Annotated in this window: 35 protein-coding genes (2 of these 35 only partly in view); 14 read left to right on the top strand and 21 right to left on the bottom strand. The window is 46.6% G+C overall.

From position 1 onward, the window contains the following. From AAHN97_RS08085 to AAHN97_RS08060, 6 genes are all read right to left on the bottom strand, one after another. A protein-coding gene (locus tag AAHN97_RS08085) for a sugar phosphate isomerase/epimerase family protein (protein WP_343307063.1) crosses the window boundary here: on the bottom strand, window positions 1–573 show its 5' portion. It extends 252 nt beyond the left edge of the window; the window shows 573 of its 825 coding nt (coding positions 1–573); it begins with the start codon at window positions 571–573; its stop codon lies off the left edge, out of view. Next, window positions 570–1391, bottom strand: a complete 822-nt coding sequence (locus AAHN97_RS08080; RefSeq protein ID WP_343307062.1) for a phytanoyl-CoA dioxygenase family protein — start codon at window positions 1389–1391, stop codon at window positions 570–572. The genes AAHN97_RS08085 and AAHN97_RS08080 overlap by 4 nt, the downstream gene beginning before the upstream one ends. Before the next feature lie 11 nt (window positions 1392–1402). After that, window positions 1403–2980: a RagB/SusD family nutrient uptake outer membrane protein gene (locus tag AAHN97_RS08075; RefSeq protein ID WP_343307061.1), complete on the bottom strand. Its 1578-nt coding sequence runs from the start codon at window positions 2978–2980 to the stop codon at window positions 1403–1405. A gap of 24 nt (window positions 2981–3004) precedes the next feature. Further along, window positions 3005–6313, bottom strand: coding sequence for a TonB-dependent receptor (locus AAHN97_RS08070; RefSeq protein WP_343307060.1), 3309 nt, complete (start codon window positions 6311–6313; stop codon window positions 3005–3007). Between the two features lie 263 nt (window positions 6314–6576). Continuing rightward, window positions 6577–7734 (bottom strand): FecR family protein, encoded by a 1158-nt coding sequence (locus AAHN97_RS08065; protein ID WP_343307059.1) that lies wholly within the window; start codon window positions 7732–7734, stop codon window positions 6577–6579. Window positions 7735–7803: 69 nt separating this feature from the next. Then, window positions 7804–8385 carry an RNA polymerase sigma-70 factor gene (locus AAHN97_RS08060; protein ID WP_343307058.1) on the bottom strand — a complete coding sequence of 194 codons (582 nt, stop codon included), beginning with the start codon at window positions 8383–8385 and terminating at the stop codon, window positions 7804–7806. 124 nt (window positions 8386–8509) lie between these two features. On the opposite strand from AAHN97_RS08060, the gene AAHN97_RS08055 reads away from it, so the two are divergent. The 4 genes from AAHN97_RS08055 to AAHN97_RS08040 all read left to right on the top strand — a co-directional run bounded on the left by AAHN97_RS08055 (window position 8510) and on the right by AAHN97_RS08040 (window position 11389). Further along, window positions 8510–9439: a helix-turn-helix domain-containing protein gene (locus tag AAHN97_RS08055; protein WP_343307057.1), complete on the top strand. Its 930-nt coding sequence runs from the start codon at window positions 8510–8512 to the stop codon at window positions 9437–9439. Window positions 9440–9524: 85 nt separating this feature from the next. Continuing rightward, window positions 9525–10265 carry an SDR family oxidoreductase gene (locus tag AAHN97_RS08050; RefSeq protein WP_343307056.1) on the top strand — a complete coding sequence of 247 codons (741 nt, stop codon included), beginning with the start codon at window positions 9525–9527 and terminating at the stop codon, window positions 10263–10265. A 23-nt stretch (window positions 10266–10288) separates the two neighbouring features. Further along, the gene (locus AAHN97_RS08045; protein ID WP_343307055.1) at window positions 10289–11041 is read left to right on the top strand and encodes an SDR family oxidoreductase; all 753 of its coding nucleotides are present in this window, start codon (window positions 10289–10291) and stop codon (window positions 11039–11041) included. Between the two features lie 66 nt (window positions 11042–11107). Beyond that, window positions 11108–11389: a hypothetical protein gene (locus tag AAHN97_RS08040; protein ID WP_343307054.1), complete on the top strand. Its 282-nt coding sequence runs from the start codon at window positions 11108–11110 to the stop codon at window positions 11387–11389. A gap of 20 nt (window positions 11390–11409) precedes the next feature. Here AAHN97_RS08040 and AAHN97_RS08035 read toward each other — a convergent pair whose 3' ends face one another. Next, complete coding sequence (locus tag AAHN97_RS08035; RefSeq protein WP_343307053.1) at window positions 11410–12054, bottom strand: hypothetical protein; 645 nt, start codon at window positions 12052–12054, stop codon at window positions 11410–11412. Window positions 12055–12224: 170 nt separating this feature from the next. Here AAHN97_RS08035 and AAHN97_RS08030 point away from each other — a divergent pair, with 170 nt between their 5' ends. From AAHN97_RS08030 to AAHN97_RS08020, 3 genes are all read left to right on the top strand, one after another. After that, window positions 12225–13181 (top strand): c-type cytochrome, encoded by a 957-nt coding sequence (locus AAHN97_RS08030; RefSeq protein ID WP_343307052.1) that lies wholly within the window; start codon window positions 12225–12227, stop codon window positions 13179–13181. Between the two features lie 92 nt (window positions 13182–13273). After that, on the top strand, window positions 13274–14092 hold the full coding sequence (locus AAHN97_RS08025) for an SDR family oxidoreductase (RefSeq protein ID WP_343307051.1): 819 nt from the start codon (window positions 13274–13276) through the stop codon (window positions 14090–14092). A 460-nt stretch (window positions 14093–14552) separates the two neighbouring features. Next, complete coding sequence (locus AAHN97_RS08020) at window positions 14553–16094, top strand: glycoside hydrolase family 28 protein (protein ID WP_343307050.1); 1542 nt, start codon at window positions 14553–14555, stop codon at window positions 16092–16094. A gap of 59 nt (window positions 16095–16153) precedes the next feature. Here AAHN97_RS08020 and AAHN97_RS08015 read toward each other — a convergent pair whose 3' ends face one another. The 11 genes from AAHN97_RS08015 to AAHN97_RS07965 all read right to left on the bottom strand — a co-directional run bounded on the left by AAHN97_RS08015 (window position 16154) and on the right by AAHN97_RS07965 (window position 48618). After that, a complete protein-coding gene (locus tag AAHN97_RS08015) occupies window positions 16154–17962 on the bottom strand; it encodes a glycoside hydrolase family 88/105 protein (protein ID WP_343307049.1) in 1809 nt (602 codons plus the stop codon). Between the two features lie 15 nt (window positions 17963–17977). After that, complete coding sequence (locus AAHN97_RS08010) at window positions 17978–21715, bottom strand: fibronectin type III domain-containing protein (RefSeq protein ID WP_343307048.1); 3738 nt, start codon at window positions 21713–21715, stop codon at window positions 17978–17980. 8 nt (window positions 21716–21723) lie between these two features. Next, window positions 21724–26349 (bottom strand): acetylxylan esterase, encoded by a 4626-nt coding sequence (locus AAHN97_RS08005; RefSeq protein WP_343307047.1) that lies wholly within the window; start codon window positions 26347–26349, stop codon window positions 21724–21726. A 73-nt stretch (window positions 26350–26422) separates the two neighbouring features. Then, the gene (locus AAHN97_RS08000; protein WP_343307046.1) at window positions 26423–27910 is read right to left on the bottom strand and encodes a RagB/SusD family nutrient uptake outer membrane protein; all 1488 of its coding nucleotides are present in this window, start codon (window positions 27908–27910) and stop codon (window positions 26423–26425) included. Between the two features lie 18 nt (window positions 27911–27928). Further along, window positions 27929–30739, bottom strand: coding sequence for a SusC/RagA family TonB-linked outer membrane protein (locus AAHN97_RS07995; RefSeq protein ID WP_343307045.1), 2811 nt, complete (start codon window positions 30737–30739; stop codon window positions 27929–27931). Between the two features lie 17 nt (window positions 30740–30756). After that, complete coding sequence (locus AAHN97_RS07990; RefSeq protein WP_343307044.1) at window positions 30757–32247, bottom strand: RagB/SusD family nutrient uptake outer membrane protein; 1491 nt, start codon at window positions 32245–32247, stop codon at window positions 30757–30759. Between the two features lie 10 nt (window positions 32248–32257). Beyond that, window positions 32258–35485 carry a SusC/RagA family TonB-linked outer membrane protein gene (locus AAHN97_RS07985; RefSeq protein WP_343307043.1) on the bottom strand — a complete coding sequence of 1076 codons (3228 nt, stop codon included), beginning with the start codon at window positions 35483–35485 and terminating at the stop codon, window positions 32258–32260. Between the two features lie 108 nt (window positions 35486–35593). After that, window positions 35594–37024: a sialate O-acetylesterase gene (locus AAHN97_RS07980; protein ID WP_343307042.1), complete on the bottom strand. Its 1431-nt coding sequence runs from the start codon at window positions 37022–37024 to the stop codon at window positions 35594–35596. Window positions 37025–37052: 28 nt separating this feature from the next. After that, window positions 37053–41117 (bottom strand): hybrid sensor histidine kinase/response regulator transcription factor, encoded by a 4065-nt coding sequence (locus tag AAHN97_RS07975; protein WP_343307041.1) that lies wholly within the window; start codon window positions 41115–41117, stop codon window positions 37053–37055. A 19-nt stretch (window positions 41118–41136) separates the two neighbouring features. Next, the gene (locus tag AAHN97_RS07970; protein WP_343307040.1) at window positions 41137–44766 is read right to left on the bottom strand and encodes a glycosyl hydrolase family 28-related protein; all 3630 of its coding nucleotides are present in this window, start codon (window positions 44764–44766) and stop codon (window positions 41137–41139) included. A 66-nt stretch (window positions 44767–44832) separates the two neighbouring features. Continuing rightward, a complete protein-coding gene (locus AAHN97_RS07965) occupies window positions 44833–48618 on the bottom strand; it encodes a PA14 domain-containing protein (RefSeq protein WP_343307039.1) in 3786 nt (1261 codons plus the stop codon). Between the two features lie 205 nt (window positions 48619–48823). Here AAHN97_RS07965 and AAHN97_RS07960 point away from each other — a divergent pair, with 205 nt between their 5' ends. From AAHN97_RS07960 to AAHN97_RS07950, 3 genes are read left to right on the top strand one after another with little or no spacing between them, the layout of a single operon-like run. Then, window positions 48824–49381 (top strand): dihydrofolate reductase family protein, encoded by a 558-nt coding sequence (locus AAHN97_RS07960; protein WP_343307038.1) that lies wholly within the window; start codon window positions 48824–48826, stop codon window positions 49379–49381. A gap of 20 nt (window positions 49382–49401) precedes the next feature. After that, window positions 49402–49755 (top strand): YciI family protein, encoded by a 354-nt coding sequence (locus AAHN97_RS07955; RefSeq protein WP_343307037.1) that lies wholly within the window; start codon window positions 49402–49404, stop codon window positions 49753–49755. A gap of 1 nt (window position 49756) precedes the next feature. Then, the gene (locus tag AAHN97_RS07950) at window positions 49757–50950 is read left to right on the top strand and encodes an RNA polymerase sigma factor (RefSeq protein ID WP_343307035.1); all 1194 of its coding nucleotides are present in this window, start codon (window positions 49757–49759) and stop codon (window positions 50948–50950) included. Here the strand turns inward: AAHN97_RS07950 and AAHN97_RS07945 are convergent. Then, complete coding sequence (locus tag AAHN97_RS07945; protein ID WP_343307034.1) at window positions 50945–51523, bottom strand: dihydrofolate reductase family protein; 579 nt, start codon at window positions 51521–51523, stop codon at window positions 50945–50947. The two genes, AAHN97_RS07950 and AAHN97_RS07945, sit on opposite strands and share 6 nt — an antisense overlap. Window positions 51524–51526: 3 nt before the next feature. Then, window positions 51527–52135 carry a GNAT family N-acetyltransferase gene (locus AAHN97_RS07940; protein WP_343307033.1) on the bottom strand — a complete coding sequence of 203 codons (609 nt, stop codon included), beginning with the start codon at window positions 52133–52135 and terminating at the stop codon, window positions 51527–51529. Between the two features lie 131 nt (window positions 52136–52266). Here AAHN97_RS07940 and AAHN97_RS07935 point away from each other — a divergent pair, with 131 nt between their 5' ends. The 3 genes from AAHN97_RS07935 (at window position 52267) to AAHN97_RS07925 (ending at window position 54025) form a co-directional block, all read left to right on the top strand. Beyond that, window positions 52267–53100 carry a helix-turn-helix transcriptional regulator gene (locus tag AAHN97_RS07935; RefSeq protein WP_343307032.1) on the top strand — a complete coding sequence of 278 codons (834 nt, stop codon included), beginning with the start codon at window positions 52267–52269 and terminating at the stop codon, window positions 53098–53100. A 111-nt stretch (window positions 53101–53211) separates the two neighbouring features. Next, window positions 53212–53622, top strand: a complete 411-nt coding sequence (locus AAHN97_RS07930) for a hypothetical protein (protein WP_343307031.1) — start codon at window positions 53212–53214, stop codon at window positions 53620–53622. Between the two features lie 13 nt (window positions 53623–53635). Continuing rightward, window positions 53636–54025: a VOC family protein gene (locus AAHN97_RS07925; RefSeq protein ID WP_343307030.1), complete on the top strand. Its 390-nt coding sequence runs from the start codon at window positions 53636–53638 to the stop codon at window positions 54023–54025. Between the two features lie 41 nt (window positions 54026–54066). Here the strand turns inward: AAHN97_RS07925 and AAHN97_RS07920 are convergent, their stop codons facing one another. Next, window positions 54067–56457 carry a TonB-dependent receptor gene (locus AAHN97_RS07920; RefSeq protein ID WP_343307028.1) on the bottom strand — a complete coding sequence of 797 codons (2391 nt, stop codon included), beginning with the start codon at window positions 56455–56457 and terminating at the stop codon, window positions 54067–54069. Window positions 56458–56641: 184 nt separating this feature from the next. Here AAHN97_RS07920 and AAHN97_RS07915 point away from each other — a divergent pair, with 184 nt between their 5' ends. Next, window positions 56642–57671, top strand: the 5' portion of a protein-coding gene (locus AAHN97_RS07915) for an NAD(P)-dependent alcohol dehydrogenase (RefSeq protein ID WP_343307027.1). It continues 11 nt past the right edge of the window; only the first 1030 of its 1041 coding nucleotides appear in the window; its start codon is at window positions 56642–56644; its stop codon lies off the right edge, out of view.

Genomic DNA, 57671 nt, shown 5'->3' with positions numbered 1-57671 from the left:
CGTATGGCCTACCCGCGCATGAATATGACGGGCATGTTTGATAGCCTCTGCCACTATGCCCTGCTGATCTTCCAGGTAACTTTCAGATACGCAGAACCAGTGTGAAACATCCAGCGTTAAAGGAAGCGCCGGGAACTTCCGCAACAAGGGCCCTGTTGCATGCGCGGCATAGGACCATTTGTTACGGTGGGTTTCCTGATATATGGGTACGCCCAGCTGGTCGCTTACTTCTTCGCAAACTTCCAGGCATTGAATGATCTGTTCTTCCGAATAATACTCCCGGCCTGTTTGCGTACTGATGAACAGTGGTTGCAAACGGCTGAGTGCAGTGAGCTGCTCTTTTAAAACATGCAGGTACTCTTTAAAAGTTTCCGGCATTTGCAACACGGCGGTTACAATGGAAAACTCCAGGTCGTATTGCTTTAAAAGGTTGAGTACGGTAACAGGGTTAGTGGCTTCTCCATAGGGAAACCATTCCACGCCTGCATAACCTGCAGCTTTTACATTCTCCAGGAAAACACTCCATGGTATATGTTCACTTCCCCACCTTGGACAAAAGAATTTAACTATCATAGGGCTTTAGGGTAGATCAGCGGATTTTGTTCGTTATTATTCAGTGCATCTCCGATCTTCAGTGTTTGCAGGTAATCATCCGGGAGGATGTTCTTCTGCCCGTTGAAGGTATTACCTTCCGGCATATAGGCACAGGTCATGGCACGGCGGAAACCATTGGTCATATTGGCACCTGCGCCATGGATCGTTAACCCGTTATGGAAAGAACAGCTGCCGGCCTTCATAGGCGCGGCAACTGATGCAATCTTGGCTAATTGAGGATACACGGTAAAGATGCCATCCATGTTTTTTCCGATACCGCTATTCTCAAAACCCGTTTGCTGCCAGGACCCTGGAATGAAATACAGGCAGCCATTCTCGTAAGTGGCATCGTCCAGCGCTACCCAGATGGATAGCGCATTACGATCGGAGAAAGACCAGAATGGTGTATCCAGATGCCAGGCAGTGGCATTTGCCCAGGGCCGTTTAAACAAGGCCTGGTCATGCCAGATCCTGATGCCTTCGGAACCGGATAATTGCGCGGCCATCTGGCCGATGCGTTCATCCAGCATGATCTCTTTCACACCATCATGCGTTTGCCAGAGGTTCAGCAACTGGTCAAACACTTTCCCGAAGTATTCTGCATCTTCATTAATACCATCATCCTCTCCCACTTTAGTATCCTTACCCGGCATTTTTCTGCCGGCTCTTTGTTCTACGGCTTCCATCACCACTTTGCGCCAGTGTGCCAGCTCTTCCTGCGAGAGGAAGTCTTCGATCACTATAAACCCGTTTTTCTGATAGCTTTCAATTTGCGCTTTATCCAATTTGTATTTCATAAATGGAAATTTTAATAGCCCAGGTTCTGTGTCAGTTTTGTGTTGATCTGCCTTTCTGCGAAAGGAATGGCAAATACCAGTTTGTTATCATTCACGGTGTAAGAAGTGGGTAACAGGTAACCATAAGTGGCCTTCATCACAATGCCATGCGCATTCATCACAGCCACTGCTTTTTTGGTACGCACCAGGTCTAACCAGCGGTGGTTCTCAAAAGCCAGTTCCACTCTCCTTTCTTTCGCAATGATGTCGCGCAGTTGGGCCTGGTCTGTAGTAGTGATATCGTTTAGTAAACCTGCCCTTCTGCGTACCCTGTTCAGGTGCGGCAATGCTTCTCCCGGCTTATTTGTTTCGTTCAGGCTTTCCGCCAGCATCAGCAATACATCTGCATACCTGAACACCGGCCAGTTATCTTTGGTGTTATTAACAAGTGTGTAAGGCGGGTGCAGGTATTTTTTGATGAACCTTTTGGCGATCTTTCCGGCCGGAGGACCCGCATACCCTACAATACTAACGATTCTTTCCGGTATAAAATCAGTATTGGAATTCAGGGCACCTTCTACCACGGCAATACTTTCGTCCAGCCTTTTGTCTCCCGGCTCGTAAGCGGCAACCATATCATCTGTTGGTATGTTCCAACCGCCATCTGTATTGTTATAAGTGATGCCCAGGATGTTCAGCGTATTGGGTGTTACAGGAATAAAACGGTAGATCAGGTTGCCCTGCTGCCCATCCGTACCATCTTTGTACTGGATCTCAAAAATGGATTCAATGCTGTTCTTCTTATTGGGATCAAATACTTCTGCATAAGTAGGCAGCAGGTCATAACCCATAGTGGTTACACTTTGCAGTAAAGGAACGGCAAGGTCAAATTTCTGCATCGTCATATGCACCAGCGCCAGTTCTGTTGCCACCATACCTTTGGTGATATGGCCGGATTGCGGGAATTTAGCAGGCGCCGCCAGTAAACCCAGCGCATCTGTAAAATCGCTGATGATCTGTGCATAAACAGAATCCACACCGGTACGGGCCAGGAAAGCATCACCGGCTGTTTTTACTTCATGCAGGTGTAAAGGCACTGCTCCATAGTGGCGCACGAGGTCAAAGTAATAATGTGCACGCAAAGCCTTTGCTTCCCCAACGATCACATTTTTATCTGCCTCTGCCATCGTAAAATCTATCGTCTCTATCCTGTCCAGGATCACATTCGTGCGGGAAATACCTGTATAGGCTGCCCTGTACCTGCTTAATATTACACCATTGGGGGCATCGTCCAGGAAGTCTGCTATTTGCTCATAACCTATCCCGCCGCGGTCTTTTGCATTGTAATCATAGTGGGTATTATCAGAGCGCATTTCGTCCATGAAAAAGGCAATATTATTGATGCCGGAACCTGCTACATAAGTACCCCTGGTGGGATCGATCGCTCCTCTCAGTGGTGCGTAAGCTCCTGTCAGCGCCTGCTGGAAATCTGCAGTGCTTTTATAAAAGTTCTTCTCATTCAGTTGCCCTTCCGGGAATTCATTGAGGAAGTTGTTCTTGCAGGAAGAGAATAACAAAAAGGTGAGTATTATATATATAACCGGTCTCATACTTTTAAATTAATTGTGAATGCCTCAGAAATTAATGTTTGCACCGAACATAAGTGTTCTCGGGATGGGGAAGGTTCCATTGTCCTGCCCGGCCGTAGTCTGGTTATCCCGCGTATCATTCACCTCAGGGTTCTGACCGGGATATTTGGTGAACACAAATGCCTGCTGCAGGCTCGCGTAAAAACGTATGGACCTGAGGTATTTCAGTCTGCTCATATCTGCCGTATACCCCAGTGAAATGTTTTTGATGGTGAGGTAATCACCGGAGAACACCCAGTTGGAGTTAGCCAGGCGATACAGTTCCGTAGTGTTGGCCAGTGTTCTTGGCACCTTGCCGTTACCCGGGTTCTGTTCTGAACGCCAGCGGTTAGCCATGTCTTTCGTTACGTTGAAGATACCATCTATATTCACCAGGTTCTGCATATTGGTGTTCATGATATCATTCCCTGCCTGCCCGGATACTACGATAGAGAAATCGAACTTCTTATAACGGAAGTCATTTGCCATACCAAAGATCAGGGTAGGGTTGGGATTACCGAGATAATCCTTATCACTGGCATTGATGATGCCATCGCCGCTGATATCTTTCATCCTGGTTGAACCCACGGCGGAGGTAGCATGTTTCGGCTGCCTGTTGTATTCATCCTGCGTCATGTAAATACCATCAAATACATATCCCCAGAACTCACCGATCCTTCTGCCCACCGCCGTGCGGTTGTAATCACTGTAAGTATTGATACCACCAATAGGTGTACCATTCTGCAGGCTGATCACCTTGTTATCGTTAAAGGAGATATTTAAATTGGTATTCCATTCCAGCTCGCCGGTAAGGTTGCGGGAGTTCACCTGGAACTCATGGCCCCACATCCTGATAGTTCCCACATTGTATTTAATAGACCCATAACCGGAAGCCCAGGGAATATTCATCTGGTAGAGCATATTGTCCGTTTCCTTCCTGTAGTAATCATAGGTGAAAGAAATACGGTCTTTCAGCAAAGACAGTTCAAGACCAAGGTCCAGTTGTTTGGAAGTTTCCCAGGTAAGGTCTTTGTTACCCAGCTGGCTGATGGACTGCCCCGGAGCCAATGCACCATCAAATACATAGTTGGTGGCACTGAGTAAAGAGATCTGCGTATAGTCACCGATGTTATTATTACCGGTCAAACCATAACTACCCCTTATTTTCAGGAGAGACAAGGCATCTGATTTAGGGAAGAAAGGTTCTTCACTCACGATCCAGCCCACGGAAGCAGAAGGGAAATAACCCCACTTTTTGTTCTCACCAAAACGGGAAGATCCATCCTGGCGGATAGTAGCGGTGAGGTAATATTTATCCCTGAAGCTATAGTTCGCACGGCCATACCAGGAAGCCATCGTCCAGGCAGTATTGTTGGTATTACCTGTAGTGGTAGTAGCGCCAATGATCCAGGGAATTTTATCACTGGGGAAATTGGAACCATTGATGGTCCGGTAGTTCTGATCATATTTCTGCGCGCTGTATCCTGCCAGCAGGTCAATGTTATGCTCTTTCACTTTGAAGTTGTATGTGAGCATGTTTTCGTTCAGCCAGGAAACAATGTTGGCAGAACTGGCTACAGCAGAAGGTATACGCGGTGGAGGGCTGCCAAATGATCCTGTGGCGGAAGGAAAGAAAGCATTGTAATCATAGTTACCCAGGTCCGTATTGAACGTGGTCTTGAAATGCAGGTTTGGCAACAGTTCCAGGTCCGCGTACACATTCGTCAGCAAACGCAGCGACTTCTGATTAATATTCATGATCATGAGCTGCTGGTAAAAGTTAGGCAGCGCATACATGCCGTAAGAACTTGTTTTAGTAGGATAAGTACCATCAGGATTGATCTTGGGGATCAATGGAGAACTGATCAGCCCGCCTGACACCACGTTACGGTTATTATCAATCGAACCACTGCGGGTATTCTTATCATTCTGATAAACGGGATTCAGGTTTAAACCCAGTTTCAGTTTCTCATTAGGGCGGTACTCATTGTTGGAACGTAAAGAGAAACGTTCCATACCGGTATTATACATCACTCCGTCCTGGTTGAAATAGGTGAGTGTAGTGCTGGACAATACTTTATCTGTACCCGTTGAAATATTCAGGGAGTGATTGGTCATGGGCGCTGTTCTCAATACCGCATCATACCAGTCAGTTCCTTCTCCGTACTTCGAAGGATCTTTGTAATCATCCGGAATTTCAGCCAGGCCTGTAGCCGGGTTCTTCCAGTTTTCATACTTGATCTTGTCTTCATAGAAACCATTCATAAAAGTGGCAAACTCACGGGCATTCATCATATCCGGTTTACCTCTTTTGGGAACAGACTGCCAGCCGTAATAACTGTTGAGCGACATGGTAGTACGCCCTGCTTTAGCCTGTTTGGTAGTAATGATCACTACGCCGTTCGCAGCTCTTGAGCCATATAGTGCTGTAGTGGATGCATCTTTCAGCACAGAGAAACTTTCTATATCATCCGGGTTGAGGAGGTTGATGTTTTCGTTGGTGATGGGCTGGCCATCTACCACTATCAAAGGCTGGTTACCGGAACCAAGGGAAGCGGCGCCCCTGATCTTGAAGGTCATACCCTGTCCCGGACGGCCGGATACCTGGCTGATCTGTACACCGGCTACACGTCCCTGCAGTTTCTGACCAAATTCAGCAGCAGGGATATCCTGCACTTCTTTAGAAGATACTTTTGAAATAGCACCTGTGATGCTGCGCTGGCGTTGTGTACCATAACTCACTACCACTACTTCTTCAATATTGCTGCGGGAAGCTTCCAGCTCTACAGAAATGTTTGTGCGGCCATTCACCGGTTCTTCCAGTGTGGTGTGCCCGATATAACTGAATACCAGTACTGCATCCTTTTGTACGCTGATGGTATAAGTCCCGTTGACATCTGTAACAGTACCTGTATTGGTACCTTTTGCTTTTACGGTAACACCTACCAGCGGTGTACCTTTTTCCGTGACCTTACCTTGCACTTTGATTTCCTCCACTACAGGTGCCGGCACTTCTTCCGGCTGCACCTGCCTGATAATGATGGTTTTTCCGGAGATCACATAGGTCACCGGCTGGTCCTTCAGGCAGATGTTCAATACCTGCTGGAAAGGCATTTCCTTCACATTCAGGTCCACTTTACGCGTTTCCTTCAGCAGGTGCGTATTGTAGAGGAACTGGTAATCACATTGTTTCCTTATTTCTTCAAATACCCGCTGCAGGGAGATGTTCTTCCCCGATAGCGTTACCGTCTGTGCAGAAACCTTTGCACTGACTTGTAAACAGGTTGCTGTAATCAGTACTATAAGCAACTTCATGACAAGGAATATTTTGAGGAGATGCCGCATAGAAGTGGCCCTCCCGTTACTTTTTGTATAGGAATCCATACCTTTGCAATGTTTTGGGTGAATTAAGAAATCGTTGATCTAGACGTTTTTTAGGCTGCCCAAAGAATCCGCAGGAGCGTCGCAACCGCTCCTGTTTTCTTTTTGCAGAAAATGCTTGGTTGTTCGTTTAGTGGAATAGTCCTTTCATACTGTGGATCAGTTTTTTGGTTAATAATCTGGTATCATCAATTGCATTACTTAATAGCACTTACCGTCACTTTCCTTCCTTCTACCTTAAACTTAATTTCGTTGGTCAGCTCCAGCATTTTCAATACCTCAGAGATATTGGAGTTGCGGGAAATATATCCGGAATAGTCTTTCATGTTCATGTTGCCGGCATATACAGGTTCTATATCATACCAGCGGGACAGTTGCTTCATGATCAGGGTGATATTGTCCCCATCGAACTGGAAGAATCCATTCTTCCAGGCTACCACCCTGTCTACATCAGGCCGGTCTATCACAAACTTTGTGCCCCCTTCCTGTAACTGCGCGCGCTCTCCGGGTTTGATAGTGATCCGTGCCTTCCCGTTCGTTAACCGCACAGCGCCTTCCAGCAAAGTGGTGCTGATCGCAGGTTCATCTTTATAAGCATTCACGTTAAAGTGAGTGCCCAGTACTTCGATCGTTGTTTTATCTTCCAGTGTTACTTTAAAAGGTTGTTTTGCATTTTTAGCCACTTCAAAATAAGCCTCTCCCGTTAATTCCACCTTCCTTTCCAAACCAGTGAAAGCGGTAGGGAACCTGAGGGAAGAAGCGGAATTCAACCAAACCTTACTGCCATCCGGCAGGGTAACCGAGTATTGACCACCGCGTGGTGTAGCCAGTGTATTAAAGCTGACAGTAGCGGCGTTAGGGTCATTTGCATTGTAACGCAGCTGACCATTTTGCTGGTTGATGATGGTGCCTCCCTGCTGGATCACCTGGTTGCCTGCACTGTCCAAAGTAACCACTGTTCCATCTGCCAGGTGTAACACGGCTTTATTGGTACCGGGAAGCACATCGTTCTGCCGGGCTATTACAGGTGCCGGTTTCCAATCTCCCATTTGCAGCCAGCCATAAAGACCGGCGGAGACAAATACCAGCACAGCAGCTGCAACAGCCATCCTGCGCCACCAGGTAATATGTTTACGGGTACGGGACTGTACATTCGTGAGGATCTGTTCGCTTTGTGTTTCGCTGAGCACATCCCCCTGCGGTTCAAATAACAGGTAGGCTTCTTCCATCAGCAGCTTTACAGCCGCTTCGTTTTCAGGCTCATTGATAAGCAGGCTTAGCTCATCCAGTTCCTCCCGGCTGGCCGTTTTCTGGAAATAACGGTAGAATAAATAGGTGAGCCTTTCATTAGCCATATGATAAGATTCTATAGACTAAAGACACAGCGGTTTCTAAAAAGGGGTAGTTGGAAGGAAAAGATTTTTTCAATGCAGTAAAAGAACAACTAACAACGCCGCATCAGGATGATTACGAACGTATTGCGTAATGGAACGCAGGGCCAGCTTCATGTGTTTTTTGGCGGTTTCCGTAGAGATGCCCAGTTGTATAGCTATTTCCTCATGTTTCAGCCGCTTATGCCGGCTGAGGAAATATACTTTTTGCTGCTGGGGAGGTAATTTGGCTACTGCAGCATCCAGGATAGCCCGGTAATCGTCCTCCCGGTAGCCGGATGGAATGGCTTCCTGCTCCACCTGCCTTGCCCATTGCTGTTGACGGGCCTGTTCATTCACCCGCTGGCGCAAACAATTGAAAGCATGGTTCCGGCTGAGTATAAATAAGTAATGGGTAAAACTGTTCAGGGAAGGAAGGGTTTCTCTTTTCGTCCAGATCTTAATGAACACATCCTGCACAATGTCCTGTGTCATTTCCAGGGAATCTGTGAGCAGGTAGATGTATTCTGCCAATTGCTGGTGGTAGGCATAAAAAAGTGCTGCAAACGCTTCCGGTTCTCCCTGCGCTACCTGCTCCAGCAGTGCTGATTCGTTATGAACAGACCTTATTGACAAAATAAACTGCTTAGGATTTAACAATAAATTTAAGGAAAGTAATTGCTAATGTCAAGATAATGGCTAATATAAGTTTAAGCATACTATTTAGCATCCTGCCCCATCATGTGTATATTTGTATTCCATGAAAAAAACAACCGAAAAACTGGTTTTTAATAGGCTGTATGATCAATACGTGTACCTGGGCCTTCCACTCGACAAGATCGATGTACAGTCCGATTTCACTATTCATAATCTGAAAGACATACACGATACCCTGCCCTACAAATCGCCGGTGTACAGGACCAATTTCTTCTCCTTTGTTTTTGTAAAAGACGGATCCGGACAATATACGACAGACGACCAGGTGTTCAGCACCGTACCCGGCACCATCTACTTCACCAACCCGGGTCATTTTAAATCCTTTCACTGGCAGGAGATGCGGGAAGTATGCCTTATTACCCTCAGCGAATCCTTCCTGAAAGAGAATGTACACCCAAAGATCTTCGAGGAATTCCCCTTCCTGCTGGCGGAAACCGTACCGCCAAGGGTATTGAAACCGGAGATCTTTGCCCAGTTTGAACAACTGTACCAGCAGATAGAGAAAGAATACTTTTCAAACTCCCTCTACAGGAACCGCCTCATCGGCAACCTGTTTGTGGTACTGCTCCTGAAGATCAAGGAATACTTCTGGGAAGATTATAATCCTATATATGAAGGCAACAGAAGCTCCCAGATCGTAAAGACCTTTAAAAGGTCGCTGGAAAAGCACTACCGGGACCTTATGAGCGGCAAGGCAGACAAGCCTTACCGTATACAGGACTATGCAGACGAGCTGAACCTCCACCCCAATTACCTCAGCAATGTGATCAAAAGCAAAACCGGCAAGGCCATTGGCACCTGGATATCGGAGAAAACCATTGCCGAAGCCAAATCCCTGCTGCAGAATTCCTCCATTTCCATTAAAGAGATCGCCTGGCAGCTGGGCTTTACAGAATCCACCCATTTCTCCAACTATTTCAAAAAACATACGGACCTCTCCCCTGTTCTCTTCAGAAAACAACACCTTTCTTAGGAATTTGTATCTTTTTGTTAAATACTCGTCTTCCCGGGCGCTCAAAACGGATGATCTTTGTTCTATCAAACTAAAACAAAAAATCATGAGCACGCTAACAGGAAAAGTAATCATCGTAACAGGTTCCTCAAGAGGTATCGGTGCTACCATTGCACATAAACTGGCTAATGCAGGCGCCAGTGTAGTGGTCAACTACGCAGGTGGCAAAGATGCCGCCGAACAGGTAGTGAACGGCATCAAACAACAGGGCGGAAATGCTATCGCCATCCAGGCAGATGTAAGTAACGCTGCACAGGTGAAAGCACTCTTTGATGCCACCATTGCTGAATATGGCAAAGTAGATGTACTGGTGAATAATGCCGGCATCATGATCACCAAACTGATAAAAGATACAACAGACGAAGAGTTCACACGCCAGTTCGACATCAATGTAAGAGGCACTTTCAACACCATGCGTGAAGCTGCTACCCGCCTGGCAGACAAAGGAAGCATCATCAACTTCTCCACTTCCGTTCTCCGTATTATGCTGCCCGGCTATGGTACTTATGTAGCTACCAAAGCAGCCGTAGAACAACTCACCAGGGTATTTGCAAAAGAAGCAGGCAGCAGGGGCATCAATGTAAACTCCATCTCTCCTGGCCCTACCAATACAGAGCTTTTCACTAACGGTAAATCCCAGGAAGTGATAGCCCGCCTCGCATCTCTCTCCGCTTTCAACCGCATTGGCGAACCGGATGATATTGCCGGCCTCGTTCTCTTCCTCGCCAGCGATGACGCCAAATGGATCAGCGCACAAAATATTGGCGTAAACGGCGGTATGGCATAATTCATTTTCAAAAAACTAAAGACATGAACAGGTTAAACAACAAAGTAGCCCTGATCACAGGATCAGCAAGGGGCTTAGGGAAAGCTATTGCCGAACGTTACGCAGCTCTCGGCGCAGATATCGTGATCAATTATTCTAAAGACAAATCTTCTGCCGATGAAGTAGTCAGCAATATCACCGCCATGGGCGCAAGGGTCATAGCCGTACAGGCAGATGTAAGTAAAGTGGCAGACCTGCAAAGATTATTCGCAGAAGCCATCGCTGCCTTTGGAAAGATAGATATCGTGGTAGCGAACGCAGGGATTGAAATGGTGGAAGTACCCGTAACAGAATTCACAGAAGAACAATTCGACAAAGTGTTTTCCATTAATACCAAAGGTTCTTACTTCACCATGCAGCAGGCCGCAAAACATGTAGCTGATAATGGAAGGATCATTTACATCGCGTCCAGTACGACCTCCTTCCCTGTTCCCGGTATGGCAGTATATGGCGGCAGCAAAACCACCCCGAGATATTTAGTGGACATCCTTTCCAAAGAAATAGGCCACAGAGGTGTAACCGTGAATTCTATCATTCCTTTTGCAGTAGATCACTCCGGCATCTTTGCAGATCCCAAAGCATACCCTGAATTAAGGAAACAATTGCTGGATAGCTGCCCTATGGGAAGGCTGGCTGAAGTAGAAGATGTGGCGAACCTGGCGGAGTTCTTTGCCAGTGATCTGTCCTCTTTCGTTTCAGGACAGCACTTGTTAGTCAATGGCGGCGCGACTAATTAAGCTGGAGGGAGTGGATCTGCGGGACCGGGCCAGGTAATTGGTCCGGTTTTTTTTATATCTTTCAGTATGACTACTTTCAGAATAGAAGATACATTTAAAATAACCAACAGAGGTTTGGTAATAGTGGGTGAATTATTAAGCGGTAATGTCAAACCAAACGATATTCTGAAATTTCAGCATGACACATCAGAGATTACTGTAAAGATCAAAAACATAGGGTCTGTAGATAATATTATGGAGAAGATCTTTAAAACAGGGCTGTTCCTGGCTTATGAAAATGGGAAACAGCGACTATTGATTGAAAACATGAAGATCGTACCGCAAATAGCCGTTATTGAGAACTTATGATCCAAATATCCGGCTGAGTATCACTCCAGCAAACAGGAATCCACACTATCCATAAAAACATTAGAATAAACCTTACTCCCCATATTACTCAACACCACCCGGCACGGTACCAGCACATTGCCTTTATACCTGTAAACCTTCGAAATGATTATTTCACCCGGCTTCAGATAGAGGATATCCCGCGTCATACAGGGCACCTCCAGCCTCTTTTCTACCCTTACCCAATCCCCTTGATTGTTTTTCACCTCCCGGCATACGGAACGGAGATAATAGCTATCCCCAATAAAAAACAAACTGTCGCCGCCGTTTTTGATAGTCAGGAGGAAAGCATTTTTATTCACAACGCTATCAATTGTTGTCCGGCTGCTATCCTTATAGGTCATTGATTCAATCATGGTTTTCACACTGGTATCCACAAACAATTTCAGATCTGAAGTATATCCATGCACTGCTTCATCGAAATACCTACGGTTCTTAATATCTCCACGCCTGAACATCGTAGCAATCCCTATGGTATCGCGCATTTCCCCCTTATAATAAATGGGATAGGCTGCGTAGCCATCATATTCCTCATATTCTGCTCTTACATTGTAAAGTGTATCAGACAAAACAAAACCCCTTCCCTGGAATAAAAGAGGTGTACGTGTAACCTTATGACACGCCATAAACGGAACGATAAACAGGTATAGGTATCTCATAACATTAAGATGAAAAAAGTACCCGATTCCATATCTCCAATTCATCCCCCAATTCCCCCAACTCACCCACTTTCACATTTCAGCTCCCTCAGCCCTGCAATACCTTAGCCTCAGAAAACAAAAATACCCCAAGGCTCATGATCAAAAAAATCCTCAAATGGACGGCGATAATAGTATTAACACCCATCGCAATTATCCTGCTGCTGACCCCTTTCCGGCAAAAACTGAAATACGATGCTCCCTTTCCGGATATCAAAGCCTCGAAAGACAGTGCAGTGATCGCTCATGGGAAACACCTGGTATTCGGTCCCGCCCACTGTATGGACTGCCACAGTACCGCCAACAACGATTCCCTGCTGAACCTTGGCCAGGACATTCCTTTATCCGGCGGTGTAGTATTCAAACTGCCTGTGGGGGATATTTATTCCAAAAACATCACCCCGGACGAAGAAACAGGGATCGGTAAATACTCTGATGAAGCCATTGCACGTATCCTACGGTATGGCGTACACGCAGACGGGCGCGCGGTGTACGAATTCATGTCCTTCCACGATGCCAGTGATGAAGACCTCACCGCCATCATCTCTTACCTCCGCTCCCGCCCTCCTGTTAAAAATGAGGTACCAAAACATAACCTAAACTTTATGGGCAATCTCATCCAGGCTTATATGATCAAACCCAACGGGCCACATGGAGAAGTTCCCAAATCCGTTGTGCGGGACAGTTCTGCTGAATATGGAAAATACCTTGCCCACAATATCGCCAACTGTAATGGCTGCCACACGGCCAGAGACCTGGCAGGTAACTTTATCGGGGAATCTTTTGCAGGCGGTACACCCATGGAAGAACGCCTGGGCACTTTCTTCCCGCCAAACATCACCCCGGATTCCAGCAGCCGCATCTTCAACTGGAGTGAGGAAAACTTTATCGCCCGCTTTCGTTTAGGCAGGATCGTTGAAGGCTCCCCTATGCCCTGGAGTGCTTACAAGGGAATGTCTGACACTGAACTGAAAGCTGTTTATAATTATCTGCAAACACTTAAACCGGTGCGCAACGTCATTGCCAGCACCTTTACCCCCAAAGAAGTAAAATGAAAATAAAAATCCATAGAAACCCTGAATTACGACATCACAAAGCAGGTCATGTATAAAGGATAATAACATACCTTTAGTAAAATGATCGCAATATGACTTTCAAGGACCGTACTGTTTTCATTACCGGCGCCAGCAGAGGCATCGGAGAAGCGATTGCCCTCAAACTGGCTGCTGAAGGCGCTAACATCGTTATTGCCGCAAAGAGTGTGGAAGAAGACCCACGTCTTGGCGGCACTATTTTTTCCGTAGCAGAAGCCGTGGAAAAAGCAGGTGGCAAAGCACTGCCCGTACAGGTGGATATCCGGGACGAAGCCAATATTCAACAGGCCGTTCAGCAGGCCGTGGACAAATTCGGCGGAATAGATATCCTCATCAATAATGCGTCCGCTATACAACTGACGAATACAGAACAAACGCCCGCCAAACGGTTCGACCTGATGTATGATATCAATGTGCGGGGCACTTTTCTTGTTACCCGGCATTGCATCCCCTGGCTGAAAAAAGGCAACAATCCGCATATACTCACCTTATCCCCTCCCATCAATCTGGCACCGCAATGGCTGGGCCCGCATGTGGCTTATACCATCAGCAAATACAATATGAGTATGCTCGTATTAGGATGGGCGGAAGAATTAAAACCTTATGGTATTGCCGCCAATTCTCTCTGGCCAGCTACTACTATTGCCACTGCCGCGGTAAGGAATCTCCTGGGAGGCGAAGCACTTATCAGCAGAAGCCGCAAACCGGATATTATCGCAGACGCGGTATACTACATCCTGAGCAGGTCTTCCGCTGTTTGCACCGGCAATAATTTTATTGATGAAGATGTATTAAAGGACGAAGGGATCACCGACCTGGAAAAATACGCCGTTACTCCCGGCGGGCCATTACATCCGGACCTGTTTTTGTAAAAAGGATTCACCCTTTATCCTGCTATTTATACTCTTAGTAGAAGGACCTCTTGAATTTAAATGCTAAATATGAAACAAAACCTTACCAGATGGGATTTTATATATAGGCTGTATAAAGACAGTGGAATAAAAAATTTATTCTATGGACTGAGGTTTATCACGCTCCCTTTTCGGTATATATCTAACCTGTACGAAAAGATTGTTCTACACTGGGAAACGCTTAAAAAAAAATCTGTTTATTGTTATCAATTGGTTAATGACGTGTTAACTAAATTTACAATCCCTTGTCAATCTTGAGATTAAGTACCCCATGTGAATTGTTAAATATTTGTTACTCAAAAACTGACTATTTCTTCCTGATAATACCAATGTCATCTTCTCCGTATCCGGTATTATCTTCCCTGAACCTTTGATTTATTCTCCACAACTGTTAATTTCGGCTTACACGAATTTCCACTTTATGAGAGCTATAACGCTTTGCCTGTTGCTATTGGCATGCCTGCGCATTAATGCCAAAGATGTAAACATTACCTCCCACGGCGCTGTAGGCGATGGGCAGAAACCGAATACCGAAGCCATTCAGAAAGCTATTGACGAATGCCATAACAGTGGCGGCGGCAAAGTGATCTTCCCCAAAGGCACCTTCCTTTCCGGCACTATCGTACTGAAAGATAAAGTCACCCTGCATTTTGAACAGGATGCCGTTCTGCTGGGCAGCACGGATGTTAACGATTATAAGAATATGGACCCCTTCACGGATGGCCTCGGCATTGATGTGGGATGGGCTTTATTGGTAGCCGTAGATGCAAAGAACATCGGCATTGAAGGCAACGGCACCATAGACGGGCAGGGCGTTAAACTAAAAGAACAACAGATCCGCACGGATACGCGTTCAGAATCCCTCCGCTGGGGGCGCCGTCCATTCCTGGTACGTATTGTAAGATGCGAAGGTGTGAACGTAAAAGATATCACCCTCAAATACTCCGCCGCATGGACCTCCCACTACTTCCAATGCAGAAAAGTAAATATAGAGAAGGTGAAGATCGTAAGCCATGGCGTTCCGCATAATGATGGTATAGATATCGATGGCTGCCAGGATGTACGCATCAGCGATTGCGACATTCAAAGCGGAGATGATGCGCTTTGTTTCAAAACCACTTCCAGCAAAATGGGTTGCAATAACATTGTTGTTACCCGCATGCGTTTAAAAAGCGGCCATGGTGCTATTAAAATGGGCACTGAATCCATGGCCCCTTTCGAAAACATTAAGATCTCCGACTGTTACATCTACGATACCAACAACGGCGGCATCAAACTGTTGACAGTTGATGGTGCACATCTCCGGAATGTAGACATCTCCGACATCAAAATGGTGAATGTGAAAACGCCCATGCTCTTCCGCCTTGGCTCAAGGCTCAGCGTGTTCCGCAAAGGCAAAGACACACAGCAGCAAACCGGCACCATGGAAAATGTAACCGTAAGGAATGTGATTGCCCAGGCAGCTGCGAACGCACAACTGATGCCACCCTCCGGCATTCTCATTACAGGCGTACCCGGCCATTATATCACCGGTCTCACCCTGGAAAATATCAAGATTGACCTCGCCGGTGGCGGCACAGCAGAAAATGCCCGCCAGGTAGTACCGGAAGCCATCGATAAATATCCCGAAGTGAAAACCTTTGGTCCATTAGTACCAGCATACGGCATCTGGGCCAGGCACGTGAAAGGTTTAAAACTGAAGAACATTCAATTCAACCTGAACAGTAATGACCTCCGCCCTGCTTTTGTTTGTGAAGACGGGAAGGACGTAACGCTCAATGACTGGAATATCCCTGCAACGGAAGGCGCAGAAGCCATTATAAGGCTGGAGAATGTAAACAAGGCCAATATTAGTGGCGTAAAAGCAAAAGGAACCGCACAAAATTTTGTAAAAATAGAAGGAGCAGAAAGTAAGGATGTGAAGTTAACAAAGAATGAACCACCAGGTACTGCTAAATTATAAAATAAAAACATCTGAATAAGAAGAGGTCGTATCAAAAGCAATGATACGACCTCTTCCTTTTATAGCTTTTTCTTCAACAGTTTATCTACTTCTATCGCCGAGAAAACCAGGCCGATAATGCCATGCGAATCATTATCTATTTTGGGCCTGTTCATGTAATACGCTACATCCTCACTACTCATGGTACCTACACAAATGTTATGCACTGTTCCGTCTGCTTCAATCGAAGAAGAAATCGCTTTCCATCCCAGCAGCACATCCGGCAGGTAAGTTTCCCTGTTCAGCCAACCCTCATTAATACCTTTGGCAATAGCCATCGTGAATATGGCTGTACCGGATACTTCCTCATAACTGTCAGGCCGGTCCAATACATTATGCCAGAATCCGCTATTCCTGTTTTGCAGTTTAACCAGGGCATCAACATGTTTTTTATAATATGCCATGATCTTAGCTCTGTCAGGATGTGCAACAGGCAGATGCTGCAATACTTCCACAGTAGCCCATATCCCCCATCCGTTCGCTCTCGACCAGTAAGGCATCTTTGCATGGCTGCCTGAATACTGCGCATGGCGGTACAGGTTCATGCTGGTATCGAATACCTGTTGATTGAAGGCCAGTATCTGCTGCGCCGCATCATCCATTAGCTTACTCTTCTCATCAGCATCATCCGAACCTAGTGCCGCCTGTACAATAAAAGGGATGCCCATGAACATATCATCCACCCAGGTAGTATATTTCCGGGGCGTTTCACGTGTGAAATTACCTCCCGGTAACCGGATCTGTTCTTTCAGTACATAATCTTTGATGGTATGCACAAAGGATTCATACCCTGCACGATTAGGGAATTGTTTATGTTTATTTAAACGATAGATAAAAGGTAGGGCCGGCGCCGCGGTAAAGTCCAGCAGTGGTGTATGGAAAAGGTGATGGTTGATGGACCGGAAACCATTCAGTGTATTCACCTGGTAACCGATGAACGGTTTTTTTTCCAACATAAAATCCGTCCACTTTTTCGAAAAATCATCATATTTCTTATTACCCGTTGCCTCTGCCAGATGAGCCATAGCCCATGCTACGCCGCCGGTGTGATAGTTCCAGTTATAATAAGTACCCCAGTAAGGCTTTGGATCTATCATATCCCCAAAGACTTCTACTTTGGGGATGGTCCATGTTAATTCTTTGCCACGTTCCGTATATAATTTGCCGATCGAAAATTCTTTTTCAGGTCCATATGCTTTTTGCAATCCATCAAAGGGCCCTATCACCAGCCAGTTGCTTAGCTTTGCCACTTCAGGAGAGATGAATGGGATATTCTCAATGGATAGTTTGGGGCAACCCGGTATCCGCTCTTCAATCAACGCTCCTTTGGGCTGAAGGTAAAAGATCCATTCTTCCCCTTTCGTTTCCGATTTTACTAATATCCTGTTACTACCTTTTCTCAGTTTTACAGGAAAGGAAGATTCCAATACAATATCCCTTTCTTTTGGCTGGATATTTACATGCCTGTTCCCGTTCTTTTCATACACCACTGCGTTGTTGATCCAGATCTTCAGGCCGTCATTATGACTAACCTGTACAATGAATGAAGTATCGGCGTTGCTTTCAAACTGGCTCAATGCATAAGCTACGGCGGGTTTTCCCAGGCCAAAGGTCCTTCCCAGGTCTACATGCTTTACAAAATCAAAATCCGCCGATTGTGCGGGAAGCACTAACTGAAAAGCAAAAGGCGTTTCCCTGATGATCCTGTCTGCTACTGCTTTAATGAGTGTTAAGGGTTCAGTGGATGGCTCTGGTTTATACTGGCCGGATGCATTGGATGCATAGCCCGTCAGCACAAGAGCGGGTAAAAATTTAAATAATGTTTTCATATCCGGTTATTATTGTCATTTTCCTGGATACCTGAGCACAGGCATCTTATCTTCTGTAAATGGGTTATATTCGGGGAATCCGTTTTCGTGGTTTTCTGTATCTCTTCTGAACGGGCCAAAGGGATCCGGATACCAGTTCAGGAAATCAGCAGGGTCCGTATCGCAGGAAATACTCCTGTTGCTTTCGCCATTACCATTCACCGCCGTTACCGCATATTCGCAGACACGGTTTTCTTTGTCAGTGAAACTGCGCTCTTTACCGGAATATATCAGCTGCCATGTTGTATCTCCTTTTATTCGCCGGTATAACCTGTAATAACCCGCACCCAACACCTGCCCCCAGGAAATGGTACTATCCCGTTCCACCATTAAACCCTCAGGGCAATGCGGTACTTTTTCCGTGATATATACCGGGTAAGCAGCAGATGGTTCTCCCCAGCCTCCTGCACCCTTTGCCATCACGCGCAGGTGTATCTTTATTCCATTCCTTAAGCCGGCCACAGTGCGCACGGATTGCCAGGTACTGCCATTGTCTTTACTCAGCTGCAATTGATACTCGCTGGCACCGGGCACTTTCGTCCATTCAGCTTCACAACCGCCGCTTTTATTAACGGTGCCCAATATCACAGGTTTACCCGGCACAGACCCGCTGGCAGAGAATTGCCATTGATGTATACCATCCGGAAAATGAACGGTGAATGATCCGTCTGCATCCCTGCGGGTTTTCACCGGTAGCCCATCCAGGTAGAAAGTGAATGTACCGGCATTTTCCATATAAAATCGCACCTCCTGCGAAACAGCACTTTGGCAGGTTCCTGAAAAACCATCCTTTATCCTTTCAAAGCCGATGCCTGTATTACCGGCTGTTGTAAGCCGGATGTTTAATCCTCCCGCGGCTATTTCTTTACCATCGAATAATGCAGCAGCAGATCTTTTGATAATACCGGACCTGCCGCTGAAACGAATATCTTTTTCCTGGTAGCTGATCCATGAGCCGTTGCGGAATACAAGATCTGTATCGCCGTTGCCGGACAATACGGTACATCCATATGATTGCTTCACTACTTTTAAAGCAGGCAGATGGGTAACAATGGTCAGGAAATCCCCCTTACCATCATAATACTTTCCTTTGGCAGGAAGACCAGGATCCGCATCCACAGGTAAAGCGCCTGGCACCACCTGGTGAATGGCGGGGAATTCATCCTCTTTCCCGGTGAACCATGAAAAGCGGCCTTCCGCGCTGTCATTTACCACATCGTCATACACAGCGATATAATCTGCACCGGATTGCAGGATGCTGCGGGAATGATACATGCCCGTAACGGTAGCAGATTGCGCAAAACCGAAGTCATACATGGGTGCTGTAAGATCTCCGCGCCCAATACTTCTGTAATTACCCATCTCTCTGTATCCTGGTGCTTTCTTCACTCCAAAATTGGTGCACCGTTCCACATCTCCGAAAGGTCCGTCTCCTACGTCTTCCGGGCCGTTAAAACTGTAACGTTTTCCATTGGCATAATAGTAGATCACACCATTGCCGCCGCCGGCAGCACGCCCCCAGCGGTAGTTAGGCCCATTATCTATTTGCTGCAGCCAAACCTGCATATCTGCTTTTCTCAGGATCATACCGTACCCTGTATATTTAGCAGAACGAAGGTCCGGTGCTGTACCTTTGTTAGCAGCCCATTCGCCGTTCAGGAGTTCCTTCCATACCGCTGTTTTTTCCTTCTCTCCTTCAAAGGGTTTATCTGTATGGCTGGTGGCCCAAAAGATATGCTCCGCCAGCAGGGGATCATAATATACCAGCTGTTGTGCTAATGCACGTAACAGGTCAGGCGGCCCCTCTTTAAAATCCTGTGCATGTGCGCCCTGTGGCGGATAGGTATGGCGGTTCCCGGAAAATTGCATAGGAGGTGTGAGTGTATGCAACAGCCAGTCGCCCAACGCGGATACACCTGGTTGCAGCATCCGGTTCTTTCCGTCATAATAATGCTGTAACAGGAACACGGTACGTAAAGCAGGCCGTAGAGCCGCCCATGTGTAAGTGGCCAGGTTCTCCGTCCACCTCCCTGCTTTTGCATTCCATGGGAGCACTGCAGGCCGGATATGGAAATTGTAATTCAGTTGCAGCGCCTTTTCAAAATGCGCTGCCATTTCTTTCGCCTGTGGATGACCAGGGAAAAGAAATGCGCACAGCGCCGGTACTGTTTTAATATCCATCAGGAAGTTCGGATGCCCGCTTAACATGTTACGCATGGGCATAAGGCTTTCATCCATGCATACGTAACTCATGAACAAAAACCAGGCTCTCAGCTTTTTGTATTGGGCCGCATCCATCTTATTGCCATTAATATCAAAAGATGGCGCCAGGGATTCATAACATACTCTTAAGCCTACCGGTGTAGGACCTCCATTCCGTTCTGTACCCTTAGCTACAGAACCCACCATGTTCCGCAGGCTTTGCTCAAGCCCGCCGGTACTTAGTTTTCCTGCTGCCAGTTCCGGTTTAAAATATTTAGGAGATACTCCATCCGGTGCTTCATAATCAAGTATCCAATCCTTTGTTTTATTTAGTGAGATCCAGCCATAATAACGGCGCAGTTCCTCAATATAAGCAAACCGGGATGCACTGTCTTTCTGATGAGGATAAACTGCCAATGAAGTGGAACGTGAGCCTGTAACCAGTGGAAAACTGTAATCCAGTATATTATTCTTCCAATGGTAGTAAATACTCAATCCTGGTTTTGAACCGCCGATCGGATACTGCCCGTCATTCCATTTTTCTGCATCTTTTATAAACAGCCCTGCCGTTACAGAGCCAGCCTCTTCATTCCAGAAAGCAGCTGTTGGCAAACGCCACCAGCTCATCCAGTTATCATAAACGGACAAACGAAAAGGTAATGTTCCTGCACTATCGTTTTGCTGATCACTGCGCTGATAAGGATGCTTTTCGGAAAAGAGCTGTTCACTGTACCCTTCCATGGGTTCTCTCTGCGTACCGGATGACCTGGTTGACGCATACCGTACTGTTGGCCGGAGCCCATTCCATACCAGCCGCCAGGCCATGGCATCTTTTTCAGAAAAACCACTCATGATCTCTTCCAGTTCGGCAAACTCCATGGCGGCAGTTAAACGTATCAGCGTTTTATAGCGCTTATTACCGGGAAAAGTATATGCTACTTCGTATGTTACCCGCAAAGGCCCTTTCTCCAATTGTTTCACCTGCATCCCTGCTTTACTGAAAGCAGCAGGCAACTCACCTGTGGCCATATTCCCGAAACGGATAACAGGTGGTTGCGGAATGATAGTGCCCGGAGATGGTATCGTCAGTTGCAGCAGGCCATTGGACATCACTACGTTTCCTTTTTCCTGCCTGATGTGCACAGATGCTGAAAACTCAGCCGCATTCGCTGATAACCGGAACCGCCTTTCTCCGCCGGAAGGCAGATCAGATAATAGCAATAACGTAGCCCGCCCGTTCTTTTCACCTCTATCTGTTAACTGGAACGCCACTTGTTTACCGCTGCGCTCATCAATCACTGAAAAATGGCCGTCAGCAGGTCCGTTAGTGCCAAAATCTAATTGGTATTCCAGCAATGTAACCGGCCAGGAAATATCCGGGTGCCGCAGGTCATCCTTTAACTGAATAATAAATCCTTTCTGTTTCCAGTCCGCAGGAACCCGGATGATGGCATTCGTATGCATCACCAGGCTCAATAGCAAAACAGGTAAAATAATACAGCTCTTTAACATCTTCACGCCTATTTAAATTCCATCATTCTGCCGGATACGGTAACCGGCCTGTCATCTGAAACGCTGGCATACCACCAGGTTCCGGGCTGGCGTATATTATCCGGCAATATTGCATAGTACCATCCTGCTTTTCCCTCTACCGGCATCGCTTTGCAGGCAATCCATTTACGTTTTGTCCATAAGGTATCTGTGCTGTAATACACGGATACATCTGTTATGGTTGTTTTGCTCTCCACAAAAAATTGTACGGCAGATGTTTCTTCTGCTATAACAGGAAGTGGCATGCCATCTCCCTTCAGGTAATAATTAAAATAGGTCAGTTCCATATCCATCGTTCCTACCTTTTCTTTCCTGCCTGAGCCTCCAGGCACGGGGGCCGTGTGATTGGCATTAGGTGCAAAGAAGTGATTCGTTGGTGCATGTACAGCCTGCAAAGTAGCCATCACTGCAGGCGGATAAAACCAGTTATCATTGGATGCCGCAGCAATAAAAAAAGGTGCGTTGATATTCCCTGCACGGCGGCCGGCATCCAGGTATTTCAACCAGGTGGCGCGTTCTGCTGCCGGCATTTTATCCAGGTCTTTAAGGAAAACAGAATTTGTATCGTAAAACCCTGCGCCGTAAGTAGAGAAGGAAGCATTCACATAAGGCGCTGCCAGCCCTGAAAGCATAGTGGTCATATAACCGCCCCAGGAAATACCGGTAACCCCTATACGGCCTTTCAGCACATCCGCCTGATCATGCAGCAGGTACAAGCCCTGCAGGGCGGCCAGTACCGCATCAAAAATAGTACTGTGTGTAACATCGGGCTTTGCTGTGAAACGCTGGGTGCCATAGGTAAATGTTTTCCAGTGACCGGAAGATTGCAATGCCTTCTTCGGTTCCGTGATCCCCGGAAGGTCCAGCGTTACCACAATATAACCCTGCCTGGCCCAGCGGATACCTCTTTCTATTTCAGCCGTTCCGCCACCGCCATGTAATACCAGCAGGCCGGGATATTTTCCCGGCGCAGCAGGGCGGATCACTGCTGCAAATATCTTTGTAGGAACAACACCTTCTGCCGTTTGTACATCACGGGAGTGGAAAAGGAGTTTCCTGATGGTTACACCTTCCGCAGCACTGTCTCCCAATTCCTTTATAACAGCAGGCGCTTCGCCCGTGAGAAAAGGTGTAAAGGGATCATTATCCGGACGGTGTTCATCCAGGAAAACCGTGTTACCCGGTACTGTATACTTTGCTTTCACCTGCCGGTAAACAGGATCTTTAACAATGGTCTGATCAATGTTATGATGCAGCCTGTATCCCGTATCCGCATAGGCCACTTTATTCTGATCGAAAATAGTACCTATCACACCGGTCACTCCTGGTTTAACAGGCAGTTTAGAATGAACTTCATTCCAATACCCCTCTCCATTTACAAAAGAGGCGCTGTTAGGCTGATGCGCCTGCACATAGTTGCGGCGTATCTCTACCCCAATAGACCCAAGGCCGAAAAGAGAATCCGGCGATACCAGCGCCAGTGTGTTGCAAACAAAAGCGGGACGCAGCCCGTTTGTATTGATCACGCTGTTATCTGCCACCAGTGTATTCCAGGTAAGGTTATACCTGCCTATCGCCAGCCGCTGATCTGCCCTTAAATAGATCCCTTCTGAATTAGTGAGCTGATTGTTCACAATGGCAACATCTGTATTACCACAATAGAACCAGATGCCGCGGTTATTACCCTCAAGTATATTTCCTTTCACCAGCCAGTCTTCTGCAGACCAGCGCGTGAGTATATAATGACTGCTCTGGTCCGGTATTACTTCCCATGTGCGCTCAATTGTAATGGTGCCGGCATTGTTCTTCAATATCCTTCTCCACTGCCCTGCTCCCTTTCCATCTACAATAGCGATCACATCGCAGGAATTGAGCCTGGGCGTTCTGATGAGGCCCCAGTTCTTCTTTGTATCTGTAAGTGTGTTACTGGTAGCGCCGGTAGCAATGCCCGCATCCATTTGTTTAGGATCCCCTCCCTGGCTTAAGATGGTTTCCCCCTGGTTATGGTACTCAATTTCTCTTCCTTCCACATCCATTCGATTATTCAGCACCATGATATCCGAAGAATAATCAATGTTGAACCCGCCGGTTTCTCCTTTTGCGGTTTGCAGATCACCAAGGCGGGTAATATGATTGTTCTCGATGATACCATTATAAGCTTCATTAAAACCAAAACGCCCTGCACTGTAACGGAAGATATTATTGCGGACCACAAAATTGGTAGATCCGTTGCAATGCCACATCCATGGCCATGTTACCTGTGCCTTTGATTCAAAACTGCAATCTGTGATCACCATACGGTCCACATACCCCCAGGATAATCCCCAGGCTACGGCAAGATCAAATATGCAACGGGAAACAAAGAATTTTGACCCCGCAGCACCCGGTTGTAACAGGGCTGGCTGCATATTTTTAAGGCTGTGCCGCCAGCGGCCGCTGGTATTCACATTCTGCACCTGCAGGTTATACAGGCCGCTGAGCGTTGTTTTCAAAGGCCATAGGATAGCTACGCCATCTGTTGTGGAATCAGGCCATCCGCCTTTACCGATAGGATTAGGATACGGCGGAGGTGTACCATAGCCATATTGAATGATCGTTTGTTCCGGCCCCTCTCCCTGCAGCACTACTTTAGACTGCATCACCAATCCGCTACCAGAAGGGATCTCTAATTTATATTTACCGGCAGGCAGGTATACAACACCGCCGCCTTTTTTATGTACCAGGTCTATTGCCTGCTGAATGGCTTTCCTGTCGTCCGTTAAACCATCCCCTTTAGCTTTTACAGTTAAACGCGGATCCGTTTTTACATTATATCTTTCTTTTGAGAAAGAGAAGTCCGCGCCCCAGGGCACCTTTAGATGGAAAGGATCTGCACCCGGCGCACGTCCTGTAATATGCTCCTCCGCCAGGGATGTGCCCCATGCATTACCGGCGCCGTTGCTGATCATAATAGAATACCGTACTCCTTTCTTCACGCCGGCAGGAGCGGTTACAGTTATCGTATATGCGTCCGCGTGATCTGTTTTTGCAACTAAAATACTTTTTCCCGCCTTCAGTTGCACTACCGGCTGATAGCCTTCAGCAACAAGATTACGGCCAAAAATGCGAAATGATTGTTCAGGCATGATCTCATCATGTTCAACGGAAACAGCTCTTGCCTTATTAAGGAATACTGGTTTACTAAACCCGTAGCTGTTTTTTACCCATACTGCCAGGAGCTGGCCTTTTTTAATACCTGTATCCGGTAATTGCGCCGTGATATTCCTGTCAGATGCACTGAGCACAGATAATTTGCCTGCAGGCTTCAATGTTTTCTCATCACCTTCAATGGGCGCATACCAAACTTCCGGCCATTGACCGAAATACGTGCCTTGCAATCCAAACACATCACCTGCGCCTGCCGTTTCCCCGCTATGGAAGATCAGGGGCAATCCTGCCGCGGGGTCAACTTCCTGTACCAGGCTGGAACAGGCTATCGTATCATTTCCGTTCTTTGCACTTACAATGGCATACCAGTAGCATGTTTCAGAGGAAGGCAGATAAGCTGTAAATCCGTTGCCGTTTTTAACAGTTGCTGCCGGTATCCATTTTTTGGCTGTCCAGATGCTGTCTTTACCTGTATAGTATACTTCTGCTTTTACAACATGCTCAACATGTTTTGCAGTAAAATTCACCTGCAGCCTTCCGTCTTTCAGGCGTACTGTTTTTTCGGCTGTCACCACCGGTAATGGCGGCGCTGTTTGTTTTACATAGTGATCAAAGAAACGCAGCATGTTTTTGGCGCCGCGGTAATTGATGGCATGATTATCATTGGGAGAATAGAACTGGTTCACCGGTCCTTTCATCCGCGCGTTGGTGGCCTGCACTGCCATCCATGACCAGTGCCTGTCGTTAGAGGCTGTAGAAATGAAATAAGGCTTACTGATATTTTGCGCCCTTCTTCCCGGATCAAGCCAGCGTTGCCACCTGCTGCGTTCATCTGCCGGCAGCTTATTGATATGATCTTTTTCATAAGCGCCCAACTCAAAATTGCCGGACCCGAATACAGACCAGGTGGCCGTATTATCCTTATCCAGTAAAGCAGCCACCATCGTAGCAGTGTATCCACCCCATGAAGCGCCTGCAATGCACATCCTGTTCTTATCAACGCCAGGCTGCGCACGCAGTAAATAGAATGCCTGCACGGAACTTAATACGGCATCAAACAAAGCGCTATAAGTTACATCCGGTTTTGCCGTGATCATAGCCCGTCCATTCCAGGGGCCTGTAGTTTTGGGGCTTCTTGCCTTTACACCTGCAATGCCGGGAATATCGATCACTATAGACGCATAACCGGCTTTTGCAGAACTGATGGCAGCAGGGATATCTGCCGCACCACCTCCGCCATGTAATCTCAGCAAACCGGGAAAAGGTCCCTTGCCGGCAGGAAAAGCAATGGCCGCATAAACAAATGATCCTGTTCGCGAACGAAATACCAGCTTCTGTACCCGGATACCGTCTGCCATTGTCTCAGTACCCAGGTCCTCCGCCACAGCAGGCGGCTGCCCTGTTAACCAGGGTGCAAAAGGATCGCTTTCCTGGGCATGGGATATCATATCCGTTAACATTAAAAAGATCCAGACTAAAATACATTTCCGTTGCATGGTGCGGTTATACTTTTACTATTTATCAATCAGGGTTCTGAACAATGGCCCCTCTTGTTGCTCTTATTTCTGCTTCAGGTATCTTAAACAACAGCTTATTGCTGTTCCAGGGCAAAGGAGATACCGCCGGGCGGTCGCCTGGTCCTATATTCAACTGTATCCGGCGCAGCTGATGCAACCGGTCTCCTTCACACCCCAGTTCGCGGATACGCTCCCTTCTCACTTCTGCCAGTATATTAGCCGGAGTGATCACCGTGTTCATATTGTATAAGGGAATAGCCCGGTCCCTGACCAGGTTCACATCTTTCGTTGCATCCGCCGTATTACCCTGCAGGGCAAAGATCTCTGCCCTGTCCAGAAGCAGTTCTGCCGAACGTATCACCGGGATGTTCATCAGTGCCTGATCATACTTCTTTGAATAATTTTTACCGTTGGCTGTAGTGATCAAACCTGTTTTACGGGCATCGTTGTTCGCAAAAGCAGCTTCCGTCATATAGGCATTACTGATGGCCAGCTGTGGATTCACAGCGGTGGTCCGGTAATATTTCCGGTTCATTACACCATTCACGGGGTAAGCCGCAACGCCCACAAGATCAAATATATTCTCCGATACTTTCAGTGAAGTGCCGGAGGATTTAAATGCGGCGCTTACATTCGCCACTGTTTGTGCAGTAGTTAAATTACCGGTTGCCGGTGAGCGCACCAGCTTGAATTCCGGATCTATGAAACCAGGCGTGGAACCGATCACTTTATTGATCTGTATAAGCGCATTGGGGAGATCATTCATCTGAAAATATACCCGGGCCAGGTAAGCAGCCGCCGCCTTGTTAGTTGCCCTGCCACGGCGAAGCGGTACAGGCGGCATCAGGCTTTCCGCATCTTTGAAGTCACGGATCACCTGTTGATACACTTCCTCTACGGTGGCACGTTTCACATTCTCTATATCAGCAATGCCTTTTACATTCAGCATAGGTTTTATTTTCAGTACGATGCCGCTGTTCGCGTCCGTTGAATGATACCCGTACTGATGACCATAATAACGCACCAGTTCAAAATGTACCAATCCCCTGATAAAATAGGCTTCTCCCAATATCCTGTTCCGTGTGGAATCAGAAAACTCCGGGTCCTTTGCTTTAGTGATCAGGTTATTCTCTATAGCGTATATGGCCGTATTAGCGCTTTGCAAAGCCATATAAGCCTGCTGATAATTATCTGCGTATTCTGCCTCACTCAGTATGCGGTCGTACAATTTCGTGTAAGGGTCTGCGGTAGAAGGCTCCGCCACATTCACCGTTACCTGGTCTGCCAGCAATTCCGGGAAAACCCGCCAGTTACCGGCCAGCGTAGCATTATTGGCAATAGCGCCATAAGCCCCGTATAACAGGTTATCCAGGTCACGACTGGAATTGAACAGCATCTCCGTGGTCAGGGTGGAATTATCCGGTTCATCGATGTATTTTGAACAACCGGCGATAAGGACAGCTGCCAACGATATGAATAATAATTTCTTCATGTTACTGCTTTTTAAAAATTACAACTTCACATTGATGCCTGCCACAAAACTCCTTACCTGCGGCAGGTCCATATAAGTGATACCCTGGTTTAAACTTCTTTCCGCATTAGTCAGGTAACTGCCTGCCACTTCCGGGTCCCAACCGGGGAAACGGGTAAGGGTGAAAAGGTTCTGCGCAGTGAGATATATCCTTGCTTCTTTCAGGAATTTTATTTTTTTGATAGCATACCCCAGTGTGAGATTTTTCATACGGAGATAGGAAGCATCATGTAAAAAGCGGGTGGTATTACTGCCTGCAACAGGATCGTTGTAACGCAACTTCGGAAAAGAAGCCTGTGTGGCTGTTGCCAGCAGGTTATTCTTTCCTTTCAGGTAGCTCAGTTCCCGCTCACCTTCATCCAGCAGGTAGTTGCCATATGAAAAAGTGATAAAGGCAGAGAGGTCAAAATTCTTATACGTGAAAATATTATTCAGCCCACCGAAAAACTTAGGTGCAGAAGGTTTATTAAAATGCGGGATACGTGCACTGTCTATCCGGGCAGCGGATATAGCCGGTACCACTTTACGGTCGCGGTCATAGATCAGCTCCTGCCCTGTTGCAGGATCTACTCCCGCATATTCCGCCAGGTAATAAACACCGGCAGCATGCCCGGTATAGTTAACGATGTTTTTATGCGCACTCACCTGGTCCGGCGATAATCCTCCCAGGTCTGATATCTTATTCTGATTATGTGCAATGGAAAGTTCCGTATTCCAGGTGAAAACGCCCTGCACGTTTCTGGAAGCGATGTTCAGTTCAATGCCCCTGTTACGCATAGCGCCGCCATTTAACAACAAACCAGGTTCTTTTACACCGGAGGACAAGGGAACCGGGAACAGGAGTATCATATCTTTTGTGGTACGGTTGTATATATCCAGGGATCCACTGATGCGGCCTTTCAGCAAGGAAAAATCCGCCCCTATATTGATCTGTTCCTGTTTTTCCGGTTTAAGCGAAGGGCTTCCAAGTCCTAATGCATGCACACCTGCCTGTAACAGGTAACGGGAAGAAGGGCTGATGCCCCATCTTTCCAGCGAAGAATAATTGCCGATCCCGTAATTGCCCGTCCATCCATAACTCGCACGCAACTTTAGTGCACCGGAGAAAATATAACCTGCGGATAAAGCCGGGAATACCTGGTACTTATTATCCGCGCCAAAACGGGAAGAAGCATCTACCCGCACAGTCGCGTTCAATAAGTATCTTTCTTTAAACACATAATCCGCAGTAGCAAAATAACCGGTCAATACATTCACATTGGTCACCAATGCTTCAGGCGTGATCTGGTTCCTGTAAGCCGCAGCAGCCGGCTGGCGCAGGAAATCACTCACAAAACCCTCTCCTTCTGCAAAGAAATAAGGATTATCATTGTAGTAAACCTCAAACCCTCCCAATACGGAAAGATTATGTGCGCCCTTTATCTTTTTATAGGAAAGCGTAGCGAGCAGGTTGTATACGTTTTCAGAATATTTCTCGTAACCCGCATAAGCAAGAGGAGTACCTTCGCGGCCGGTACCTGAACCAACTGATCCATACCGCAAACGTTTGGAGATGTAATCACGGCGGGTATGATAGTATTGGTCCATCGCTGCATCTACCCGTAATTCCAGTCCCTTCATCACCTTATACCCCAAACCTGCTGCAACAAACACCCGTTTCGTTTGCTCTTCATTATCATAATCATTCTTACTCATAAAGCTCATAATGTTAGAACCGGGAAGATGGTACACAGCGGGATCTGATGCATAAAAATAGGTGCCGTTCGGATGGTACCATGGAAATACCGGCAGGTTCCTTTGTGCGGCGCCAAAACCTCCACCTTCACTTCTTCCAACAGGCATATTAAAGTACTCGCTGTAGTTCATGCCAATGTTTGCATTGATACTAAGTTTTGAGGTCAGCTGATTCGTAAATTTAACCTTACCGGTATAACGGGTAAGATCATTACCCGTAAGTATGCCCGCTTCCTTCCGGTAAGAACCCGAAAAGTAAAAAGCGCTTTTGGCCGTACCACTTGAGGCGGATAAAGATAATTGCTGCACACTCCCCTGACCCAGCACCTGTGATAAATGATCTGAATTCACACCTGTTGCAGTGGCCCTGTTGAAACCTTCAACAACCGGCAGGGGGCCTTCTCCTGTTTGCCCGCTGTTCTGCCAGGCCTGATCCAGCAACCGGAGATAATCCGGCCCGTTCAATAAACGAACCCGGTTAGTGGTTTGTGTGATGCCGGTATAGTAATCCAGCCGCACATCAGATCTGTTGGGCCTGGCATTTTTAGTAGTGATCAGGATGACGCCGTTGGCGCCCCTTGCACCATAAATAGCGGCGGCGCCTGCATCTTTCAACACCTGTATAGATGCTATGTCCATAGGATTGATATCACTTAAGGCATTGAACACAGCCCCCCAGTTTCCACCAATGCCTTCCGGCGCGATCTCACGCGGGCCTGCATATACAGGTATCCCGTCTATTACATACAAAGGTTCTGTTTCCCCATAAATGGAACCTGTTCCCCTTACCCTCACCGCCACTTCGGCGGATGGCATCCCGTTTGCCTGAACCGTATGCACACCTGCCATCTTTCCCTGCATGGCAGCTTTCAGGTTGGGCACCACCAGGTTCTCCATCGCTCTGCTTCCTAAAGAAGCGATAGACCCTGCTACATAAATTGCAGGTATTTTACGGTAACCTGCCTGCACCAGCAAAGAATCTGCGTCTACCTGTGCAGTAGCCACAGTTACCATGCCCAGCAACAGGAACAGGCCTGTAAATATTTTTCTTATCATGAGAAGTGATATTTTCATCAGTAATTATTTTCCAGCTGCGGATTCCTTGCCATGTCTTCCTGTGAATATTTTAACACAAGGTCCTTACTGTTCCATGCAAGCGGTTGTATCCCGGCGCGTTCACCCGGCAGCACCATTTGTTTCTTTCTTCTGAGATCATGTAACCTGTCTCCTTCGAAGCAGAGTTCACGGATGCGTTCTGTACGGATGGAATCCAGCAATGCTTCTTTGGAAATAGGTATGGTGAGCAAAGGGATCTGCGCTCTTTGCCGTACGGTATTACAATCTGCCACCGCATCCTCCAGCCGGTTGTCTGATGCATAGATCTCTGCCCTGTCCAGTACCATTTCTGCAGATCTGATCAATGGTATATTGAAAAAATCCACGAGGCAGTATTTCGTGGGGCTGATCCTTCCGTCAGATAATGTTTTGAACAGGGTCAGCCGCAGGTCCTGCGGATAGAAATGTGCATCTGTTATAAACTGCATGGTAGCAATACCTTTGGAGGCAACAGTTGCAGATCTTGGATAAATGCTTTCCGGGTTGGTGCTGTTCCAGTAGGTAGCCTGTGAAGCATTGATAGCCGTGGAACTCGTGGTTTGATAGATACATTCGGGATCTGTATTTTCCGCTCCCCTGGCTGAGAACAATTGCGTGAGACTGGCTTGTAACGGATACCCCGTGATCACACCAGGTGTACTGCCTATCAGTTGATCGATCATTTCCTTTGCCTGTACATAATTGCCCTGCTGGAAATATACTTTTGCCAGAAATCCTTTTGCGGCATCCCTGTAGGCACGGCCTTTATAAACACCGGAATGAACACCCTGAACAAAGGTTTCCGGCAGCAGGCTATCTGCCTTTTGAAGGTCACGGATAATGAACTCATATACCTTTGCAACGCTGGCGCGTGGTTTGATCTGGCTTATACGGTCATCCACCGGTTGTTCATTAATAATAATGCCGGGATGGCTGTTATCTGCCGTAGTGCCCCATGGAAGCGCCCAATATCTTACCAGTTCAAAATGGCAAACGGCACGCAGGAAATAACATTCTCCCATGATGCGGTCCTTATTATCGGCATAGGTAAGATCGCTTTCCGCCAGTCCGTTTTCACAGGCACGCAAAATAAGCGCGGCCGTGTTCACACAGTTATACATATCCCGCAAACGCACATCGCTCACCAGGCGGGGATCAGTAGAACTCACCGGCTCCGTTGCAACCGCATCGAGGTTCCGGTCATAGATAAACTGCTGCGTAGGCAATACAGCGCCACCTCTTACCAATAAATGATCCGACAGTAATTCAGACCATATCGTAAAATGCCTGCCCAGGTCTGTATGCAACTGCTGGTAAGCAAAGTTGAGTCCTCCGTTCAATCCATCCACGCTGGACAGGATGAGGGATTCAGGAGAAACAGATGCGGGAACAATGTCCAGCCTTTTTTCACAGGCCTGGAAAGTGATCAGCGGCAGTGAAAGTAATATGAAGAAGAATAATTTTTTCATGCTCGTTTGTTTAAAATCCTACATTCACCCCAAGTGTAACCGTCCTGGGTTGGGGCACTACATTCTGAATGATACCGTAGCTGAAATTCCGGTCACGGTTATCAGTGGTCACGGGGATATTAGCCGCTTCCGGATCAACACCTTTGAACCTGGTGAACAGCAAAAGATTTTGCCCGGTCAGGAAAATACGTGCTGATTTAAGCCGCACCCTAGAGTATATGTTTGCAGGAACAGTGTAATTGAGTTGTGCATTCTTAAGGCGGATGAAAGATGCATCAGATAAGAAACGCGTAGTATTGGTACCTCTTAATTTATCATTGACGGCATCATTATAATACAGCTTCGGCACATCTGTAACCTGCCCCGGCTTATTCCACCGGTCCATTACTTTGGCGGACAGGTTGCCGATATTGATAAAGGTTCCACCATTGTTGAAATTAATATTACCCACATAACTGGCCACCCGTTCTCCTGCATCCAGGATATAGTTCCCTACGCGGTAGGAAAAGAAAACACTCAATGAAAATCCTTTGTAAGAAAATGTATTACCGATACCACCATAAAATTTCGGCGCAGGCAGTTTATCGAACTGTGGTTTCTTTGCCTGTGCCAGTTCCTGTGCATTGAGGCTGCTGGCCAGTACCACTTTGTTATTCTTATCACGGATCAGTTCCCCGCCGGTGGCAGGGTCTACACCAGCCCATTCAACAAGATAGAATACCGGCCCCTGATATCCAACGTATAATTGTACATCCCCGGCGCCACCTGAAACCGTTTCCGGCGTCAGCCCGCCTAAGCTGAGAATATGTGTTTGATTAAAGCTGATATTGAAATTTGTTTTCCAGGTGAATGCACCTTGAACGTTGGTAGAGCTGATGGCGAATTCTATTCCTTTGTTCACCAGGTTTCCCCTGTTCTCCAGGTATGTTTGACTGCTACCCGGTGCCCCGTAACCAAAAGTTGTACCGGTAGGAATGGACAGCAGCAGATCCTGTGTTGTGTAATGATACACATCAACCGTTGCGTCCAGCCGGTTCTTAAATAAAGTAACATCAATACCTGCATCATACTTTACGCCCTTCTCCCAGTGCAGGTTAGGGTTAGCAGGACGGGCAGGCGTACTGGTGGCAGAGCCCATATAACCGGAAGTATTCTGGCTCGTGCTCCAGTTGGCAATGTGAGCGATGTTGCTGATCCCTTGTGCATTACCTGTTAATCCTCCACTCACACGCAGTTTAAGCAGGTCTATAAAAGTGGCGTTCTTCAGGAAAGGTTCATCAGAAAGTATCCAGCCTACGGAAACCGCAGGGAATGTTCCGAAACGCATGTTCCTGCCAAAACGTGAACTGCCATCCCTGTTCACTACCAGGCTCACATTATATTTCTCGCGGTACTTGTAGTTTACACGAAAAAAGTAACCAAGGTTGGCGGAAGGTTCTCCAACAGCGCCCGTTTGAAAAGCATTGTCGATATACGCTGCCAGGGATGGATACAATAAATGCCTGTTCGCATAATTCTCTCCGTACATGGCCTCATACCGCATGTCTATTTGCGAAAAGCGCATCCCCAGCACTGCATTTAATTTATGTTTCTTCCCAACAGATCTGTCATACGTAAAAAAGCTTTCTATAGAATTGATAAAACCATAAGAGTTCTGATGTGATGTTCTGGCCAGCTGATCGTCCGCAAAAGGGCTGATAGTGCTGGCAGAATTGGTCCGCAGCCGGAGCATTCCGTCAATGTAAGTACGGCCCAGCTGGTCCATATCCTCCCGCTGTACATTGGTCCTGGACTTCAGGCCGGGTAACAGATCGGCTTCAAAATAAGCAGATGCCAGCAGGCGTATCCTCTTGCTGGTGTTCTCATACAGGTCCCTGTTGAGAAAAGCCAGCGGGTTGGTCCATGGGTTGAAATAAGTACCGTCTTCCTTATACAATGGATAAATAGGCAGGTTCGTTGATACGGCTGCGCCATAACCACCGGCGGCAGTTACAGAGCCTGAACCCAAACGGTATTCTTTATTCAGGGACGGTGCAACACTGGCCCCCAGGCGGATAAATTTATTCCAGGTATGATCTATATTAACACGGAAGTTGAACTGGTTCATCTCCGAGCCCCGGATATTGGCTACCGTACGTTTATAAGTTCCGCTCAGGTAAAACTTTGTTTTCTCACTGCCATTACTGGCGGTCAGGGTAACTTCCCGGAAAACACCGGTACGCATGATCTGCCGGAGGTAATCAATATTAGTGGCTTCCGCGGTAGCCCTGTCAAAATTTTTGATGCCGGGCATCGGTGTAGGGGGTACAGGCTGCCCCGCATTGGCAGGGTTACTATAGAAGGTGTTGGCATAAGATTCGTCCATGATGGTAAGCAGCTGAGGACCATTCAGCAGGTCCCTTTCCCTGGAAAGTTCAGTGATACCATTAATAACACTCAGGTTGAAAGCTGTTCTGCCCGCTTTGGCCCTTTTAGTGGTGATCAGGATCACTCCCCCGCCTCCTCTTGCTCCGTAAATAGCTGCGGAAGCTGCATCCTTTAATACTTCAATAGATTCAATATCCGCTGGGTTAATATCTGCTATACCGTTTGTTTGTGTTCCACCCAGGTTGAGATCGTTCGTGATGGGTCCGTCGCTATCCCCGCCACCGCCGGATAATATCGGAATACCATCTACCACGTAAAGCGGGCCTGCACTTCCGTTCACCGTATTCAATCCCCTGATCCGGACGTTTAATGCAGCCCCGGGTACGCCGCTGGACTCATAAATTTCAACGCCAGGCATTTGCCCCTGTAAAGCAGACTGGAAACTGTTTACATTGTATTTTTCGATCTCCTCTCCTTTTATGCGCGAGATGGAACTGGTTACATCCCGTTTTTTCTGGGTACCATACCCAACGATCACCACTTCATCCATTGCTTTTTGGGAAGGGCTCAATGTTACATTAATAATCGTTTTGCCTTTTACGCCCACTTCTTTCCGTTCAAAATTCACATAACTGAAAACCAGGATGGCATTCCCATCCGGCAATTTGATCGTATAGTCACCATTCTCGCTGCTCATGATGCCGATAGTGGAAGATCCTTTGAGTGTTATACTCACTAATGGTAAGGGAGCGCCCTTATCGTCCGTTACCTTTCCTTTCACTACCACCTGTTGCCCAAAAGCATCCGGCAGGTAAGCGCAGCAAATAATAACCAACGTGAAGAGCTTGTAAAAACAGTATCTGCTTTTCATAATAAGTGGAATATCAGAATTTATAATAGTTGGTGTGGAATACCCAAAACTATACAGGAGCCTTAAACAACAGGTATACTATAATTGCAGAATGGTATACAAACCATCTTATTTCTTTCCGACCGTGATCCCCGGCCATTCATCTGTTCTGAAAGGATGTGCCGGAAGGCCCTCCTTATTATATAAATTGATGGTATGGGGATTATCCGCCCAGCCATAACGTACGGCTACCGGATGCGGAACTTTATCTGTTTGTACAATTACGGTTGAATCATTCAGCACTTCGGCGGTTGCCCAGTAAAACTGTTGGTTTTCCCCCGCAATGGAAAAGCCCTTCAGTGTTTCGCCGTTTTTAATGATGAGCCCGCTGCCGGTTTCACGGAACCGGATCTTCATAGAACGTCCGTCTTTTTCAAATGAGTCATACAGCGGCCCGGAATACACCAGGGTTTTCCCATAAGCAATTTTCAATGCGTTAAGCGCCAGTCTTCGCCCTACTTCCTGTTTATTCTTTGGATGGATATCCCCGGCTTCTCCGATATCAATGGCAACGGCCATACCTGTATGAGGAACTTTTAATGTCATGGCCTGCGCTTCCCGCAGTTCCGCCCATTTACTGTCAGCAGGTGTATCTACCGGCTGAAGGTAATTGGCAAGCGATACAAAAAGGAAAGGGAAAGTATCCCTGTTCCACTTTTCCCGCCAGTCGCTGATCAGGGAAGGGAACAAACGGCGGTATTGCCATGCCCTGTCCCGGTTACCCTCTCCCTGGTACCAGATCACACCTTTTATGCCGTAGGGTATCAGCGGATGGATCATACCATTATATAATAAAGTGGGAAAATCATTAGGGCGGTTGGCCTTAACAGAATCTGCCGTTTGAAGGCGGCGTAATTTGGGTGCAAAGTCTGCATCCTTTTCAATTGTATTGCCGCTTACCCATGTTTCAGCCACTGTGCCGCCCCAGGAGCTATGTATCAGGCCAATGGGAACTTTCAGTTCATTGCTGAGATGACGTCCAAAATAATAGGCAGCCGCGGAAAAACTCCCCACCGTTGCGGGAGAGCATTCTACCCATTCCCCATTATCCAGGTCCTCCTGCGGTAATTGTGCTACTCTTTTGGGAACGGTGAATAAACGGATAGCAGGAAACTGAGCCGCTGCAATTTCCTGCTGGCTGTTGCGGGATGCCTGTACCGTCATGGTCATATTGGATTGCCCGGAACAAACCCACACCTCTCCTATCATCACATCATTCAGTTCTATTTCATTCTTTCCTTTAATGCGGATCCGGTAAGGCCCGCCATATTCCATCGCCGGCAATTGCGCTTGCCACTGACCGTTCTTCCCGGCCTTTACTTTGATAGTTTTGCCGGCAAAAGAGATCTTCACTTTTTCGCGTGGGTCCGCCCAACCCCAGATCTGGTTAACGCTACCCCGCTGTAATACCATATGAGAACTAAAAATACGGGGCAGCCGGATATTAGCATTACAGGTAATGGCTGCCAGCAGCAATACCAGGAGAATGGTTCGTTTCACAGTGTATAAGTTTTATAGTTTCCGAAAATTATAATTGCAGCCGGTATTGCTCCCTGTATTCTTTTGGCGAACAGTTATAACGTTTTTTGAATTCCCTGAAAAAATAAGAGCGGTTGTTAAAACCGGTTTTATAAAACACCTCGGCTACCGTTAACTGCGTAGATTGCAGAAAATGAGCAGCCCGCTGCAAACGCACATGCCTGATGAATTCAGACGGCGTCATATTGGACAATGCCTTTAGTTTCCGGTACAGCTGGGTTTTGCTGATCATCATTTTATGCTCCAGGAAAGCGCTGTCCAGCTCAGTATCTTCCATATTCTCTTCCACGTGCCGTACGATATCACTCAGAAATTTCCTGTCCGCATCTTCCAGTTCTTCTTCCGCAATGCCTGCCGTGATATCACTTTTCCGGAACAGGTTCATCATCCTGGCACGGTATTCCAGCAATTTGCGCACCCTTACCTGTAAATGGGTAGTATCAAACGGTTTGGGAATATAAGCGTCCGCTCCGGCGTCATATCCCTCCGTCTTTTGTTCCAGGTTGCCTTTGGCGGATAACAGTACAAAAGGAATATGGCTGGTGGCAGGTGCGTTCTTTACTTTATTGCACAATTCAAGACCGCCTATTTCCGGCATCATAATATCGCTGATGATCAGGTCAGGCAAAGTGTTCTGCATCAGCTCCAATGCCTCCCGCCCGTTCTCTGCTTCATAAACAATATATTGTTCTGAAAAAATATCGCGGAGCAGGAAGCGCATGGAAGGCTCATCATCCACCACCAGTATGGACCTTTTATCTTCCGTATCCAGGTCTTCCAGGATAGCCCTTTTATTATTCTCTTTGGCAGACAATTCTGCAGAGGGTTCACCTCCCGCAGTAATAGACCTTAATAAATAAGAAGGCGCTGCATTTACCGGCCTGGCATCTGCTTCTACCGGTACAACGGGTAGTTTTACCAGGAATGTTATCCAATCTCCCTCAAGGAATACCTGTATCTTCCCTTTCAGCAAACGCACCAGCTGCTGCGTAAAAGCCAGCCCGATACCATGACTGTATTTGTCAGGTGAAATCTCATTTCCCGCATAGAATTCATCAAACACCTGCTGCAATTGTTCTTTTGAAAGTTTACAGCCGGAATTACCAACTTCTATTTCCAGCCATTCATTTTCCTGGTGTAGAGATATGATAATTTCATGCCCGCTTTCCGTATGCCGGAAGGCGTTGGACAGGAGGTTGAAAATGATCTTCTCCAGTTTATCCTTATCCGTCAGGATCGTAATGCCCGGCTTTATATCCGCTGAAAATAACAGTTCTTTCTGCTCACGCACCGGTTCAAATAACCTGGCAATTACCGTGAGCAAGGTAGAAACATTCAGTTCCCTGTAATCTACCTGCAGGTATCCCGCTTCCGCTTTTCTGAAATCCAGCAACTGGTTCACCAGGTAAGTAAGCCGGGAAGACTGCTGATGAATAATGGAAAGAAAACGATTCTTATGGTTCTGCTGCTCCACGTGCTCGTTCCTGTACAGTATCCGCTCAACAGACCCGTTTATAAGGGTAAGCGGCGTTTGCAGTTCATGTGCAATATTGGTGAAGAAGTTCAGCTGTTCTTTATGTAACTCCTCATCCTTTAACCGCAGCAGTCGCTCCGTTTCAAAAGCATGCCGTTGCCGGGATTGTTTTGAGAAATGCCTGATCAGCAGCACCACCGCTGTTCCCGCCAGTAGTATATAAAGTGTGATGGCCCACCATGTTTTCCATGGTGGCGGATATACAATGATCTCTAAAGTGGCAGGTGTTTCATTCCAGGTACCTGAGCTATTGGCTGCTTTCACAGCAAAAGTATAAGTGCCCGGATCAAGGTTGGTGTAGGTCACAGACCTGTCTGCCGCATTGGTATAGATCCATTCCTTATCAAAGCCCTCCATCCTGTATGCATACGCGTTGTTCTCCGGGTTGGAAAAATGAAGGCCGGTAAAGCCGATGGTAAATACATTATTCCGGTAGCCCAATGCGATCTTCTTTGTCTGCGTGATGGATTCCTTCAGGATAATATCTCCGTTAAACACCTGGTTGATCCCTACTTCCCTGTTAAACAATTTAAGGCCGGATATCATTACCTCCGGAGCGGCAGTGTTGGAGGAAACCTGCGCAGGATCAAAAACCAGGAAGCCGTCTGATGTGCCGAACAGGAAGGTATGGTCATTATACTTATAAGCGCTGCTGTAACTAAAAGTAACAGTAGGCAGGTAATGCCGGAACTGTTCCTTTGCAATATCAAAACGCAGCAGCCCCTTTATAGTGCTGATCCATAAAAAATTACCCTTATCAGGCAATATGCCGTTGACAGATTTATCAGGCAGGCCATCCTGCTCCAGGTAATTTTTTACAGTTACCTGCTGCAGGTTCCCGGTCATCACTTTATTCAATCCCAGCTCTGAGCCTACCCACAATACATTCCGGGGTTGCTCTGTGATAGTATAAATGATATTGCCTAACACTTCTTTGATCCTGGTGAAACGCCCGGTGGAAGGATCCAGGTAACTCAGTCCTGACGTTTCAAATCCTACCCAGATATTGCCTTTATGATCTTCATAAAGTGAACGGACAAATGCAGAACTGAGGCTTCCCGGATCATTAGGATCATGTTTATGCCAGGTATTTGTACCGTCTTGCTTTATTTGTAACAATCCCGCATTCGTGCCTATCCATAAATTATTCCTGGAGTCTTTCAGGAAAGCAAATACCGCCAGCCCATCTACCGCTCTTTGGGAAGAAGAAGGATCAGATGGATCTAATTTCACTGCACCTCCTAAAGTACCCAGCCACACTTCCTTATTTTTGTCTATATACAGGGAACGGTGGGCATTATAAGGAGAACCCGCCGGTGGCAGCAAAAAAGTAGCCGTGGAATTATCTGCTATATTGTATTTATAACAGGCATTCTTTGCCGTACCTACCCAGATGTTCAGGCCATCCACTGTAAAAACGCTGCGCACCTGGTCTACAGCGGCAGGGTCTTTGAATGTGTAAAAATGAAAAGGTAATACATGCAGGTTGAGTTTATTCAATCCCAGCTCCGTACCGCACCACAGATTATCCGTACGGTCAATAAAAACAGTGTAGGCCGTATTATTACTAAGACTTTGATTGTTGAAAGGATTATTCCTGTAAAACCGGATATTGTTATTCGATCTGCCCAGGCTGGCAAGCCCCCGGTCTGTTGCCAGCCAGAGATCGCCGGTAGTGGATTTGCAGATATCAAACACTTCCGTATGTTCCAGTTCCGGGTTCAGCTCATTGATCATACTGCTTAGCTCATAATCCCCGATGATAGTATTGAAACGTAACATCAGCACCCCGCTGCTGGCAGTAGTGATATACAGGTCCCGTTCATTTTCCAGGATGGACCAGAAATAGCTGCCGTAAGGGTCTGGTTTTACTTTGATGGGATAGAGCCGGAAAGTATGATCTGTGGTATGATAACGCACCATGCCTTCCGTTGTGGCGATCCAGATGTAATCGTCCTGCGAGCGAATGATCTTGCTGATATGCGTACGCAGCGGGAACTGGTCATAGACTTTGAAACGGCCGGTTGCAGGGTCTAAGCTGGTAAGCCCCTTCTGCGTTCCGATCCATAAAATACCCTTGCTGTCAAATTGCAGGGCAGTGATCTTATTGGAAAACAAGGATCCCTTATTCCCCGGAATATTTACATAGGATGAAAACTGTTCTGTTCCTGTATTGAAAACATTCAAGCCGTTCAACGTGCCGATCCATATATTTTTATCCGCATCTTCGCAGATAGCAAAGGCCCAGTTACCTGAAATACTGTTGGGATGATTGGTGCTGTAATATTTTTTAAAAGTATACCCGTCATACCGGCTCACACCGTTCATGGTACCCACCCACAGGAAACCGCGGCTATCCTGGAAAACAGACCTGATACGATTATCAGGTAATCCGTCTTTACTGGTATACCTGCTGAACTGAAGGTCCTGTACGATCTTGCCCGTTACACCATTTTGCCGGCGTGCAGCTGCTGCTGTTACAACACAGCACCAGATCATGATAAGGAGTAATGTTCTCAATATTTAAATATAATGTTTTTTATGGCTGATGTACTTCCAGGTATGCAATCCCTGATGTACCTGTCAACTCAATTGTATGCGGCCCGTTCGTTAATCCTGACACCAATGTTGTTCTGTAAACCTGCGCCGGATCTGTTAATACCGGAGGTACATACTCCGCCGGAAACGCAGGTACAACTGCCCATTTCACTTTGAACCCAACAGGTGTTGAAACCTTAAACACTTCCCTGATCTTATTGAATAAGATATCTCCCGGTTCTATCATTACCCTGCCGGAGCGGGATGTAAAAACAGCATTACTGCTTCCCTTTCCATCTTCACCTGTAACAGAGCCGGTTAACTTAAATGTATATACGCTGGTATCAGCGTTGATATCTGTTACTTCCAGTGTCCAGTCTTCTTCCACCAACGGGCTGGTATGACTTACACGGCGTATGGCAGGCCACCAGGTTCCGGGGCCTGCACCCGGCCGGGTAATGATCAGGCGCTCTGCACATGCCGTAACAGGTTTACCATCCAGCAGTATTTGTACATTGCCGGGATGCTGTCCTTTCAGGGAGGCTGCGTTGCTGATCACATCAACCCGGTTACCCGTAAAGCTGATCTTTTTTCCCGGGCGCGGAACGATCCGTTCCAATGGCTTTGCTTTAAACAAAGGATTGTAATGAATATGCCTGCCCACTAATTGCGCCAGCAGCCAGTTCCCTTCCACGTTGGGATGCACATTATCCCTCAGCAGGTCTTTGGGTTCCAGTTTATTATCTGCGAGGTATCGCGTCCATTCCGTAGAAATATCCGCCAGTTCACACTGGTATTTATCTGCGATGTAACGCAGGTAATTCATGGCTGTTATGCCCGGCTTTTTCTGATCTGCATTTAAATGATGGTTCATTAACAGTATCTCTGCCGTAGAGGTCCGGCGCAGGTTGCTGAAGAACTCTTCCAGTTCACCTGTTCTTTCTCCGCCATATACATGAAAGATGATAAGGTCTGCAGTGGAATTATATACATCATGCGGGGCCGTACGTACGATCTGGCTGGCGGCAAAACCACCTATGCTGCGGTTTTCGATCGTAATGGCTGCATGCGGGAATTTCTCTTTTAGATAATCACTGATCTTTTCTGTAAATACCTGGCTGCCGGTAATAGATTGTCCATAGATCAATATCCTTACAGGCAAATGTTGCTGTGGTGTACTGGCAGCAAGTTTCTCTGCTGTTCTTGCCAGGCGCGCACCCAGTGAATCAGGATTCACCGGAGGCGCAGGCATGGGCATATTCAAACGGGATGGATGAACCATTTCGTATTGCTGTAATGCTTTTAATTCCGCCGACTGTTGTGAGAGATCAGATCCATCCTCATATACCGTGTAATGAGCAGCCGGTCCTGATGAAAAAACCTTCTCTGTTTGTAACGCTTTGTTGAAAGTGAATATGCTTCCTAAAATGCCCGGCGTTACCGTATCCCGCGATATACCTTTACCTTCTTCATCCAGTACATAATTTACATACCCTTCATTTTTAACCCAGCCATTCTTTACATTCGGCGTAAATGCTGTTATCGTATTGCGGCGTACTTCCAGCCCCAGGATACCTGTACCAAAAAGCTTATCAGATTTCACCTGCGCTAACCATGCCGCAATATAGGCCGGCCGTATGCCATTGGTATTTTTAAGGATGTTATCTGCCACCAGGATATTCCATGCAATGTTGTAGCGGAAATTAGCGGTTCGCTGATCAGACCGGATGTAAATTCCTTCTGAATTGATCAACTGGTTACCGGCGATAACAAGGTCAGTTCCTCCGCTATAGATCCAGATGCCGCGGTTATTATCCTTCAGGATATTATCCCTGATGATCATTCGGATGGCAGACCATTGTGTGACCACATATCTGCTCCCCGGGGCTGGTATAACATCCCAGGGTTTGCTGATCCTGATAGTTGTATCCGTATTACCGGAGATCGTTCTCCATTGACCCGCACCTTTACCACTTACGATCGCAATGCTGTAATTAGTGGGATGAATAACGTATTGCCAGTCTGTACTCGCACGGTCTGTGAAATCCTGGTATTCATTTTTATTATCGCTTAAAGAGGTAGCCGTAGCTGCCGATACACGGCCCAGTGTTTGCTGGTTGGCCATGCCGCCCTGGCTCAGGATGGTTTCCCCCTGGTTCCTTACGGGGATTGCTTTCCCCCTTACTTCAAAACTGTTTGCCTGCACCAGTACATCCGTTACATAATCCAGGCTAAGGCCGCCGGTTTCATGATGGGCCTGATGATCCCCGTCACGCACAAAAAGATTGTTTTCAAAAACAGCATGGTGACAACCATTCGCACCAAACCTGCCGGCGTAGTAATAACTTTTATTGTTACGGAAAGTGAGGTTATAGGAATTCTTTACATCCCAGGGCCATGTTCTGGTAGGTCCGTTGATCCCTCTTACATGAATGGCTGTACTGTTAAACGTGCAGCCTTCCACCAGTAGTTTATCTACATTCACCATCGCCAGTCCCCAGCCATTGTTAAAATCGAAATGACAGTTCTGCAGGATAACTGAAGATCCGCCTTCCGGCATGTTCTTAATAGTATGTACAAATTCGCCGCTTTCGTTCCTGTTCTTCAAAGTCAATCCGATCAATCCGCTGGTGGAAATGCCACCCGGCCAAACCATGCCCATTCCTTCCACCCGGCTATCCGGCCAACCCAACGTCCAGCCATAAGAAGCCTTCACCCGTTCTGAGGAGAACGGTTTGCCATATCCGTATTGAATGATCGTTTTATCTGCGCCCTCTCCTTTCAGTACAACGCGCGATCTCATCATGATGCCACAACCTGTATCATATAAAAGCTGGTAAGTACCGGCAGGCAGGTATACAATTCCCCCGCCGTCTGCATGCGCTTTATCAATAGCTGCCTGTATCGCAGCACGGTCATTAGATTGACCGTCCCCTGTTGCATGTTGTTGCAAACGCGGATCTTTTTGTACATCGTAAATATTTCCGGTAAAATTAAAATCAGCCACCCAGGGCACATTCGTAGAAAAAGGAATGGTTCCGGATCTTCTTATCGTGATGGGCTGATCAAATAATGTTTCTGCTCCGCCACCGTTGCTGATGTAAAGTTGATAGTGAACACCAGGCACCAAACCTTCCGGCGCTTTCAGCTGTATTTCATAAGGTCCGGATTTTATCACGGCCGCTTCCAGCGAGCCGATGGTACCGGGCCCGCTAAAGCGGACCCGGCTCCTGGCTCCCGTCAGGCCAAGGTTACGGCCGAATAGCCGGAACACTGTACCTGGCATGATCTCATTAAATTCTGCAAACATGATACGGGCACGGTTAATAAAACGGGTGTCACTTTTTACGCCGTTATTTTCTATCCATACCGTATACACGCCTCCTGCCATTTCTTTTGGTATCCTTGCCGAGATATAAGTATCTGATGTATGCAGTGGCGGCAGTTGTACTTTACTGCCATTTTTCACCATGCTCAGCCATACACCGGGATGCTGGCCGAAACCATCCCCCTGTATGCCGATCACATCACCCGGATCTACAGATTCACTGCAATTGAATATAACAGGTTTGCTCTGTGCAAAGCCCCTTAGCTCACATAACAACATCACTGCCAAAATCAGATATCTCACCATCATTACATTTTAAGTTCTTCTATTAAAAATAAAGCCTGTTCTTTTAATTCGCAATGTATCCTTTTAAAAAACAACCAGTTTCTCCGCATGCCGCTGGTTCACGATCACAATATAAATTCCGGGAGTCAGCTTTGTATGGAACCGGATGTTATAAATACCTGCTCCCTGTTTACTGAACCTGCCTTCATACACCGTTCTGCCGGAGAGGTCTACCACCCTCGCATGCAGATCTGTAGTTGTTTTGCCGGAATAGTTGAGATAAAATCCGGTACTGCCGGATGAAGGATTAGGATATATTTTCAACAGGTCCCCGGAAATTTCTTCCTGTACAATTGGCCTGCGCTGCATAATAAAACCACCGCCGCCAGGAAGCATTGAAGTTTGGAATTTCATCTTCACGAAGTCTATTGCGCGGCCGGAGTTGAATTGGTTAGTAAAAGCAAAGAACCGCATTGTTTTAGGTTTATTCGCATGTGCTGCCGGGTCAAACTTAACAGCCGTAACCGGTGGGAAAGGCCCATACTGAACGGTAGCGCTGTCGCCGGACATCGTAAGGTTGAAAGGTTGTGCTTTAGAATATATCATAAGCATGGCAGTGTCGCTGCCGGTAGCCACTTTCTTATTATTAAGATATAAGTGCGTAAGCGTGCTGCCATAGTTGCTGACCCAGAAAAACCGTGTGATCACTTTCCCCTGATCGTCCAGCACTTCCAGGAAACTGCCGCCCCTTCCATCTGTGCCCAGTTTAAGGCTGTCTTCATTTGGCAGGTTCTTTTCATAATCCAGCACGCCTTTCAGTTGCCAGCCTGTAATACCATTATCTACGGTGCCAAGGTCCCTGTTCACATAAGCAGTAGAACCCTCAGGTTTGATCACATACTTGATACAAAGGTCCGGCGATAACCTGTTCGTTCCTTTGATATTGGTTTTCACCAGCCAATACTGGCGGTATTGATCTATGGTATCATTCAGCAAAGGATTCCTCGTCCATCCGTAAGTATTATTTTCAAGCGGTTTATGATAAGGAAGGTTTTCCAGCAGATCATATCCGCCGGAATAATCCGGAATGGAATCAGGATACAACTGAGAGAATGGGATCTCTTCTTTCACCTGGCTGCTGCTGCTCCAGGAAAGCGATGCAGAAGAAGCGCCCGCCGTTTCAAAAACCTCCATCCTTACAGGGTAACGCAATCCTGCTACCATGGCCACCGAGTCACTGTATTCTGCTGCATTGGTGGTATCGCGTTTACTGATGATCAAACGTCCGTCCACCCATAACCGCACACCTTCATCTGTGTTGGTATATAAGCGGTATTTCTGTGTATACAAAGGTTCAATATATCCCGTCCAGCTGACAGAAAAACGACTTGTATCAGAAAGACCAACGCCGGTATGGTTGATATGTACCACAGAATCAATGCGGCTCAGTTTGTGATATACGTTATTATGCCGCAGATCGTCATAGTAAGAAACACGCAGGCCCATGCCATTACGTATAAATGAAACAGTATCCGTTTGAATAGCGATTGTTTCCAAACCCGTAATACGCCAGCGGTGGATCCCGCCATGATGCCCTTCATCATTATGATAGAGATAAACCGTATCGTTAATTTTCACCACGTTTGCACTGAATGCGTTACCAGCCATGCCCGCAGTAGCTTCCTGCCCTTTCACATCCGGCCCCAGTACACCAAACTGGTTTACAAAAAGCCCGTTATCATACACATGGTTCCATTTATTCGTCTGGCTGTTCTTCCAGAACTCACCATGATAACCCCAGAATATATTGCGGTCCAAAGCCATAGCAGGTACGCCGGAATATTCTACATTATTGCCGATATCGTAACTACCATCTGCCGGAAATTCTCCCATATAGTCCGGCTGGGTACTCATAGCTGTACGCCATAACCATTTATTAGTTCCGGGTTTCACCCCTCCGAGATGATAGTTATCATACAGGGCGCCGTGATAATTGGTAGCATCAAAAGCAATCACCACACCGGAAGATGTGATCTCTCCGGACCTTAATTTATTAGGATTTCCAAAATAACCAGGATCCCTGCCGGTCATAGGAGGAGAAGCGGCGAAAATAGAATCCGTGCTCCATAAAGGATTAAATGAACCATCAAAACCGGTAAGCCTTCTTTTGGACCATTTCGTTGTTTGCCCTAATACCTGCCGCGTCATTTTCCGCAGAGAGCCATCCGGGTATAACTGGGTGAGTTGCAGATTATCGGAAGTAAGGAGTACGTTAGTATACCGGAGATTACCGGAAGGTGGCAGTTCCACTACCTCCCATTTGTTGGTATTTGTAGTGATCCTTTTAAGCAAAAGCGCATAGGTTCTGCCGTTGCTTAAAGTGGCTAAACCACGGAAACGGTTATAGGAATCAATATGAGCAGAGTCAATAACATAACCCCAGTTCCTGACCAGTTTCCAGGAATCATTATTCCGGGCAAGGGGTTTGGAATAATCTATTTCATATTCCATCCAGTCCGCAAATACGCGGGAGGGGTTATTACCGTCAACAACGCAGTTGTAAAAATGTGGAATGTAGGCGATCCTGTCCAGGAAAGTTCTGTTGGCCGCAAAATGCTGCGCGCGGCTGTTACCGGCATCCCCTACCCAAAAACTTCCGTCAGGCTGGAAAGCAATAAAAGTTCCCAGCACACCCAGTACCTGGTTCCAGTAAAACTTATCATTACTCACAGTTGGGCTGGTGGCATAACCGCCAGCCTGTCCATACGTCCATCCGGCAGCGCCTGTTGAAAGATCAAATGCTTTCAGCTGCTGGCTGGTACCGCCATCCGCAATCACGATAATTTGGTTATCCGGAGCCGCGGCCATTGCCTGCGGATCTTGCAGGCCGGATATGATAACACCCGTTGAAGTAAGAACGCCACTGGTATCTACGGTGAATTTTTCCACCCTCCTGCTTCCCCCGGAGATGTAGGACATCCAGAGATGATTGGCTGAATCCACTGTAAGGGCGCCGGGATCTGTATAAGATAGTGTTTGTACTACAGCGCCTGTAGTTTTATTCAGTACATGCAGTTTGTTGAGGATGCCATGCGATACGAACAGGAAATTACCAGACGGCTGTACGGCCAAACCGGATGCCAGGCCATTTGCATTATTAATGGTGTCTATAGCACCGGCATAGGTCCTTCCTATTCTCGCCTTATATGAACGGCCGGCAGGGAAAACAACATCTGAGTTATTACTTGTTCTGGTGGCAAATACAAAATGATAGTTTGCATTGGGAGCGGTGCGTTTGTCATAGCCTGCCCAATACACGTAATTCCCATCAGAAGCTACAAAGTTGGTGATCTGCCCGGTACCCTCACCAGCCGGCAGGATCTGTATCCTGGACCGGGGATTGTTCAGGTCAAGTTTCAACTGGCTGGGATTGCCTTCGGAATAACTCTTGCAGGTATAGGCATACTGGCCAACTACCACCATGCCGTTTATTCCGGCGTACCCCCTTTGAATGGTAGGCCCTGTCAATGCATCTGAGTTATTACCAATGGTGCCCTCCCATACATAATTAACATTGTTACTTAACACCTTAATATAATAGTTACCGTTTCCGGCCAGTAAACCTTCATCCGTTTTTCCATCCCATGTGCCGGTATGTGTACCTGCGGAATATACAATACCACTCCATAAGGTCCGGATCAGTGTACTGTCTGCTGCAAATACCCCCGCACTGGTTTTGGCGGAAGCAGGCAGGGAAAAAGTAAAACTCAGGGTAGGATCAGGTATGGTGTCAGGCCCTGAAGCCAAAACTGGTAAGGACAGCCCCCATAAAAATGCAAACAGGAGCATTGCGCGTGTAAATTTTTTCATATTACGTGGATTAATAAAGAATAGGTAGATTTCTCCCGATAAATCTACCAGTGAAGCAGTTCTAATGAATACACTATACATCCATTTTAGGGTACTATAGTGCCAAAACGGGGTATAATTACTAAAAACCCCCTGTCATGCATCTTCTAAATGTCCTATTTCCGGAATCTCATTTGATATAGGTATATCACCAAATCTTATTATCATGAGAACGTTGAATGTATTTAACTTCATTACCCTGAACGGTTACTTCAAAGGCCCACAGGAAGATATCAGCTGGCATGTTCATGGCGGCCCTGAAAGTGAATATGGTGTGGATGCCTTAAAGTCCGGCAGCACACTTGTTTTTGGCCGCACCACGTATGATATGATGTCCGGTTACTGGCCCAGCCCGGAAGCGCTCAGGAATATGCCGGACATGGCCAAAGGCATGAATGCCGCAGAAAAGATCGTTTTTTCGAGTACCCTCAATAAAGTGGACTGGAATAATACAACAATAATAAAAGGTAATATCATAGAAGAAATGACCCGGATGAAGCAAGGTACCGGCCCTGACATGACCATCCTGGGCAGTGGCAGCATCATCAGCCAGTTTGCCGAAGCAGACCTGATAGACACCTACCAGATCATGATGGACCCTATTGCTATTGGAGATGGCACACCCATATTCAAAGGCATCACCAAAACGCTGCAGCTGGAACTGGTGAATGCCCGGACCTTTAAGAGCGGTGTAGTATTGCTGAGCTATCAGCGGATTGCTTAAATTACATTAAAAGCAAACAAATGGACGAATATATCATCCTCATGCGCCTGGACCTGCTCACCAAAGAAGCACAGCCTTCTCCGGAACAAATGCAGGTATATATGAAACAGTACCAGGATTGGGTGGGCGGTATTGCTGCGCAGAACAAGTTCAAAGGAGGCACCGGTCTGTCCACAGAAGGCAAAGTATTGAAGAATGACTTGGTCACAGACGGCCCTTATGTAGATATTAAGGAATCCATTGCCGGGTTCATCACCATAACTGCAAAGGACTTCGATGAAGCGGTAAAGATAGCCCGGGAATGCCCCATCCTGAAAGGAGAAGGCAATACGGTAGAGGTAAGGAAGATTGTTTCCGTGCACAATCAGCAGTAAAATGGAACTACCACATCTGTTCAGAACAGAATACCGGAAAATAGTATCCGTGCTCTGCAAACGTTTTGGGTTTGAGCAGGTAGAGATCGCAGAAGATATTGCCAGTGATACCTTCCTCACTGCTACACAGGCCTGGGGATTAAAAGGAATGCCGGAAAATCCCACCGCATGGCTGTATAGTGTGGCAAAGAACAAAGCGAAGAACTACCTCCAGCGCAGCACCTTTTTTGAAGATAAAATTTCAGCGGAGCTAAAGAACAGCTCCGCTGAAATCATGGAAACAGACATAGACCTTTCCCCGCAAAACATTAACGACAGCCAGTTACAGATGATGTTCACCATCTGCCATCCGGCCATTTCCGGTGAATCACAGGTCGGCTTGTCACTCCGCATCCTTTGCGGTTTTGGAATTGAAGAAATAGCAGACGCTTTCCTCACAAATAAGGAAACCATTAATAAACGGTTATTCCGGGCGAAAGAAAAATTGCGGGAAGAAGGTATAAAGATTGAATTCCCCGCCCCGGCTGAAATAGAGCAACGGCTGGAAACGGTGCTCACTACCATTTACCTGTTGTTTAACGAAGGATACACCAAGCTGCGCAAAGAGATCTGCCTGGAAGCCATAAGGCTCTGCATTATGCTGGTGGAGAACAGTGATACCAATACACCTCCCGTGAATGCATTACTGGCGCTCATGTGTTTTCACGCTTCAAGGTTTGAAGCACGCTCAGGTAAAAATGGTGAGCTGATCTTGTATGAAGAACAGGATACCAGCCTCTGGAATGCAGATCTGATCAGCAAAGGAGGGTATTTCCTCCGTAACTCTGCCAGCGGAAAGGTCACCAGGTACCACCTGGAAGCCGGTATTGCTTACTGGCATACCCAAAAGGAGGATACAAAGGAAAAGTGGGAAAAGATCCTGCAAAACTATAACCGCTTATTGCAGATAGCCTACTCTCCTGTCGCCGCACTCAACAGGACCTATGCACTTTCAAAAGCAAATGGTAAACAGGAAGCTATCCTGGCCGCAGAAAAACTGGAACTTACAGATCATCATCTCTACTATGCCTTGCTGGGCGAACTATACACAGGTATCAACAACACAACAGCAAAAGCACACTTTACCCAAGCCATTTCCCTGGCTAAAAACAAGGCAGAACAGGAAGCCCTCCTGCGAAAGATGAACTTATTATGACTCCTCCCGCTGCGCTTCATAACGCAACAACACTATCCCGCATGAAAATGCAACAGACTCCACCATTTTCAGCCTTATCTGATGAGTGATCATATTGAAAATCGACTTACTGCTCCCGATCACTGCCGGATTTACAAATAAGTAATATTCATCGATCAATTCCTTTTCTATCAGTGAAGCATCAAAAGCCGCACCACCATACACGATAATATCTCCCCCCTCTTTCTTTTTCAGCGCCTGTATCTCTTCTACAAAATCGCCATTTGAAAGCACTGTGTTCTCCCACTTAGACTCCTTCAATGTTCTGCTAAAAACAATTTTGGGCGTATCCATCAACTTTTTAGCAAATGCATACTCAGGATTGTCCGGCTCGGCAGATACAGAAGACCAATATGCCATAAATCCATCCGTCATATTCCTGCCCAGCAGCACGGTATCAACGTTGGATGTTAAATTCTCCACATAAGCCTTCAGCGCATCATCCCAATTGAAGATCATCCAATCCATTTCTCCATTGTTTCCGGCGATGCACCCATCAACGGACATTTGCACCTGTAGTTTTAATTTCCTCATAAGTTATTTATTTCCATTTGTTAAAGCATCTCTCCACATAAACCAGTTCTTTACGCCTGATAGCGTATCTACAGCCACTACCCGGAAGCCGTATTTTTCGTACAGTGCAACATTCTCTATCTTATCTGTTTCCAGGTATGCCGCCTCCTTACCTGAATCTGCAATCAGGCAGAACCGTTCAAGCAACGCAGAACCGATCCCATTCCCCTGCATAGCTGGCAATACCCCCAGCGGGCCAAAATGGAGATGCCTTTCCTTTGGATCATGTTTAGCCCAGTTAGCTTTCCATTTCAATACCCCCGGAAGCCTGTAGCCTAAAATGCCAAACATCGAAGGCAACATCCCCAGTGTTTTTAGGGGTGGTATCTGGCAGCAGCCTGGAGCATAATAATTCATCAGTCCTACTATCCGGCCATCTTTCCATGCCGTAAAGAGATTGCACTGTGGTAATTGAAGCACTTCAATAAACATGCGGGTTTGCATCTGCTCAGCTTTCTCATCCGCAGCGCCAAAAACAGCCAGATGCAGCGGATTACGCAACATAGCCTGCGCAACAACTGATGCGGCCTCGGGAATATTCCCCGGGTCGGGCCCTATTATCTTCATATCCATATTGACAAAATTAAGTTGACAGATCTCACGAAAATAGAATGAAAGCGACATAATTGGCCGGGATGCACACCTGTTTCCTTCTTTTGGGGCATTCTTTGCAAATCCTGCAATTTTCCTGAAATTCGCAGGCAATGGTTATCCTTCAGCCCCCATATTATCTCAGTAATTACATTGAATTCTTCTGGTATACCAGCGAAGAAACCGGAATTACTGACATTAAAAGAGTAAAACTCATTCCAGATGGAAAACATGGTTTAATATTTCAGCAGAGAAATGGCAGATCCGCCATCAGTGAAGAAAATGGTAATTTATTACCGGTTGGGTTTCTATATGGACAAAGTTCAGCTCCTTTCATAAACTACATCCATGGCGCCGTATCAGTATTTGGAGTATTTTTTAAGATCCATGCTGTTAAAGAAATTTTCAAAATTGATGCAGACCTGATCGCAGATGGCTTTGTTGATCTTGACGACCTGGCGGGATATAAGATCAATGAAGTACTATTGAACCTGCAGCATCCTTTAAAAATCAAAGAATACCTTTCTGCCTTTTTCTGGAAAACGCTTAGCCGTTATGGCAAAACTGATAAACTTATTGAAGACAGCATCTCCACGATACAAAAAAGGGTGAATGATATCAACATTAATTTCCTCTACAAAGAATACAATATCTCCAAAAGACAATTTCAGAGAAGATTCAAAGAGAGGGCAGGTATTCACCTGGGAACTTTTATACGGGTGCTGAAATTTCAAAAATCACTGCAACTACTGCATATAAACAAATTTGAAAAGCTTTCTGACATAGCCTATTCATTAGGGTATGCGGATCAGTCACATTACACCAGGGATTTTAGATCCTTTACAGGTTACACCCCAAAAGACGTATTAAAAAAACATATAATCATACCCGAAAATACAATTACCGCGCATCCACTGCTTCAAACCCGGCGGCATATCTATTTTTGAATAGATCCAGGCCTTAACCTGTCGCAATTACCCCCAAAAATGTCGCTTCTCACCCACAGCCGTTTTTTCCCCCTGGCCTACTTTTACAAGGCAAATAAAACAAGGCATAGCATGGAAACCTCATTCTTAGAGAAAGACATTAAGGTCTTTTATGTAACAGCAACTTCCTTTCCAGAGGGCGTGCTGGCAGCACATGAACAACTGCACAGCATGGTGCCCTTTTCCACAAAAAGGGGATACTTTGGCATATCCCGCCCTGAGAACGGCGGAGAGATTGTTTACAGAGCAGCTACCGAAGAAACCTTCCAGGGAGAGGCAGAGCAATACAAATGCGATACCCTCATCATCAAAAAAGGCAAGTACATCCAGATTGTTGTTAAGAACTATATAAAGGACATCCAAAGCATAGGAAGGGCATTCGACAAACTGCTGGAACAACCGGGTTTAGATCCCCAGGGATATTGTGTGGAATGGTATTTGAACGATAAGGATGTGAAATGTATGATCAGGCTGGAAAAATAAAAACACCATAGTTATGAAAACAAAAATGGTCTGGGCCAATCTCCCGGTAAAAGACATAGAGCGCACCAATGAATTTTTCCTGGCGCTGGGTTTTACACCCAATGGCGACAGAACAGCTGAAATAGTCAGCTTTATTATTGCGGAGAATAAATTCATCATTAATTTCTTCCAGGAAGAACAATTTAAAACGGCTACGGAAAGCGCTATACCAGATACAAAGAAAAGTGCCGAAATAATTTTCAGCCTTTCTGCAGAAAGCAGAGAGGAAGTGAATGAATGGGCGCAGAAAGTAAAAAAAGCCGGCGGCACTGTATTCTCTGAAGCGCAGGAGATCCAGGGCAACATGTATAACATGGCTTTTGCAGATCCGGATGGGCACCGCTGGAATGTATTATACTGCTGATAAATTAAAAAAGGCAGACCGTGATGGTCTGCCTTTTTTCTTTAGAATTTGAAAGCTGCACTCGCCACAAAATTCGCCGGCTTCTGCGGGTTCACAGACCAATAACCTGTGTAATAAGTTTCGTCAGTTATGTTATTAACATTCACCGATACCCTGAACTTCTTCGCGTTATAGAACACGCCTCCGTTCAGCACTGCATAAGATGGTAGATCAAAAGTACCTGTTTTGCTGTTATCGATCACCCTGTAAGTACTACCATAGTTTCCACCAAGGCCAAGACCAAAGTTCTTTAGCACACCATTCGTAAACTTATAGGTAGCCCATACGTTGGCGAGGTTCTGAGGCCCCTGGCCACCAGGACTTCTACCCACTTCAGCATAAAAATAATCAGGAGGAGTTCCGCCTTCAATCACCTTTATCTGGTTATAGCTATAACCTGCAATCAGGTTAAGCCCCGGGCAGGGATTCGCATTGAGATCAAACTCAATCCCTTTGCTGCGCACAGCACCGATCTGGCGGCTATCGCCATTAGGGTCAGCAGGAATAACCCTGTCACTTACTTTAATATTGTATACAGAAACAGTAGCCTGTAATTTATCGTTCAGCAAATTCGCTTTCACACCACCTTCCCATTGATTGGCACGTTCAGGTTTAAATGACCTTGTACCTATCTTTTGATCATTCTCGTCATGTACATCCTGCGGAGCCACATTGATGAACGCATTCATATAGTTTGCGAAGATAGATACCTTATCAAGGATAGGTTGATACACCACACCAAACTTAGGAGACAAGGCAAATTGCGAGAAATTATCTTTGGAATCAAAATAATCAGCCCTTAAGCTCACCATCATTGCCAGAGCAGGCGTAAGGTTCAAAACGTTGGAAAAATAAGCAGCATAAGAACCGTTTTTTATTTGACTGAACTGTGTTCCGGAAGCAGCTAACAGCGTATCAATTGAATACCTGTTTAAAGGTACAGGCGCAGGATACGGATCAACGGCCATTACATCACCCTGTGGTGAAATATTCCTTCCGGTTACCCATCCTGAACCATTGTCTTTAATATTACGGTGATAATAATCCAGACCCACTACTAAACGGTTCCGCATGTTACCGATCTTGAAATCGCCATTGAAGTTCTGCTGGATATCGATAGTTTGTATGGTCTGGTCTTCGTTGTGGAAGTCCTGCCCGAACCAATTATCTCCTGTCGTATAATCCCATATATAAGTATAGATCCCGTCAGACTTTGTTCTGCCATAGGAAACCACCGTTTGGGAACTCCACTGCTGAGATAATTTATACAGCATTTGCGCCTGCACATTGGTGCGGGGATTTTTGATCGTAAGATCATTGCTGGTGAAAGATAGTTTGTTATTGAGGTTCAGCTCCTGCAGGTTTTTATATTCAAGAGGATTTAACCTGTCTGAATGGAAAAAGATCGCTGGTGCAGCTTTCTTCTCATTCAGTACTTCCACCAACAGGTGAAACGACAGCCTGTTGTTCACTTCATAAACAAAAGAAGGTGCGATGTAAAAAGATTTCCTTTCACCTGCATCCTGGAAACTGCCTTCTGTATGCAAAGCAGCATTTACGCGCATAGCGATCTTCTTCGTTTTACTCAAAGGGGTGTTTACATCTACCGTTAACCTGTGCAGATCAAAGCTGCCGATGTTGTATGCTACTTCGCCACCAAAATTGTAGTAAGGTTTTTTGGTGATGGTATTGATAATACCGCCATAACTGTAAAAGCTGCCCCCGAACAATGTGCCGGAGGGGCCTTTCATTACCTGTATTTCTTCTACACCTGCAGGATCCAGGTTACCGCTTGTTAAACCAGGTAAACCATTGATCAGAACAGGCTGTGCATCAAAACCCCTCAGGGCGAAATAAGAAGCACCATCATTTGCCCTGCCTGTAGATTCCCAGGTTCTTGTGATACCGGGAACGTTCCGCAAAGCATCGTCGAAACTGGTGATTCCCTGCTGCTTCATGATCTCGGAAGAAACGGCATTATATACCTGGGGATTCTCCAGGTTCTTTAGCGGCATTTTAGCCGTACTCCTGCTTTCCCTTCTGGAAGCTTTATCTGCTACAATCACTTCATGCAATTGCGCAGCATTCGCATTCAGTACAAAATCCGCTGTAGCCGTCTGGCCCGCCACAACCGTTACTGCCTGGTCCTGCGCAATGGCATCCACAGCAGATATCTTCAACGTCCAGTTACCTGGCTTTACGTTCTTAATTATGTATTCGCCTTTCTCATTACTGATAGCACCCTTGTTGGTGCGGTCTATCCTTACAGTTACATAAGCACCCGGCTGACCATCGCTGGTAATGAGTTTACCTTTAACAGACCCGGTGGCTTGCGCAAAAAGTGCTGTAACAGAGAATAGGAAAGAGATAAGAAAAAGTAGCCTTTTGATCATCAGATTGAACTATTTAAGCTGCAAAATTGGGCTGACAAAAAAGGAACCGTTTTCGCAATGCGGAAATTCTTTGATCAAAAGGGGAAAATGACGTTAACATGACCATGATGGCTTACCTCATTTTGGATACAGGTATAAGGGATATGGCTACTTTTATCTTCCTGCACTACAGCACCTTTGCTGTATGATACAATCAAAAGGATATGCCGCTCAGTCGGTCGAAACAGATTTAGCCCCCTGGGATTTTGAACGCCGGGAAGTGGGCGCGCATGATGTACTGATAGACATCCTGTATTGTGGCGTATGCCATTCTGATCTCCATGCCATTAAAAACGACTGGTTCCCCGGGATCTTCCCCATGGTGCCTGGTCATGAGATAGTTGGCAGGATCCGCCAGGCGGGGGCACACGTCAAAAAGTTCAAAACCGGCGAACTGGTAGGTGTTAGTGTGATGGTAGATGCCTGCCTGGAATGTGAGAACTGCCGCAACCACAAGGAACAATTTTGCCCAACAGGGGTGCAAACGTATAATTTCATTGGTAAAGACGGCCTGCCCACTTATGGTGGCTACGCAAACAATATTGTGGTACGGGAGGAATTTGTACTCAGGGTTTCCGAAAAACTCCCCCTTGCAGGCATAGCCCCTTTGCTTTGTGCCGGTATCACCACTTATTCTCCTTTACGTAACTGGAAAGTAGGCAAAGGCCATAAACTGGCAGTAGTGGGCCTTGGCGGTTTAGGGCATATGGCAGTGAAATTCGGTGTAGCCTTTGGCGCAGAGGTTACCATCCTCAGTACCTCCGAGTCCAAAAGAGAAGATGCAATGTCCCTCGGCGCACATCACTTTGTGGTGACCAAAGATCCTGCACAACTGGATGCCGTGAAGTCGTCTTTTGATTTCATTCTCGATACCGTTTCCGCTCCGCATGATATCAATCTCTACCTTTCCCTGTTAAAGACAAATGGTGTGCACATTTGTGTTGGGGCACCGGCAGAACCTTATGTGATCCCTCCATTTGGTATTATAGCCGGGAACAAAGTAGTAGCAGGTTCCGGCGTTGGCGGATTAGATCAGCTCCAGGAAATGCTGGACTATTGTGCAGAAAACAACATTGTTTCCGATGTAGAGATCATAGATATAAAAGATATCCATACAGCTTTTGAACGAATGCTGAAAGGGGATGTGCGTTACCGCTTTGTGATAGATGTGGCCA

Source organism: Chitinophaga niabensis (assembly GCF_039545795.1).
In the GTDB taxonomy this organism is placed as follows: domain Bacteria; phylum Bacteroidota; class Bacteroidia; order Chitinophagales; family Chitinophagaceae; genus Chitinophaga; species Chitinophaga niabensis_B.
Note: the sequence above shows the minus strand (reverse complement) of the source record. Positions and strands in the feature narration are given on the sequence as shown.

Excerpts from the sequence above, each read along its gene's own strand:
- AAHN97_RS08080 (WP_343307062.1), bottom strand. The coding sequence starts at position 1,391 with ATGAAATACAAATTGGATAAAGCGCAAATTGAAAGCTATCAGAAAAAC.
- AAHN97_RS08075 (WP_343307061.1), bottom strand. The coding sequence starts at position 2,980 with ATGAGACCGGTTATATATATAATACTCACCTTTTTGTTATTCTCTTCC.
- AAHN97_RS08070 (WP_343307060.1), bottom strand. The coding sequence starts at position 6,313 with ATGAAGTTGCTTATAGTACTGATTACAGCAACCTGTTTACAAGTCAGT.
- AAHN97_RS08065 (WP_343307059.1), bottom strand. The coding sequence starts at position 7,734 with ATGGCTAATGAAAGGCTCACCTATTTATTCTACCGTTATTTCCAGAAA.
- AAHN97_RS08055 (WP_343307057.1), top strand. The coding sequence starts at position 8,510 with ATGAAAAAAACAACCGAAAAACTGGTTTTTAATAGGCTGTATGATCAA.
- AAHN97_RS08050 (WP_343307056.1), top strand. The coding sequence starts at position 9,525 with ATGAGCACGCTAACAGGAAAAGTAATCATCGTAACAGGTTCCTCAAGA.
- AAHN97_RS08045 (WP_343307055.1), top strand. The coding sequence starts at position 10,289 with ATGAACAGGTTAAACAACAAAGTAGCCCTGATCACAGGATCAGCAAGG.
- AAHN97_RS08040 (WP_343307054.1), top strand. The coding sequence starts at position 11,108 with ATGACTACTTTCAGAATAGAAGATACATTTAAAATAACCAACAGAGGT.
- AAHN97_RS08035 (WP_343307053.1), bottom strand. The coding sequence starts at position 12,054 with ATGGCGTGTCATAAGGTTACACGTACACCTCTTTTATTCCAGGGAAGG.
- AAHN97_RS08030 (WP_343307052.1), top strand. The coding sequence starts at position 12,225 with ATGATCAAAAAAATCCTCAAATGGACGGCGATAATAGTATTAACACCC.
- AAHN97_RS08025 (WP_343307051.1), top strand. The coding sequence starts at position 13,274 with ATGACTTTCAAGGACCGTACTGTTTTCATTACCGGCGCCAGCAGAGGC.
- AAHN97_RS08020 (WP_343307050.1), top strand. The coding sequence starts at position 14,553 with ATGAGAGCTATAACGCTTTGCCTGTTGCTATTGGCATGCCTGCGCATT.
- AAHN97_RS08015 (WP_343307049.1), bottom strand. The coding sequence starts at position 17,962 with ATGAAAACATTATTTAAATTTTTACCCGCTCTTGTGCTGACGGGCTAT.
- AAHN97_RS08010 (WP_343307048.1), bottom strand. The coding sequence starts at position 21,715 with ATGTTAAAGAGCTGTATTATTTTACCTGTTTTGCTATTGAGCCTGGTG.
- AAHN97_RS08005 (WP_343307047.1), bottom strand. The coding sequence starts at position 26,349 with ATGATATCCCATGCCCAGGAAAGCGATCCTTTTGCACCCTGGTTAACA.
- AAHN97_RS08000 (WP_343307046.1), bottom strand. The coding sequence starts at position 27,910 with ATGAAGAAATTATTATTCATATCGTTGGCAGCTGTCCTTATCGCCGGT.
- AAHN97_RS07995 (WP_343307045.1), bottom strand. The coding sequence starts at position 30,739 with ATGATAAGAAAAATATTTACAGGCCTGTTCCTGTTGCTGGGCATGGTA.
- AAHN97_RS07990 (WP_343307044.1), bottom strand. The coding sequence starts at position 32,247 with ATGAAAAAATTATTCTTCTTCATATTACTTTCACTGCCGCTGATCACT.
- AAHN97_RS07985 (WP_343307043.1), bottom strand. The coding sequence starts at position 35,485 with ATGAAAAGCAGATACTGTTTTTACAAGCTCTTCACGTTGGTTATTATT.
- AAHN97_RS07965 (WP_343307039.1), bottom strand. The coding sequence starts at position 48,618 with ATGAAAAAATTTACACGCGCAATGCTCCTGTTTGCATTTTTATGGGGG.
- AAHN97_RS07960 (WP_343307038.1), top strand. The coding sequence starts at position 48,824 with ATGAGAACGTTGAATGTATTTAACTTCATTACCCTGAACGGTTACTTC.
- AAHN97_RS07955 (WP_343307037.1), top strand. The coding sequence starts at position 49,402 with ATGGACGAATATATCATCCTCATGCGCCTGGACCTGCTCACCAAAGAA.
- AAHN97_RS07950 (WP_343307035.1), top strand. The coding sequence starts at position 49,757 with ATGGAACTACCACATCTGTTCAGAACAGAATACCGGAAAATAGTATCC.
- AAHN97_RS07945 (WP_343307034.1), bottom strand. The coding sequence starts at position 51,523 with ATGAGGAAATTAAAACTACAGGTGCAAATGTCCGTTGATGGGTGCATC.
- AAHN97_RS07940 (WP_343307033.1), bottom strand. The coding sequence starts at position 52,135 with ATGGATATGAAGATAATAGGGCCCGACCCGGGGAATATTCCCGAGGCC.
- AAHN97_RS07935 (WP_343307032.1), top strand. The coding sequence starts at position 52,267 with ATGGTTATCCTTCAGCCCCCATATTATCTCAGTAATTACATTGAATTC.
- AAHN97_RS07930 (WP_343307031.1), top strand. The coding sequence starts at position 53,212 with ATGGAAACCTCATTCTTAGAGAAAGACATTAAGGTCTTTTATGTAACA.
- AAHN97_RS07925 (WP_343307030.1), top strand. The coding sequence starts at position 53,636 with ATGAAAACAAAAATGGTCTGGGCCAATCTCCCGGTAAAAGACATAGAG.
- AAHN97_RS07920 (WP_343307028.1), bottom strand. The coding sequence starts at position 56,457 with ATGATCAAAAGGCTACTTTTTCTTATCTCTTTCCTATTCTCTGTTACA.